The organism is Pseudomonas sp. rhizo25 (assembly GCF_031931935.1).
Classification (GTDB): Bacteria; Pseudomonadota; Gammaproteobacteria; order Pseudomonadales; family Pseudomonadaceae; genus Aquipseudomonas; species Aquipseudomonas synxantha.
In genome coordinates this window covers 172,543-230,213 of record NZ_JAUJXA010000003.1, presented here as the reverse complement: position 1 = coordinate 230,213, position 57,671 = coordinate 172,543, and the positions used below count along the sequence as shown (strand labels likewise).

Sequence of the window (57,671 nt, the reverse complement as noted above, 5' to 3'; positions counted from 1 at the left end):
GTCGCGTTCTACCGCCAACATCAAGGCCAACAGCTGCTGGTGGTGGTGCCGCGCTGGCCTTATCAACTGCTGGAAAACGGCATGTTTCCCCAGGTCAATGCGCCGGTTTGGGGCGACACGCGGGTTAAATTACCGTTCGCCGCCACAACACAAAACTGGAAGGGACTTTTTCAAACACGCGCAGTCACACCCAACAAGGAGCTGTTGATCAGCGCTGCCCTGGGGGATCTCCCGGTCAATGTCTTTATCAATCCTGATAATCAAGAAAGCTGAACATTTTCTGTGAGGAGTTTGTGATGAGTAAAGAAGAGGAACGCATCCGCGAATTGGCGCATCAGATCTGGGAGTCCGAAGGCAAGCCACACGGCGAGGATGCCCGCCACTGGGAGATGGCGCGCAAGCTGGCCGAAGCCGAAGCGCTGACCCCCAGCAAGCCCAAGCCAGCCGCCAAGCCGAAAACCGCGCCCAAGGCCGCCGCCAAGCCTAAGGCGGCGGCACCGGCTGCAGCAAAGCCTGCGGCGAAAAAACCGGCCGCGCCGAAAAAACCCAAACCGCCCGCGCCATGATCCCTTGGGCCTCCGTACTGGAGGCCCGTTTGCGTCCACGTGATTCGCTGAAGCACCGTCAGCACGGTTGCGCTCGGCCCGAAAAAAGACTTTTTGCAGGAGCAACTCAATGAGCAAACCCGATAAAGCTACAGCGACGCAGGAACATGAACCGTCGCGGATTCGTGAAGGTTTGCCCTTCCCCCTCGGTGCTACCTGGGATGGCCTGGGTGTCAACTTCGCACTGTTCTCGGCCAACGCCACCAAAGTCGAGCTGTGCCTGTTCGACGATGCCGGCGAGGTAGAGCTGGAGCGCATCGAACTGCCCGAGTACACCGACGAGATCTTCCACGGCTACCTGCCCGACGCCCATCCCGGGCTGATTTACGGCTACCGCGTGTATGGCGCTTATGACCCGGCCAATGGTCACCGTTTCAACCACAACAAACTGCTGATCGACCCCTACGCCAAACAGTTGGTGGGTGAGCTCAAGTGGTCCGAGGCGTTGTTTGGCTACACCATCGGCCACCCGGACGACGACCTCAGTTTCGATGAACGCGACAGCGCGCCCTTCGTGCCCAAGTGCAAGGTCATCGACCCGGCGCACACCTGGGGCAACGATCAACCGGTCCGGGTACCATGGGACCGTACGATCATCTATGAAACCCACCTGCGCGGCATCAGCATGCGCCACCCTTCGGTGGGCGAGTCGGTGCGCGGCACCTGCGCCGGCCTGATGGAAGACGACGTGCTCAAGCACATCCGCCAGCTGGGTATTTCCTCGGTCGAACTGCTGCCAGTGCACGCCTTCGTCAACGACCAGCATCTGCTGGAAAAAGGCATGACCAACTACTGGGGCTATAACAGCATTGCGTTCTTCGCCCCCGACCCGCGCTACTTGGCCAGCGGCAAGATTGCCGAGTTCAAGGAGATGGTCGCGCACCTGCATGAGCAGAAGCTGGAAGTGATTCTCGACGTGGTCTACAACCACACCGCCGAAGGCAACGAGCGCGGCCCGACCCTGTCCATGCGCGGCATCGACAACGCCTCCTACTACCGGCTGATGCCCGATGACAAGCGCTTCTACATCAATGATTCGGGCACCGGCAACACCCTGGATCTGAGCCACCCCTGTGTGCTGCAAATGGTCACCGACTCGCTGCGCTACTGGGCCACCGAAATGCATGTGGACGGTTTCCGCTTCGACCTGGCAACTATTCTGGGGCGCTACCGCGATGGCTTCGATGAGCGCCACAGTTTCCTCGTCGCTTGCCGCCAGGACCCGATACTGCGCCAGTTGAAACTGATCGCCGAACCCTGGGACTGCGGCCCCGGTGGCTATCAAGTGGGCAACTTCCCGCCAGGCTGGGTGGAATGGAACGACCGCTTCCGCGATACGGTGCGCGCGTTCTGGAAAGGCGACGACGGCCAACTGGCGGATTTCGCCGGGCGCATGACCGCTTCGGGCGAGATGTTCAATCATCGCGGACGCCGGCCCTACAGCTCGGTGAACTTCATCACCGCCCACGACGGTTTCACCTTGCACGACCTGGTCTCGTACAACGACAAGCACAACGAGGCCAACGACGAAAACAACCAGGACGGTAGCAACAACAACCTGTCTTGGAACCACGGCGTCGAAGGCCCCACCGACGATCCGGAAATCAACGAACTGCGCCTGCGCCAGATGCGCAATTTCTTCGCCACCCTGCTACTGGCCCAAGGCACGCCGATGATCGTCGCCGGGGACGAGTTTGCCCGTACCCAGCATGGCAATAACAACGCCTATTGCCAGGACAGTGAGATCGGCTGGGTCAATTGGGACCTGGACGACGACGGCAAGGCCCTGCTCAAGTTCGTCAAGCGCCTGATCAAGCTGCGCCTGGCGTATCCGATCCTGCGCCGTGGGCGCTTCCTGGTCGGCGACTACAACGAAGATATCGGCGTGAAGGACGTCACCTGGTTGGCGCCGGATGGCAACGAGATGACCACCGAGCAATGGGAAGACAGCCAGGGCCGCTGCCTGGGCATGCTGATGGATGGCCGCGCCCAGGAGACCGGGATTCGACGTGCCGGTGCGGACGCGACCTTGCTGCTGGTGGTCAATGCCCATCACGACATGGTCAATTTCCGCCTGCCGCCGGTGCCAGAGGGTGAGTTCTGGACCTGCATGCTCGACACCAACGACCCGGCGGTACGCGGTCAGGAGCGCTTTGATTTCGAGCATGAATACGCGGTAACCGGCCGCTCGCTGCTGTTGTTTGAACTGCAACGCGAAGGCGAGGTGTAAGATGGCGTTGCACGGTTTCCTTCAGGGTTACCGCGGTTATGCGGATACGCAGGCCCTGGGTGACGCACTGAAGGCACTCCAAGAGGAAGGTCTGGATCAACTGCCGCTGCCCGGCAGTGGCCAGACCCTGGCCCGCTTCAGCGGGCTGGCGCAGGTGGCGGGGCATGATTTGCGCTTGTGCAAGTTGTTCGAAGGCCATACCGATGCGTTGGCGATCATTGCCGAACTCGACAGCCCGCTGCCGCCGCTGGGCAGTACATGGGGCATGTGGGCATCTGAGCCGCCGACCGCCAAAGTGCGGGTGCGACACGCTGGCCAGCGGCTCGTGGTAGATGGGCGCAAGGCGTGGTGCTCCGGCGCGGCGGTGGTCAGCCATGGCTTGCTGACCGCCTGGGACGAAGAGGATCGCCAGCAGCTGGTGGCGGTGGCAATGGATCAACCTGGCGTGACGGTCACCGATGAAGGGTGGAGTGCCGTGGGCATGGCGGCCACGGGCAGCGTCGAAGTGCTGTTCCACGAGGCCCGGGGCGTTGCGGTCGGCGGCCCGGGCGATTACCTGTCCCGTCCAGGTTTCTGGCACGGCGGGATCGGCATTGCCGCATGTTGGTACGGCGCCGCGCAGCGCCTGGGTGAAGTGTTGCGCGCCCACTGTGCCCAGCGCCCCGAGCCCCATGCCCTGGCCCATCTCGGCGCCGTCGACAGCGCCCTCAACAGTGCCGCTTGCGTGCTACGCGCCAGCGCCGAGCAGATCGACCGCGAGCCGAGCGCGGATGCCCGGCAACTGGCGCAACAGGCACGGGCCTGTATCGAGGACACCGTCGAACAAGTCATGCATCACGTTGGTCGTGGCGTCGGTGCGGGGCCTTATTGCAAGGACCCGCACTTTGCCCAGTTGATGGCGGACTTGCCGGTGTATGTGCGGCAAAGCCATGCCGAGCGCGACCTTGCCGCCCTGGGCGAACAGGTTGCCGGCGACCCCTTAGGGAGGTGGCAGTTATGAAGCCCAATCCGATTGTCGGTCAGGGTACATCGCTCAATCACTGGCAAACCTCGACGCGGCTGGCCGAGTTGCCGCACATCAGCGTCGCGCAGTTGGTACCCGAGGGGCATCGCGCGGTGATCATCGCCCCGCATCCGGACGATGAAGTGCTCGGCAGTGGTGGCTTGCTGCAAGGTCTTGCGCTGCTGGGCCGGCCCATCCAGTTGATCTCCGTGACCGACGGCAGTGCCAGTCATCCCGGCTCCCGGCGTTGGCCGGTGGAGCGCCTGAGCGTAGTGCGCCCCCAGGAGTCGGCCCAAGCCCTGCATCGCCTCGGCTTGCCGCTGCACAGTTTGAAATGGCTGCGCGCCGGGTTTGCCGACAGCAAAGTGGCCGAGCGCGAAGCCCAGCTCTGCGAGTTTATCCAGCGCCACCTAAAACCCACCGACGTGGTGTTCGCCACCTGGCGCGAAGACGGCCATTGCGACCATGAAGCCGTAGGCCGCGCCAGCGCCAAAGCGGCCCAGGCCGTTGGCGCAACCTTGTATGAACTGCCGGTGTGGACTTGGCACTGGGCCACGGCTGAAGACGACATGGTGCCTTGGCATCGGGCGCGCAAAATCCCGTTGACCATCGAGGCCGTGGCGCGCAAACGCCATGCGATCCACGCCTTCGCCAGCCAGCTGGAAGGCGATCCGCAAATCGGCCTGCCGCCGGTACTGGCGCCCTATGTGGTGGAGCGCTTGCTGCAACCTTTTGAAGTGGTGTTCGTATGAGTGTGGCAACCCCCTACTTCGACCAACTGTTTGCCGGCAACGATGACCCCTGGGCCTTTCGTCAGCGCTGGTACGAACAACGCAAGCGCGCCCTGACACTGGCCGTGCTGACCCGGTCGCATTACGTCTCGATCTTTGAACCTGGCTGTGCCAACGGCGAATTGAGCGCTGAACTGGCGAGTCGTTGCGATCGCCTGGTGTGCTGCGACGCGACCCAGGCGGCGGTGCTGCTGGCACAAACGCGGCTGGCAGATTTCCCCCACGCTCTGGTGGAACAGCGTCGCCTGCCCGGGCAATGGCCCGCCGGCGAGTTTGAGCTGATCGTACTGAGTGAGCTGTGTTATTACCTGGATGCCGATGACTTGCATCGCCTGATCGACTGCGCCCTCGCCGCCTTGACCGCTGACGGTCAGTTGCTGGCCTGTCATTGGCGCCCGCCCATCGAGGGTTGCCCGCAAACCGCCGAACAGGTGCACGCCCTGCTCCAGCAGCGGCTGGGTATGCCGCCCCTGGCGCAGTACCATGACCAGGATTTCCTGCTCGACCTGTGGAGCCGTGAGGGTACCTCGGTCGCACACCACGAGGGTTTGCGATGATCGGTATTCTGATCCCGGTGCATAACGAAGAAGCGCTGCTGGGCGACTGCCTGAGGGCTGCGCAGATCGCTGCCAACCATCCCGGCCTGCTGGGGGAAGCGGTGCAGATCCTGGTGGTACTCGACAGCTGCACCGACGGCAGCGCTGCGATCGCCCAGGCGCATCGGGTGCACAGCCTGCCGGTGCATGCGCGCAATGTGGGGCAAGCCCGAGGCGACGGCGCACGGCATTTATTAAACCTGGGCGCACGCTGGATTTCCTGCACCGACGCCGACAGCCGCGTGGCCCCTGACTGGCTGGTGGCGCAACTGGCCCTGGGCTGCGATGCCGTGTGTGGCACGGTGACGGTGGATGCCTGGAGCGAAGGCTTCGACTCGGCGGCACAGATTCGTTATCACCAGGCTTACCAGGCCCGCGATGGGCATCGGCACATCCATGGCGCCAACCTGGGAGTGAGCGCCAGCGCCTACGTGCAGGCCGGTGGGTTCGAGCCGCTGGCCTGCCATGAAGATGTGCAACTGGTGCGCGAGCTGGAACGTTGCGGCGCCTCGATTGCCTGGAGCCATGCACCTCAAGTGGTGACCAGTGCGCGCCTGGACTGTCGCGCCCAGGGCGGGTTCGGCGACTACTTGAAAAGTCTGATGCAGGTTTCGTAAAAAAACGACACGCCAACGTGTAAAAGCGCCAGATCCTTGTCTATGCTCATAACGCCTTGCACGGCACGCCAGGATTGGCGTGCCGTGCACTCACCCCAGCGGAGCCTGGGGTAAAAACAAGAGCGTCGTCCCGTCAACGGGGTACGACCCAGCATTGACCGACAAGGATATGTCACCCCATGAAGCCTGCCTCCCTAAGCGAAGCCCGTCGCGGCCCCGCGCAAATCTGGAACAGTGCGCCGCAGCTGGCACAGGTTCCCGTCATCGCACTCACCAGCCTGGTGCCGCCCGGCGCACGCGTCGTGGTCATCGCCCCGCACCCGGGCGATGAAGTACTGGCCTGCGGTGGTTTGCTGCAACTGCTCAGTACCCGCGAACACCCCTTGCAATTGATCTCCATCACCGATGGCAGCGCCAGCCACCCCGGCTCCCACGTGTGGCCGGCCAGCCGCTTGAGCGTGGTGCGCCCCCAGGAAAGCGCCGAAGCGTTGCGTCGACTGGGCATGCCGTTGCACAGCCTGAAATGGATCCGCGGCGGGTTTCGCGATGACGCGCTGGCCGCCCACGAACAGGCGATGAGCCAGTTCATCGCGCGCTACCTGCAACCGGGTGACAGGGTATTTACCACGTGGTGCCGCGACGGTAATGACGATCACGATGCCGTCGGCCGCGCCAGCGCCAAGGCCTGCAGCCTGGTGGGGGCCAGGCTGTATGAACTGCCGGTCTGGGCCTGGCACTGGCCGGCACGGGAGGCTTCGATGATCCCCTGGCAGCGCGCACGCAAGGTACGCCTGGATACCTGGAGCGTGGCGCGCAAGCTGCACGCGACCCATGCCTATGCCAGCCAATTGGTCGGCGATCCGCAGATCGGTTTACCGCCCAAGCTTGCCCAAGTGTTGCTCGAGCGTATACGCGAACCCTACGAGATCGTATTTGCCTAGACGTCGGCTCGTCTATACCTGTTATTTCTTACAGTAGCAGCCGATCAAATCTACGGCTAAGGTGCAAAAAGTCCTGCACAGGTTAAGGTGCAGTCGAGAAAGCCATGCCAACCCTTTGCATTGGCCGGTGTTTTCAGATGCAGGTAACCCGTAGTCCCTGATCCGTATCGAGTTCGTCGTTGCCATGGTTTTGAACCGCGCCTGGTATCCCAGGTGCCGGGACATCAATGTGCTCAAGCGAGGGCCGACCATGCGCACACGGATCACTTCTCTGTTGTACTCAGGCATTGCCTCAGCGATTGTACTGGCGGCCTGGCCGCTGGCCTCGTATGGGGCGTGTACCATCAACAACACGGCGGGCAGCGACACCTCCAGCTGCGACAGCGCCACCGCGCCGGGCTTTAGCGATAACGGCGGTGATAACACCCTCGAAATCACCGCAACCGGCAGAGTGAGCGGAAATGTGGTGTACGGAGGCGGCAATGATCTGGTCGATGTGAACGGCCCAAGCGCCGGGATCGATGGCAGCCTCGACCAAGGCGACGGCAACAATATTTTCCGGCTCAACCTGGGCAGTATCACCGGGTCGGTCAGCCAGGGCTCGGGCGCCGATATCGCGCAGATTTCCGGGGGCCAGGCAGGTAAAGTCACCCAGGGGTCAGGCATCGACCATTTTGCCATGAGCGGCGGCACCATCGCCTCGCTGGAACAGGGCGACGGGCTGGACGTGTTCTTCATGAGCGGCGGTACGATCACCGGGGCTTTCGAGGACGGCGACGAGGCGACAATGACCGAAGGCATCATCGGCCGGGTCAACATGAAACTCGATGACAACCGGTTCGATATGTCTGGCGGTACGATCATCGGCAATCTGGTGACTGGCTTCGGCAGGGACACTGTCCTGATCTGGGGTAAGGCGTTGGTCGGCGGCAATATCAGTGTCAGTGGCGGTGACGATCAGATAATCATCTCCGGTGGTACCGTCAACGGGCAGTTGTTACTCAGCTTTGGCAATGATGACTTGGTCTGGTCCGGCGGCAACCTGCATTCCTCAGTGCTGATGGGGGAAGGCGACGATACCGCATTGCTTCAGGGGCTGGTGGCTGCGCAGGTGGCGGCGGCGCAATTATTGGATGGGGGCCTGGGCACCGACACCCTGACCCTGGACAACACCAAGGTCGGTGACCCTGCCCTCTTCACCCAGTGGGAAAGCATCCGCCTGGACAACGGCTCGCAAATGACCCTGGGCGGGGCGTTGAAGCTGGGGGACAGCGAAACCGGTACCGGCACCTTGTCCATAGATGGCAGCAGTGCGCTGCTGGTCGGCACGGGCAGCGTCGACCCGTTCACCGCTGGCCAGCGGGTCAATGTGATCAACAGCGGCACCCTCGACATGACCACCGGCAGCTCCACCGCCAGCGACACCTTGACCATCAACGGCAATTACAACGGCAACGGTGGGCGTCTGGCGTTGCAAACCGTGCTGGGGGCAGACAACTCGGCCAGCGACAAACTGGTGGTCAGCAACGGCACGCTGCAAGGCAACACCCAACTGCTGGTCACCAACCTTGGCGGCGCTGGCGCCGCGACGTTGCAGGACGGCATCCAGGTGGTGCAAGCGCTCAATGGCGCGAGCGGGACAGGTACGGCCTTTACCCTGGGCAATACGGTCACCGCCGGGGCGTTTGACTACTACCTGTTCAAAGGTGGGGTCACCACCGGAACCGAGCAGAATTACTACCTGCGCTCCACAGTTCCGGTCACGCCGCTGCCCGAACCCGGGGAGCCGGTCACGCCCTTGCCGGAACCGGTAGTTGAAACCCCACCACTGCCATCTAACCCCACCGACAAGGAGATCCCGATCTACCGTCCCGAAGTGCCGCTGTACGCTGCGCTGTTTCCCGCCGCCGAGCAAATCGTGCAAGGCATGCTCGGTACTTATCACGAGCGCATGGGCGATCAGAGCCGCCAGCAACATACCGGTATCATGCCGGCGGGTTGGGGCCGGGTCTACGGCAACAGCAGCCGCCAGAGTTACGCCGGTACGGTCAGCCCGACCCTGGACGGTTCGCTGACAGGCTTTCAAGTGGGCACCGATGTGTTCGCCAGCCACCTGGACAACGGCCTGCTGCAGCGCCTCGGGTTCTTCGTCGGTCATAGCCGCCTCAAGGGCAATGTGAAAGGCTTCAACGGCGGCTGGGAGGACAAGGACGCCGGCAAGACCACATTGCGCGGCGATAGCCTGGGGGCCTACTGGACGCTGATCGGCGCCAACCAGGCTTACCTCGACCTGGTGCTGATGGGTACTCGCTTTGATGGCAACACCGAGTCGGACCGTGGCGTGAAGATGAAAACCCGCGGGCATAACGTCACCGCCTCCGCCGAAGTCGGCTGGCCGCTGGCGCTGAGCGCCGACTGGGTCGTGGAGCCCCAGGCGCAGTTGATCGTCGGCAAAACCAAGCTGGATAGCCAGAATGATGGAATTTCAGACGTTTCCTATGACGCCGATACCAACGTCACCACGCGCCTGGGCGTGCGCCTGCGCGGCGATTACAAGGTCAATGGCATGCCGCTGCAGCCCTATGTGAGGGCCAATGTCTGGCACGCCAGCGCCGGGGACAATAGCGTTTTTTTCAACCATGAGACCCGTATCGACACCGAGCAGAAATCCACCACTGTGGATGTCAGCCTTGGGGCTACCCTGGAAGTTGCACAGGGTGTGAGCCTGTATGGTGAGGTCGGCACCGAAAAGAATCTGGACAGCAATATGCTCCGCGGCCGCCAAGGCACGTTCGGTCTGAGAATGGCGTTCTGAGGCGATCTTTGTACCGCAGTGTGTACGAGAGCCACTGCGGTACATAACCCTCACACAACTATTTTTACCAAGTTGGCCCCCTGAACGCATGAAAACTGCAGAACGGTGCCCCGTCGGAGAAGTCCGGCGGGCATCAAATAATGGCTAAACGCCTGCCCGCAACCTATGGAAAATTTCGTTAACTAATTCTTCCCCAAGGCTTTTTCCTACGGATTCAATCTGCCACACTGATGAGAATAATTATCAACAGATTTATTATTCGCCACGGATGGCCTCTGGGGAGCCCTATAACAATGTTTGTGCAACAACGCGGCGGCAACGTTTTTTCACCCAGCTTGATGGCAATTGCTATCTGCCTGGCAACCTCGCACGCGGCCCTGGCCGCCGATGCCGAAGCACCGGCCACCATTGAACTGGGCGCCACCGAGGTCTCCGGCCAACAGCTGGGCCAAACGACCGAGGGCACCGTGTCGTATACCACCGGCTCCATGAGCACCGCGACCAAGCTGCCCCTGACGATGCGTGAAACCCCGCAGGCCGTGACCGTGATCACGCGCCAGCGCATGGATGACCAGGCGATGACCAGCATCAACGATGTGGTCAACGCCACGCCCGGGTTGTTCCTGAACTACTCCAACGGCCCTGGCCGCCAAGCCTTTACCGCCCGCGGTTTCGACATCGACAACCTCATGTATGACGGTATCCCCAGCGGCTATAACGGCGCGTCGGTAGGCGCGCAGCCGAACCTGGCGATGTTCGATCGCGTCGAGGTAGTGCGCGGTGCCACCGGGCTGGTGACCGGCGCGGGCAACCCTTCGGCGGCCATCAACCTGATCCGCAAACGGCCGCTGTATGAGCAGAAACTCACCCTGACCGGCGCCGCCGGCAGCTGGGACGACTACCGCGGCGAGCTGGATGCCTCCAGCCCACTCAACGACAGTGGTACCTGGCGCGGCCGGGTCGTGACCTCCTACCGCGACGCCAACAGCTTCATCGATAACGCCGAGCAGGATCACGGCCTGTTCTATGCGGTGACCGAAGCCGACCTGAGCGAAGACACCAGCCTGACCCTCGGTTTCTCGAACCAGAAGGACAAGACTAACTACTTCTGGGGCTCGTCGATGATCGGCCAGGATGGTCACCACCTGAACCTGTCGCGCTCCTACAACCCGGGCACCGACTGGGAGAACAAAGACCAGGAAATCAACACGGTATTCGCCGAGCTGCGCCAACGCCTGGCCAATGACTGGAACCTGCAGGTCAACGCCAATTATTCCGAACAGGATGCATTGTTTTCCGGCTCTTACCAGTCGCGCTGGACCAACAACACTCTGGCCCGCACGGTGTACCAGGCCACTTATGATGAAAACCAGGCGGGTCTCGACGCCTTTGCCAGCGGCCCGTTCCAGGCATTCGGGCGCACCCACGAACTGGTGGTGGGCGCCAGCAAGCGCATCTACGACATGACCACCCGCAACTACAGCCCGTACGACATGAACTGGCCGCTCAATGCCGGCAAGCCGAATTTCGTCCACACCAACAACGAGCGCGACGTCACCACCCAGGATGGTTTCTACCTGACCACGCGCCTGAGCCTGGCCGACCCGCTCAAGCTGATCCTCGGCGGGCGCCTGGACTGGTACGACTATGACAACCGCGATGGCGACGGCGATTACAAGGTCACTCGCAACCTCACCCGCTACGCCGGTCTGATCTACGAGCTGGACGACCAGCACTCGGTGTATGTCAGCTACAGCGATATCTTCACGCCGCAGAAGGAAAAGAACACCAGCGCGACCCCGCTCAAGCCGATTGTCGGCAAGAACTATGAAGTGGGTATCAAGGGCGAATACCTAGGTGGTGCGCTGAATGCGAGCCTGGCGGTGTTTCGCGTCGACCAGGAAAACCGCGGCGTACAGATCGTTGTGCCGGATTGCCCGCAGGCGTCCTGCTACCAGGCCTCGGGCGAAATCCGCAGCCAGGGCATCGACTTCGAACTGCAAGGCGCCTTGACTGAGAACTGGCAGGTCGGCGGTGGTTATACCTACGCGCGCACCCACACCATCAAGGACGCCGCCAACCCGCAGAAGGTCAACAAGCAGTTCGACACCGACACCCCGGAGCATCTGTTTAAGCTGACCACCCGCTATAACTTCCAGGGCCCGCTGGAAAAACTTCGCGTGGGCGGCAACATTTCCTGGCAGAGCCGCATGTACAACGACATCGCACTGGCAGATGGCAGCCAATACCGGCTCAAGCAAGGCGGCTATGCCGTCACCGACCTGATGGCCGGCTACCGGGTCAACCAGCACCTGGACCTGCAGCTCAACGCCAACAACATCTTCGACCGCAAGTACTACCAGGCCATTGCCAACTCTGCGAGCTATGGCGGTGATTCCTATGGCGCTCCGCGCAACATGATGCTGACCGCCAAGTACAGCTTCTAAAGCGCCCATGCCGCCACGGCTGCCTGTTCGGGCAGCCGTTCTAAAGTCCGCAATAGGCCTGCCGATAAAGCGTTGGCAACCGCAAAAATCCCGAACATCTGCTTCACTCCACAGCGGCAGGCCTTCGTGGCACGCTGCGTGCTTGCTAGACCTCGGCACCCCACCCTCATGGAGTAAGAGTGAATGCCCGTCCGCCCCCGTTTTATTGAGCACTACCGCAAGGCCGACCGCATCATGCTGGCATTGATCTGGCTGATGTCGCTATTCTCCCTGGGCTTGGCGTTCTGGCATGACACCTGGCTACAGGCGCTGATCGTCGGTGGCGGCACCGGCGTGGTGCTGACCGCGCTCTACCGCGTCATCGGCGGCACCCGTGTGATGCGCTGTGCACTGGGCGCCGGCCTGATGGTGATGGCGGCGCTGCACATCAACCAGGCGCATGGGGTGATCGAAGCCCACTTCGGCATCTTCGCATTACTGGCGGTGTTGACCTTCTACCGTGACTGGCTGCCGATCCTGGTGGCGGCGCTGACCATCGCCGCGCATCACCTGGTGTTCCACGCGTTGCAGCATCAGGGTTTTCCGGTGTTTGTGATGGAGCATCACGGCGGCTGGACGATGATCTTCGTTCACGCGTTCTACGTGGTGATGGAAACCGTCGCCCTGCTCTACCTGGCGGTGCATAGCCAGGCTGAGGCGGTCGAGAGCCAGGAAATGCTCGAGAAGATGCTCGCCGTCACCTCGCAGCTCACCGTGGAATCGGCCAAAGGCGAAGGCAAGTTGCGAGTCTCCCTGGCCACGCGTTTCGACCACTTCCTGCAACAGCTCACCCACCTCATCGATGGCGTTGCCCGCGATTCCCACGGCCTTGGGCAACTCGGCCAGGAACTGGCCACCGCCAGCGGCACCCTGGAAAAAGGCGCGCACCATCAACTGGCGCAGATCGGCGAGATGACCGGTTCGATGCAGCGCCTGGAAGCCGCCACCGGTCACATCACGGTGCAGGTCGAACAAGCGGTGGAACACGCAGGCCAGGCCAGCCAGCAAATTATCCGCGGCCAGGAAAGCGTCGGTCGCGCCCAGCATGAAATCAGCCAATTGGCGTCACGCATCAATGACACTGAATCCACCGTGCAATCCCTGGCCGTGCAGGCCGAGCAAATCGGCTCGGTGCTGGAAGTGATCAGCAGCATCGCCAACCAGACCAACCTGTTGGCCCTCAACGCCGCCATCGAAGCCGCCCGCGCCGGCGAGCAGGGCCGGGGTTTTGCCGTAGTGGCCGATGAGGTACGCAGCCTGGCCCAGCGCACTGCCCTGTCCACCCAGGAAATCAAGACCATCATCGAGGGCCTGCAACAGGGCAGCCGCCAGGCCGTCGAAGCCATGCACGCCAGCCGCGAAGGCGTGGAGCGTTGTGTGGAAGACAGCCAGTTGGCGGTGGACATGCTCCACGCCGTGGGCCAGGACATTGCCCACATTGACCAACTCAACGGCCATATCGTCACCACCACCCGCGAGCAGACCTCGGCGAACCTGGAAATTGTCGAGCGTTTGCAGTCTGTGCAAACCATCGCCCAAAGCACCGCTGACGACGTCGAGACCCTCGCCCGCAGCAGCGAACGCCTGCCGCCGATTGCGGTGCGGCTGGATGCGCTGGGGCGCAGGTTTCATCCTTAAGTAGAGCACCAGACACACGTGGGTCAAAATGTGGGAGGGGCTTGAACTGGCCTAATGATCCCGGACACCTCTTAAGGGCGATATGATTCGCCCATTCAGGAGGTTCCATGCAAGAACGAAAAACCTATACCCGCGAGTTCAAGCAACGTGCTGCAAGCATGGTTCTTGATGATAACTGCTCAGTTCCCGACGTCTGTGCATCGATGGAGGTTGGCCCTACGGCTCTGCGCCGTTGGGTTGATCAGGTTCGTAAAGAGCGTCAGAAAGGGCAGCCAGTGGCCGGTACCAAGGCAATCAGCGAAGAACAGCGAGAGCTGCAGCAGCTGCGAGCCAAGGTCAAGCGTCTGGAGACCGAGGCTGAAATCTTAAAAAAGGCTACGGCTCTCTTGATGTCGGATCCCGATCGTTTTTCCTAATCGAGGAGCTGAGGGAGTCGAGTTCATATCCGACCTGCCTGCTTTGCAGTGCGCTGGGCGTTTCCCGTAGCGCGTTTTACGACTGGCTTAAGCGTCGCTCAGCGCCCAATACCAAGCGTGACGCGCTCAGAGCAAAAGTCGTGCAACTGCATGACGAAAGCCGGGGAAGTGCAGGCGCGCGGATGATCTCTCAGCACTTGAAGGCCCAGCAGGTCAAGGTGGGACGGCATTTGGCCGGAAAACTCATGGCGGAGGCAAATCTGGCCAGCAGGCAGCGCCGCCGCCATCAATATCGCTCTAGAGGCGTCGAAGCATTTGTGGCCAAGAACCTGCTTGAGCGTAACTTTGAGCCAACCGCAATCAATCAGGTCTGGTGCGGCGATGTTACTAGCCTGATGGTTGGGAAACGCTGGTATCACTTGGCAGCGGTCATTGATCTGTTCGCCCGCCGAATCATTGGCTGGGCGTTTTCCCTGATCAACGACGCCAACCTGGTTAGCAAGGCGCTAAGAATGGCGGTGGAGGTTCGAGGCAAACATGGGGGCTTGATGTTTCATTCGGATCAAGGCTGCCAATACACCAGTCAGCGCTTTCAGTCCGAGCTGCTGGAACATGGGATAACGCAAAGCATGAGCCGCAGAGGACAGTGCTGGGACAACGCGCCAACAGAGCGTTTCTTCGGGACACTCAAGTCAGAGTGGGTGCCCACCAAGGGTTATACGACAGTTGAAGAAGCCAGGCAGGATATGACCAGCTTCTTCATGCGGTATAACCGAATTAGGCTCCACAGCTACAATAACTACCTGTCTCCAATAGCCATGGAGCAGCAGGCGGCTTGACCACCGTAATCGGTGTCCGGAAAAACTTGACCAGAACAGCTTGCCCCCGATGGCCATAGGTATCTACACAAGATCGGCTGTCAGGCCGCCATCGGAGGCAAGCCTCCTCCCACAGTTGGACCGCGGCTAGAGTGCCCGCCACCGGTCGAGCTATTAAAGCAACCGACAACCTCCTACACTGCCGACATTCATACTTACCTGCGCAGCCTCGCTTTTCTGCCCGCCTCGCCTCCTACCAGGACTCCAGACATGCGCCTGCCCGACTTCATCCTTGAGCACCTCGAGCCGATCCTGCAGGCCTGGGAAGATTTCGCCAGAACCATCAAGACGCCGGGCGGGGACCTCGATAGCGTGGCGCTGCGCGATCATGCCGAGCAGATGTTGCGGGCAATCGTGACCGACTTGCGCACCACGCAGACCAAGCGAGAGCAAACCGCCAAGGCCCAAGGGCTGATTCCGGCCGATGACCAGGAAACCGCCGCTGAAACCCACGCAATGACGCGCCTGATGGCCGGTTTCACGATTGATCAAATGGTCTCGGAATACCGCGCACTCAGAACCAGTGTGGTGAGCCAATGGATGAGAAAGGTCAACGAGGGCACGCCGATCAATGTCGACGACATGACCCGGTTCCACGAGGCCATCGATCAGGCGCTCGCCGAGTCCATCGCCAGCTATTCACGTGCGGTCGAGGCATCACGCAATGTGTTCCTGGGCATACTCGGCCACGACCTGCGCACGCCGTTGGGCGCGATCCTGTTGGGAGCCGACGTGCTCAGGCGTTCAAAGGACATCGGCCCCCGGGACAACAAAATTGCCAACCAGATGTACACCAGCGTGCGCCGAGCGAGCCAGATTGTGGGCGACCTGCTTGACCTGACACGTTGCCAGATGGGTCCGGGCATCCCGGTAAAAACCGCGGCTATCGATCTCGCACCGCTGTGCCAGCGAGTAGTGGAAGAAATCCAGGCGTTTCATCCAGAGGCCAATGTCGTGTTCGAAATGAAGGCTGCGGTTTCAGGAAAATTTGACGGCGCCAGAATGGAGCAAGTCTTCTCGAACATCATCAGCAACGCGGTGGAGCATGGGGACACCACCTTCCCGATCAAGGTCGAGCTAGGCACCGTGGAGGCGTGCGCGGTATTCACCGTGCACAACCGCGGCGAGGCGATACCCGAAGACGTGCTGCCCTTCATATTCAACCCCATGGGCCGTTTCTCCCAGCGCTCGACAATCGATCTAGGCTCCGCAGAAGGATTGGGCCTGGGCCTTTTCATCGCCTCGGAAATCGTCGCATCCCATGCCGGATCCATCGATGTCAGCTCGGATGCAGAACAGGGCACGGTCTTTAGCGTGAGGGTTCCCCTCGACAGTGCCCCCGACATCCTCAACCCACCTTGATAACCACCTTCCCAAACGCGCCCCTGGCCAGATGCTCGTAAGCTTCACGCGCCTGTGCAAACGGATAGACCCGGTCGATAACAGGGCGGATATCGTGTTGGTTGAGGAACTCATTCATCCGGTCGAACGATGAGCGTGGCGCTACGGCAATGCCACGCAGTGTCGTCTGGCGGAAGATCAGCGGCATGAGGTCAAGCGCTACAGTCTGCCCGGTCAAGAAACCGATCTGTGCAATGCGCCCGGATGCCTTGGTGGCCGCGACCGACTGATTGATGCCGTTGCCCCCCGCGACATCGAGCAGCAGATCGACACCCTTACCTGCGGTGAGTTTCAGCACCTCGTCCGCCCAGTCTGGCGTCGTCCGGTAATTGATCCCGGCTACTGCACCCAGGCGCTTGACGGCGTGCAGGTTGTCGTCGCTGCTAGACGTTGCGATCACCTTTGCGCCAAGCGCCGTGGCAATCTGTACCGCGAAGATGGAGACCCCACCCGTGCCCTGGACCAACACGGTTTGCCCCGGTTGGATCTGGCCGAAATCCACCAATGAGTACCAGGCGGTGAGCGCGGCAATGGGCAACGTAGCGGCCTCTTCATCGCTCATATTGGCGGGTGCGGCTACGGCGCTGTCCTGGTGAATGATCATGTACTCGGCCAGGCCGCCCGGCAGCGGCGAACCGAAGCAGTAATCCGGTTCGTGGGGGCCCGGTTCGCCATCCAGCCAACGCGAATACAGGTGAGAGTTAACGCGGTCACCGACCTTGAAGCGCGTCACGCTGTCCCCCACTGCTACCACGGTGCCAGCAGCGTCGCTTACCGGGATCAATGGCTTGGGCACCTTGTGCGGCTCATAGATGCCGTCGACGATGGCCTTGTCGCGAAAGTTCAGGGATACCGCGCCGACCTTGACCAGCAACTCGCCAGCTTGCGGATGTGGGGTGGGCGCCTCGTCCAGTTGCAGGTTATCAAGGCCGAAGTCTTTCAGTAACCACGCTTTCATGATGAATCTCCCAATGCAGGTAATGACCGCAAACCGCAATCGATCTGCCTTGGGTCCATCATTCGCCATCGGCCGCGCGCAATAAATGCGCAAAAAAACACAGGATTGTTCTATCCTGATATAACAATCGCCACCGGAAATCGTCATGGAATTGCTGCAATCAATGCGCCTGTTCGCCCGGCTGGCGGAGCTTGGCAGTTTCACCAAAACTGCTGAATCGCTGGACATTGGCCGCCCGCAGGTCACCCGGTATATCCAGGAGCTGGAAGCATCACTAGGTGTGCGCCTGTTCCAGCGCACCACCCGCAAGGTGGCGCTCACCGCCGAGGGCGAGCGCTTCTATGTTCGGGTGCAGGAAATCCTCGCGGATATCAACGCCGCCACCAGTATGTTCGACCGCACCGGGGCAACCCTGGTTGGCCGTCTGCGCATCGATATCCCGAGCGCTTTCGCACAACTGGAATTCATCAACAGCCTCAAGGGCTTCACCGACAATTTCCCCGGCATCAACCTGGTACTGGGGGTGACTGATCGAACCGTTGATTTGATCGGTGAGGGCATCGACTGTGCGTTACGCATCGGCGACTTGCCTGACTCGAGCCTCATTGCCCGCCCTATCGCGCAAGCAATCATGGTGACCTGCGCGGCCCCAGACTATCTGCACGCACAAGGTCGCCCCGAGTGCCTGGAAGACCTGGCCAGCCATCGAGGGGTCAACTTTCTGTCCGGCCAAAACAACCGGACCTTGCCTTGGCATTTCATGGTCAAGGGCCAGGACCAGACCTTCGTCAGCCACGCGGGCATCACCGTCACCGAATCGAATGCCTATGTGCAATGTGGCGTGTCAGGCTTCGGCATCATCCAGGCGCCCGGGATCACCGTGGCCGAACACCTGCACAGTGGCGCGCTGGTGGAGATCCTGCACGCCTATCGCCCTGCCCCGCGCCCGGTATCGCTGTTGTATCCAAGTCGGACACACCTGGCCCCACAGGTGCAGGTGTTTGTTGAATGGCTACAGGAGCACTTTGTGCAGTTACATGCCCAGTGGCTGGGGCAATGTCGTTGACATGACCTCTCTGATCACTTGGCGAAACCAGATGGAGCGACCATCCATTTGATCCGTGCGCCGATACAGCATAGAGATCGGTTCCAGCGGCAGTTCCATAGGGGCATCAGTCACCTCAAGGCCATACAGTGGCGCGATGCTGTTGTGCAGGTGGCTACGAACTCAAGCTGGTCGGGCCAAGCTAAAGATCAGTGGTCGCAGGCGGTTATTCACGCCATGCGCCAAGTGCAGTCATACGCCAAAGTTAAACGCAATTGAGATCCGCGGCCGCGAGCCTTCAAAGCGTCGTACCGAGTGCATCAGCCAGGAAGGGAACATGACAAAGGTGCCACTGGCCGCCGCGCAGGTGCTACTGAACCCGGCAGTCAGGGCGAACTCAGCGGCAAACCTCACCAACGTCTCGCAGGCCGCGCCGTCCCACTCCGGGAAATCATGGGCGGACTGCCAACCGCCGGTATTGCTGCGCTGCGCCCCCTGGGTGTCGGCGGTCAGGCGCAGGGCAATCAGCGCTTTGAGCTCGCCGTTGAGCCATTGCGCGTCCGGCACCTGGATGCCGGCCAACGGGCTTGGAACAGCCGGCGGATGGTGATGAGCTGCGGATCCAACCGCTGATGACAACGCTGCATTGAGGCACTACCAGATTACGCAAGTGGCTGAAAAACATACCGAAGGAGCGCAGGCAGTGGTGTAAACCTTTGCTAATAACTTGAGGGTTATTGATCGCCGGAGTGCCTCTGCGACGCTTTCTGCAAGCGCTCCAGCACCTCATCACACGCTGCTGCCCACGCTTGCGGCGCACCTTTGTCGCGCAGCACTTCGAGCCCGGCAGCCGTGAAGGTGCCCGGTGTCGCGATGGCATTGCCCAAGGTGTCCATGCGCGCCTGGGGCTGATGACCGGCGCTGGCCAGGCAGTCCTGCATATTGCCCATCACCAATTGCCGGGCATGCTCTGGACTCAGTCCTTTATCGGTAAACCACCGTTGGAGATCATTGAGAAAGAAATAGAACCAACCGTTCATGCAGGCCGCGACGGTGGCCAGTTCGAAGGCGTTTTCCTGATCCAGCACGATCAACGTCCCAAGGGTGCCCAACAACGCCTCAAGGGGCTGCCCCGCTGGCGTAACCACCACGGTCGACTGGTTGATCTGCGCGGCATAGGACAGCATCGCCCGCACCGGCTGCGCCTTTGGGAAGCAAAGCGCCAAGTCATCCAGCTTCATGCCGGCGACCAGGGAAACCAGGGGTTGCCCCGGCTTGAGGCGTACCTCCCGGGAAAGCGCCTCCACCACCTCGGGGCGCACACCCAGGAACAACAAATCCGCCTGATCGACCACATCTTGGTTGTCGGCCATGACCTCGCAAGCCCAGGCCCTGCCCAACTGCTGTGCACGCTCATGGTTGCGTGGCGACAGCAGCACCCGCCCACTGAACCCGCCGCGACGCAGGCCAATCACCACTTTTTCAGTCAATTCGCCGACGCCCAGGATGCCGATGCTCAGCAAGGTGTTTCCTCCGTTTCGAAAGCCCGTGATGGGTGTCGCAGCATCATAGCCAGATTACAAGGCAGCGAGCCAACGCAAGGATTGTCCAACCGCGCCACGTAGCCTTATGCTCATGCCTCTGCCACCTGTCACCTGGAGCCGCCATGGACCTCGCCACCCTCGCCCTCTTTCTCCCCGCCTGCTTCGCCCTGAACATGGCGCCCGGCCCCAATAACCTGCTGTCGGTGAGCAACGCCACTCGCTACGGCTACCGCACCTCCTGCCTGGCCGGTCTCGGCCGCTTGCTGGCCTTCGCCGGCATGATCGCCCTCGCCGCTGCAGGGTTGGCGGTGGTGCTGCAGACGTCGGAATTGTTGTTCTACGCAATCAAGATTCTCGGCGCGGCGTACCTGCTTTACCTGGCCTATCAGCTATGGCGTGCGGACCCACAGGCACAGACGCAAACGGCCACCAGCAAAGTCGGCTTATTGGCCTTGGCGCGAAAGGAGTTCCTGGTGGCGGCGGGCAACCCCAAGGCTATCCTGATCTTCACCGCCTTCCTCCCCCAGTTCGTGGTGCCAGGCCAACCTATCACCACGCAATTCGCCCTGCTGGGCGCGATGTTCCTGGCGCTGGAATGGGTCGCCATCAGCGCCTACGCCTATATGGGCCTGCATATGCGCCGCTGGTTCGCCGAGCCACGTGGCAAGCGCCTCTTCAATCGTTGTTGTGCGGGGTTGTTGTCGGCGGCGGCGACGGTGTTGTTGACTGCGCGCAGGGCTTGAGCGCCAGCATCAATCCACTGCAAACACAGGCGTCGGATAGAAACACAATCGAATTACTCCTTCATCCTGCTGCTACGCCGCAATCAAGCGGCTGGCTGAGGTGCGCAGCAGCAAACGCGATTAGATCGAAACGCAGCGCCCAACCGCCATCAGCCAGGCCCAGGCAAGGTCAGTGCGGGTCTATTCCAGCGCCGGTATGAAGTTGTAGCTCACGATATCGATACCGCAACTCGCCAGGTCGCGCACGCGGCGATGTACCCGTCACGCCGGGTCGCAGCCGCGTTTGAACTTCACTTCCGTGGGGCCTGAATCAAAGAATAGAACATGCGGATATGGAAATAAGGGCCCTACACATCGATAATGCCAATTCGATATCACCTTGCTAACCCAACACGCGAAGACCAAAATGACAGCTGCTATTGAGACCGACCGCTTTAAAGCCAAAACCAAATCAAAAAAAACTTACATCGTCATTGAAAAAACCAAGGAAACTAAAGAGCCAAGAGGCCTTGGCGAACAGACGGTTATCACCTCGCAAAAAACATACTTTTTAGACACGGGAGAAAAGGTCAACAAAGTTAATAGCACAGACTTTCTGATCATCAAAAAAGACCTCTTAATACGCAAGGTAGAGCCATTCTTCAGCAAGCCATTTATCGTTGACATTAAAACTCTTTTTGACGGCCTTAAAAACCTGGCATTATGTCTTGCTATGCTTGTGGCGCTTCCAATAATGCAAGCAATGGCGGCGTTAACCTATGATCACAGATTTTTTGTTGTCGCTTTTACCTGGGCCGCTTTAGTGGTGATTATCGTGCTCGCTGGATACAATTTTATATGGCTCTATAAAACAATGGAGGCAAAACCAAAATCTAAAGTTTTAGATAAAGCTGCTTGGTTTGTGACCTTTTTAATTGTAGCGTTTATTTTCTTTTGTGCGATAGCTATCACGTACCCGAAATTGGTACTCGCAACGTCGGGTTCGAGTTCCGTGATCGACTCCATTAATGCAATACCCAACCAAGTTTCCACCCCTCTTTTGAATAACCTCTGTTCTAAATCCTGAGACATCGCCAAATGACCGCTTTTGGCCGGTTGCTGCGCTCAGTGACTTGCAGCAATCGGACAAGAGCAGCCCGCTGGCCCTGCAAGAGCTGTATTACCGCCGTCTGCGAGGCGTGGCAGTGACCGCGTCGCCAGTTCGGGTGTCCACCACCCAAAGACACCAGCCGGGCTCGCTGCCCTGCGTGAAAATCCAAAGAGCGGCCCACTATCGATAAGTATCCACCTCTTCAGCCGGATAAAACTCGCCCTTCTTCCCCATCTTTTCCAGCCGTTGCCGCGCGATCAACTCCACGCTGGCCACTGCGGCCTGATCGTCAGGGTTGACCAACTGCAAGCACAGGCGTCGCACATTCTGATCGTGGGTGCCCTCGCTGAGCATTTCGTGGGTGAAGACTTGTTCGCCACGCCATAGGCATAGCTGGGTATGCGTGCCGCCGAGCCATATCTCGTTGATGGATCCAAGGTCAGTGGTAGCCAGTTGATCCACGGTGATTGTCTTGTCCATTGCCCTGTACCTTACCCATGAGTAGATACAGGTAGACTTCCAGGCACAGTCGCTCGTTCCAGGCGTGTGCGGTTCAACTGCGTCAATGGACAGTGACGTCGAGGGTTCAAGACTCAGGTGTCCGTAAGCAACATGATATGGGTGGCGTGGGCATCATCTGTTCGCTTGAAACCACAGTGCGTATAAAACGCGTTCCCTTCAGGCGTATCAGTGCAAAGACGCACGATCTGAAACCTGAGAGCGGCACGTGCAACCAGCGCCTTTACTAGCGTCTGCCCCACATGTTGCCCCCTTGACGAAGCTGCGACGTATACCCGTCGCAGTCTAGCCGCATTATTTCCAGCATATGGATCAACTGACAGACCTCCAATGCCTATCAGTTGCTGGTTCAAATAAACCGCCATCAGGCACTCGCCGGGGGCATCAAAGCGGTTTGCTCCAGAGTGCCACTCGGTAACCAGGCGGGTGAGGAACCTGAAACCTTCACCAACGGCCTCTTTTTCCAACGCCAGGATCTGTGGTGGAAGCTGCGCGATCTGTTGAATCTCAAATCGTTTCATAACACCCCTATCCTGGTATGAGCTCGTTTTAATGGGCAGGGTTCCAGCTAGACCGGTTTACACCTCACTCACCTGGACAATCGTCTTGCCAAAGTTACGTCCCTTGAGTTGGTCGATCAAAGCTTGCGGTGCGGTATGCAACCCATGGGTAATCTGTTCGCGATAACTCAATTTTCCATCGGCGATCCACTGGCCCGCCTCCTCGAGAAAATCAGCTAGCTGCTCTTGAGCATATTCCGTCTGGATGAAACCACGCAGGGTCAGGCTCTTGCCCATAATCTGCGCCATCGTATTGGAGAGGCGATCGGTGTTTTCCTGGACACCGGACGGTTTCTCGTATTGAGAAATAACCCCGCACACAGGTACGCGAGCGTAAGTATTCAAGAGCGGCAGCACGGCATCCCAGATTTTTCCGCCGACACTTTCAAAGTAGACGTCAATCCCGTCCGGGCAGGCTTTGGCCAGTTGTTCCGCGAAGTCTGGCGCGTTGTAATCGGCCACTGCATCGAAATGCAGCTCGTCCTTCACGTAAGAGAGCTTCTGCGCCCCGGTAGTGATGCCTACCGCTCGTGCACCACGCAGACGGGCGATTTGTCCGACCATAGAGCCGACCGCGCCGCTGGCAGCCGCAACTACTACGGTTTCGCCCGGCTTGGGCTTGCCAATGTTACGCAAGCCCGCATAGGCCGTGAAACCAGTCATTCCAAGCACGCCCAGTGCGGTGGAAGGCGGCGCCAGGTCTGGATCAAGTCGACGCAGGTCGCTGCCGTCTGAAACAGCAAAGCGTTTCCATCCGGAAAAAGCCAATACCCAAGCACCCACTTGCCAATCGGGGTGATGGGACGCCCTCACACGGGACACCGTAGCACCGACGATGACCTGGTCGATCTCGATAGGATCGTTGTAGGACTTTTCAGCCCTCATCCACCAGCGCATATAAGGGTCAATGGAGAGGTAAATAGTTTCCAGCAGAACTTCACGCTCGCCAGGTATCGGTACTGCTACATCCTCAAGACGTAGGTCGGATGGCTTCAAATCTCCATCTGGACGCGCCGCCAGTACGACCTGCTGATTCGATAGTTTTGTCATGACATTCTCGCGCTTAGGTTGAGCAAATGATGCGGCAGGCAGCTGCTGTCGCACTCGCATACAAAATGTATGCGATTAATGTATTAACATACGTCCTGCATGTCAATGCATTCATGATCTAGTGAGGAGAGCCTGATGGCGCGACAAAAACGTGCAGATATGATTGCGTCAACGCGCAGCAAATTGATCGCGGCAGGCCGTAAAGCCTTTGCAGCGAAGGGCTACGCCGAAACTGCCATGGAGGATCTGACAGCGGATGCCGAACTGACACGCGGCGCGCTCTATCACCACTTCGGTGGCAAGAAAGGCCTGCTGGAAGCCGTGATTGCTCAGATAGACGAAGAATCCTCGGCGCGCCTACGTGCAGTCGTGGAAACAGCAGATACGCCGTGGGAGGGTTTCGTTGAGGAGTGCGTCGAGTGGATCAAGCTGGCGCTTGAACCGGAAATTCAACGTATCGTGCTGCTGGATGGTCCTGCGGTTCTTGGCGACCCGGCGCGGGCCGCCAGCCAAAGCGCGTGCCTGGCCAGCACCATGCACAGCATTCAGGTGTTGATCGATCAGAACGTCATCAAACCCGTGGATGCACAGGCGACTGCCTATCTGGTCAACGGCGCAGCCTTGAATGCGTCTCTGTGGATCGCGAGTGCGGCTGATCCACACCTGGCATCGACGCAAGCAATCGCCAGCTTTCGTATTTTGCTATCGGGGCTGCTGCGATAGGGGAGTAAGCTTGCTCTCCCTGGAGCCTGACAGTCGACCGCTATCTAACTGATGCTCTACGATCCAAATGTGGGGCTTGCCCGCGAAGACGTGAGACCAGCAAACATTGATGTTGGCTGACCCACAGCTATTGGGAGCAAGCCCCCTCCCACATTTGGATCGCGGCGCATTTATTGGATACTGACACCTGTTCGCCTGCAAAAATGGGCCTTGTGAAATGGAAGTCATCTCATGTTCGAACGCAACAAACTGGTGCCGGAGTTAATGGTCACCAACCTGCAGGGCAGCTTGGCTTTTTGGGTTTCTTGCCTGGGGTTCAAAGTAGCTTATCAACGCCCGGAAGATGGGTTTGCATACCTTGATTTGAATGGCGCTCAAGTAATGCTTGAGCAGATTGATCCGCACGCGGGTCAATGGCTGACGGCGCCGTTGACCAGGCCGTTTGGAAGAGGCATGAACCTACAGATTGATGTTGAAGCTGTCGCCCCCATCATCCAAAAACTTGATCAGGCTGGTGTTTCACTCTATCGAGAATGCAAAGACACCTGGTATCGGGCAGAAAATGTAGAAGTAGGCCAGAGAGAATTCATCGTCCAAGATGCCGACGGTTATCTCGTAAGGTTGGTAGAGCGGTTGGGCGAGCGTCCGCTCTCGGTCGAAAATGGTCGTCAGTGAGCGGCAGCTATCGGCCAAAAGCGGACGACCAACTCGGTTCTGGTTTCGCCCAGCTTGCCTCCTCCGCAAGTGCAAGCTGGCTCACTTCTCTGCCTCTTGGATGCGCCTGGTATGTCAAGTCGGCTAAAGGCCACGCCCCCGATGCGCATTGATTCGGCTCACGTTTAGGTTTGAACTATCCGCAATGTCCGGATAGCCACCTATTGCTGGAATTCTGAATACGCTAAGCTAAAAGGCATCCAATGCTCTACACAGCCCTGCCTTCTCAACAGGCTCGTTTTCAGGTTTTCCAGCTGGGTTTAAGCGCTGCAACGCGACCAGGCACTGGCCACCGTCCAGCAGGATCAGTTCGTAATCTTGCCCGGCCTTGGGGGTGAAGTGAAAGCTCTGCCTGCAGCTATAGGAATTGCCGCCAGAAACATAGCCCTCACTCTGGAAGTTCATGGCAAAAGGCTTGTTCGCCGGCACCTTCAGTTCGCTACGCGCCGAGCCTTGCGCCTCCACCCGGCGGTTGCTCTCGGGCATGCCCAGGCTGCGGCCATTATTCTGAGCCGCAAAGCCGGATTCGGACACGGCCATCACCCCGGCGCCAGGCACACGCCAGTCGATGCAGTCACGGCCCGGCACACCGCGCGCCACGCCATTGGTGATCACGCGCAAGCGTGCGGTATCCCCTGCTGTGGGTTCAACATAGGGCGTGTTGTAAGCACGGATATTGGAAATATTGCCGCAGCCACTCACGGCCACGGCCAGGCCGGCTATCAGAAACGCTCTCATGGAAGTCCTTTTTTGAGGCTTAACGGCAGTGATAAGGGCTTTCACTGCTCAGTTCCTCGCCGGTCCGGGCATCGCGAATGATGACCGTCGCCCCCGGCGCATTGAGGCAGAACGCATTGCGTATGGGGTAAATGTTATGGCCCTCGGCGGTGAACGTGCCGAGCTTGGTTAACGGGGCGCCGGAGGCGTCCTGAGCCGTCACGGTGTACTCACCCGACATGGTCAGACAGCCGCTCAGTAACAGCAGCAAGGTGGCGCAGACTGCATATTTCACAGGTGATGTCCCTATCGTGTTGAGTGACGAACCCTCAAAAAGAGGGCGGTTTTTTTGTGGTTTCATTGCGCCGACTCACAGGCCTTCAACGGTTCTTGGGTGCGCAACGCACAGACGTCAAAACCATCACGCCGGGTGTAGCCCGAGCGCTTCATACACACAAAGCGCTGCGCCCGCTCCTGGAAGCTGGCATTGGGATCGATGCCGGAGCCATTCTTCTCACCGCAAGCCAACATGGAGGTCAAGACATCCTTGCTGCTCGCGCCGGGTTTCTCCCATAAGTCCGCATCAGCCGCCGGGGGCTGAAAGGGCTCGCTGAAACAGGCGGTGACGAGGGTAGCAAGCAGCAGCGCCAATGCCATAGGTTTAAGCCACATGATCAATCTCCTTATTTTCTCGGGCTGACAGGCACCAGCACCGGCTTGCCTTGCGGCCAATATCTTGCGCAGGCTTGCGCACCACTGCCATAACAGCTGTGCATGGTCGTATCACCGGTGAAGACATTGCCCAACTCCTTGAGCAAGCTGCTGCCCTCAGGTATTACGCCGCCAGTACCCGGGTTATTGCCCATGAAGAACCACCTGCCCACCGGGTCGTTGTTATGAACTTCGTATTTAAGAACCATCTTCGCCTGTTCGACTGGGTCGGTGACGGCCGAACGGTTTTGCAAAAAGGCCAACTGTTCATCGGCGGTGTAAACATTGAACGCTCCACCGAAGTTATACACCGTAGTCTTGCTGAGTAACCCGGCAGCATCAGGCATGTTGTAAATGGATTGTCGGGAGTTACCACCGGTCATAGTGCCGCGACTGTGTTCAGTCAGGTGCAAGCCAGTGGCGCCATAGTCGAGCTGCAACTGGCGCGAGGCCGCGGTGTAGTTGGTCAAGCCGAAAAAGTCGTTATCCATCGCCTTCTGATACCCGGCAATCAACAGCTCCGACAGGGTATTGTCCGCCTTGGGAAACCACATGAAATACTGTGGCCCGGTCGCGCCAGGGTCGCGATGCTGAGCCGCGTATTTAGCCGCGGCTTTGTCGTCGTTGAAAATGCCATTGAGGGCTACGTTGACTACGTTGTTTTCATCCGCCTGCAGATGTTGCCTTTCTGCATCACCCACTACACGGAACAACGGCTTTTGGTCCGCGCCTTCCTTCACATTGCCCTGTTCATCCAGCTCCAGCGCCAACATCTGTGGCGGCGTTTTGAACATGGTGCGATACGCCTTATCGGTAAACTGCACCCCTTGGCGATAGGCCTCATTCTTGATCGACTGCTCCGCCTCGGCGGTACGCTGCAGTTTGTCCAGGTCCTGACGCTCGGCGCCAACATGGGAGTGGGCGGTGTCACGGTTAAGGCTGGCCACGGTTTGACTGGCATCACGGCCGGTCAATTGCTGCTGGCGATAGGCATCGGTAATGAGGATATTGCCGGCACTCACCGCGCTCAGCGTGTTGCCCTCGGAAGAGTCCGAAGCCTTCCCTGCATCCAGGTAGTTGCTGAACAAGGCCTTGCTGGCGCCGTACATGCCCTGGCCGACAAAGTCGCTGCTGAGGGTGAGCCCACTGCTGTCGGCGCTGGCCTTGGCGCTGTTGTGCAGGTCAGCGGTGGTCAATGAGCCGGTACTCAAGCTGTTCTTGCCATCGGCAATCGCCTTGTCGTTGCTGGCGATCACGCCGCCCACCAAGTGGGTGTTGCCCTTGACCCGGATATCAAAACCACCGTCCCCGGCCCGAATGCCGCTCTGCTCAGTGACACTTTCAAAGTTGGATTTCTGAATGCCTTTGTTCTGACTCAACGTGAAGCTCGATGAGCCGATGCAGAATGGCGGCACGCAAATACTCACGCCCACGCCCAGGCTAGTCTGTTTGGCCTTGTAGGTACTGGTGTCCTGCAGGCTTTCGACACTGAAATCACCGCCCACATCGGCCGTGACTTGCTTGCCACTCACCACTGCGCCCTTGAGTCGGGTATCGCCACCGGAATCGAGCGAGACCTTATTACCGGCGTCCACATGGGTATTGCTCCAGACCACATCATCGCCATCGGCCTTGCCGCGGTTTTGGGACGCCCCTGCGTTAAAACTGATGCCAGTGGTTTGGCCGCCGATGGCAATGCCAATCCCAAGGCTGGCGTTGCTGCCCTTTTCGGTCGTGCGCTGTTGCACCGTGTTTTGCGCGGCCAGCAAGGCAATAGCGCCGTCGGCCTTGAGGTTAACATCATGGCCGGCGGTGATCTGGCTGCCTTGTAAGGTCAGGTTACTGTTCTTGCCGGCGCCGGCCGCGGTAATGTTGACATCACCACCGGCCAACACCGACGAGCTGGCGGTCGAATTGGAGGTCTGCTCGGTTTTACTTTCCTTCTTGCTGGTGCCGGCCGAAATGCTGATATTAATGCCGCCGGCCATGGACCGGTCCTTGTCATACTGGATATAGCCGTTGCCCGCCCCCATCAGGGTGTTGACCAGCGCCAGTGTTTTGAGCCGGCCATCATCGGTGCGGTCGGACGCGGTTTTCATGCGCTGGGCGGTCTGCACGGCTTCGATCACCGGGTTGGTTACGGTAATCGTGAGGCCGCCTTGCTTGAACTTGGTCTCCTGGGTGATGTGTTGCTGGTCACGGGCCTCAAGGATATCGACCAACCGCGCGGCAATGTTCACATCGCCCTTGGGCGCCGTCACTTGGCTGCCGACCTGGCGGTAGGCATTGCCGGCCAGGATACTCACGTTGCCATCGGTGGCGCCGATGGTGCTGGCCGCCGCCGTTTCACTGGCGGTACGGTTTTTGTCGCTGCGCTGCTGGCTGCCGATGGTCACCGCGATGGCGCCACCGCTGAACAGCCCGCTTTGCTTGACCTCCTTGAAGTGCTGTTCGCTGAGCTGGTCGGTGGCGGCCACCACATTCACATCGTGCCCGGCTACCAGGGTGGTGCCACTGGTGGAGACCACGTTACTGCCGCGCACATTCAAGTCATTGTCGGCCTTGACCCACGCGGTCTCGCCACTGAGGGTGGTGGCCTGGGCGCGGGTTTCACTCACGGTGTCGCGGGTTGTAGTGGTCTTGCTGGAGAACAAGCTGTTACTGCCGGTGACCTTATGGGCCTCGTCGACAAAGTTGTAGCTCTGGCTGGTGCTTAAATTGACGTCGCGGCCTGTCGAAACGGTGACCCCGCCCTGCTCGCTGACGACCTTGGCGCCTCGGGCATTGAGGTCATTGTCCGCGATCAGGCGTACCTCGCCCTCACCCTTGATAACACTGCCGACATCGGTGCGGCTCGCGTCCTTGCGCCAGTTGCTGGCGTTCCATTGCACGCTTTGTTCACGGCTCTGGGTCACCGTGCCCAGGTTGATATCGTGGCCAGCAACCACCGTGGTCTTGCCGTCCTTGCCGGAACTGACGATCTGCGCCGCACTCAGGTTGATATCGCGCGCCGCGTTCACCACCAGTTCACCCTTGGCATCGGAGACAAACAACCCGGCAACCCGCGAAATACCCGTGGCGGTGCCCTGGGCACTTTCGGTGTTGCGCGTGGTGGACACCATGTTGATATCGCGACCGGCAACCGTATTCAAGCGCGTGGAGGCATCGATCAACCCGCCGAGGTTGTTCAAGTCGGTGCGGGCTTTTACCTCCACCTCGCCACCGGTCAGGCGCCCGCCCAGGTTCTGCAGGTTGTCGGCGGAAATCGCCAGCACGCTGCGCCCGGCGATCGTGCCGCGGTTAACCAGGTCGCCTTGTAGCTTGAGGTCGACTACGTTGCCCGCCATTAGTGCACCGGAGCCATCCAGGTCGCCGTCGCGCACCCGCACATACACCTGCGGCACCAACGCCTGCGTCACGCTGCCGTCGGCAAGGGTCACGTCCTTCTTCACCAGCCAGACGATGTCGCTGGTCAACTGGGCCATTTGCTCAGGGCTGAGCGCCACACCCGGCACCAGCTTCCACTTGCCGGCGTAGGTCAGCGCACTGTCGAGCAACGCGCGGTACTGGGTCTCATCATTGGCGTAGCCGTCGAGGAAGCGTCTGCCGGTGAGTTGGGCAATCTGTTCGCGGATCAGTTTTTGCTCATAGAAACCATCGCCCAGCCGCGTAAGGGTCAGGCCCGGATCCAGTTGCAGCCGATCCAGCATGTAGTTGGAAGACAGCCAGGAACGATAACTGGTGAAACGCGGGTCGCTCTCCACCAGATAGTTCGGGTTGGCCTGGGGATTGAGGTGGAACAGGCTGTTGTCCGGCACCTGCACATTAAGCCCGCCGGTACGGATTGACTCACCTACGCCTCCCGCCGCCGTCGCTTGCAGCGCCGCCACTTCCAGCACCGGGCCAGGCGCTCGGCCATTGCCCACATTGACCTTGGCCGCACTGGCACCGCCGGCAGCCTGATCGACGCTACTGGTCAGGCGAGTGCCGAGTTGCAGGCCACTGCCGGTATGGGCGGTGTTTTGCAGGTACTGGGTTGGCCGCAGGAAAATATCCGTGACGCTGGCGGCCGGGTTGTAGGCGGCTGTCGAACGGCCCTGACGGTCACGGCCCTTGCGATGGATGCGATACAAATGGCTGAACGTGCCACTGTCCGTCACCGTCTGCTGCCCGGTGACTTCGGTATTGTTGAGCTGTCCGATAGTGCCCACCAACGTGCCGCCGGCGATGATCCGGCTCTTGTCGTTCAACACCGAATTGGCGGTCAGCAGCATTGAGCCGCCGGAAAGGATTTCACCCGGGTCCGAGGTGAGGATCTGGGTCTGGGTAGTGGTACGAGTGTAGTCGTAGCGGTTGTAGTTATCGGCCACGCCCTCGGGGCTGACCAAGTGGCTGACTTCGTCGTTGTAGAGTGAGATCTGATCCGGGCGATAGCGATTGGCAGAGCCGGTGTGCTGGAACTCCTGGACGCCTTCGCGGCTGACCTCAACCACTTGGGTGCTGAAGTGTTCGTTGGTATTGCGCAACTCGGCACTGTTAAGGCTCAGCCCGCCGAGTGCTTCGATACTTGCGCTGGCGTTATGCACCAGCCCGGCCTGGCCGGTGGCCTGCCCCTGGGCATCCAGCGCGCCGCCGATCAACAAGTCACCGGCACTGAAAAGCATGGCGTGCTCACGGTTGACCAGCGTCCCGACGCCAATGTCCAGGCGTTCGCGCGCGGCGATCACGGCCGCTCGGGCATCTTCCACATCATTGGTCAGTTGCCCCGCCGCAATGGATACGTGATCACCATAAATACGGCCGCTGCCAAGGTTGTTGAGCACCTGGGTATTGATTCGGGTGATCTGGGCATCGATCAAGCCACGGTTATTCAGGGTATCCCCCACATCAAGGTTCAATTGCGCGGCACTGATCTCACCGTTGGCGCGGTTTTCAACCCCACCGCTCAATACCCGCAATTGCTTGCCGGCCTGAACCCCACCCTGGTTGTCGAGCGTGCCTTGCAGGGTCACCTCTAGATTACCGTTGGCTTGCAGTTTGCCGGTATTGACCAACCCCGAAGCCAGGTTGAGGCTGATGTCGCCCAGGCTAAACACGCGGCCATCGCCACTGAGGCTGGCGCTGGTCAGGCCGAGCCGTTCTCCGGCGATCAATGTACCGGCACTGTTGAGCAGCGCTTGGTCTGCGTTGATCGACACTTGCTTGCTCGACGAGATCAGGCCCGCACTGTTGTCCAACTGCCCGGTACTGTTGACGCTCAGCAACTGGTCGGCACGAATGGCACCCGAGCGGTTAAGCAACTGCGCCAGGTTCAGGGCTAACGACTGCCCCTCTACGCCCTGGTTGCTCCCCTGGGTCTGCTGGTTATCCAACTGTCCTGCATCGACCGTCAAGGTGCCCCCGGCACGCAGCAGGCCGCCGACGTTATCGAGGTGACCGCTGCCGATGTCCAGCCGCGCGTTCCCCAGACTCTGCAGCTGGCCGCCGCGATTGCTCAGGCCGCCAGCGGTTAGCAGCAGGCTCTTTTCACTGCTGAGTACACCGGCGTCGAGGTTATCGACCTGCGCGGCATGGATCGCCACGTCGCCTTTACTGCCGATAAAGCCGGCGTTGTTGTTCAGGTTGCCGGAGCGCAGCGTGATACCGGCCTGCCCGAGGATGCCATTGGCGCTGCCCGAGTCAGTATTGGTCAACGTTTGCCCATGGGTGTCGAGTGTGATCGCACCGCTACCCTGGATAAGCCCGGCCTGGTTCTTGAGCTCACCACTGCGCAGGTCCACGGTGCCGCTGCCGATAATGGCGCCGCGCTGGTTTGACAGGCCTTGCCCGGCACTGTCGAGCAACAAGGCCGCGCCACTGATCAACCCATCGTCGTTATTCAGGCCCAGGCTGGTAATTGTCACGCCTTGCCGGGCCTGCACCACACCGCCGATGTTATCGAACGCGCCCTGGCTCACCGTCAGCACCAGCGGCCCGCCGACCGAACCCACGGTGCCCTGCCGGTTACGCAATGCGTCGGCGCTGACACTGAGTGCGCCGATGGCCGCCAGCGTGCCGTGGTCATTGTTCACCTGCCCGCCGGACAGCGTGAGGCTGTCGCCCGCAGTGATCTTGCCTTGCGCGTTGAGCAACTGCCCGGTACTCAACTGTGCGCCCTTGGCTGCGGCCAGCGTGCCTGCAATGTTGTCCAACAGCGTATGCGCGGTGATCTTGAGGTTGCCGGCCACCGCCGCCTGAACCGCGCCGCCTTGATTGAGCAAGCGATCAGCCGTCAGGCTGATATCACTGTCACTGGCCACTGTGGCGCCCGTGTTGTCCAGCAGGCCCGTGGTGTTGATGCGCAACGTGCCCGCGCCGGTCTGCAGGATGTTCCCCTGCCGATTGGACAGTTGGTTGGCGTCGATTTGAATCTGCCGGGCTACGGTGGTGGCGCCGTCCAGTACCGCGTCGGCAACGGTGACTTGCAGTAGACCATTGCTCTGCAGGCTGCCTTGGGCACCTGTCAGCGCCTGGCCCTGAAGGGTCAGGCTGCCCGTGCCGGCGTGCTCGATCCTGCCCTTGGCATTGGACAGGCGCGCCGCCGAAAGGCGTACGTCGGTCGCATTGCTCGCGATGCGTCCTTCGGTGTTATCCAGGCTGTCGGACACAGCAATCACCGTGGCGCCCTTGCCGACCTGGACGATTTCACCTTGGCGGTTGGACAGGCTGCCGGCGGCCAATTGCACACCTTCGGTGTTGATTTTGGCACTGTCGGTGGTCAGGGTTTGTCGCACCGCTGTGCTCAACGTCCCTGTCGCGTCCAACGCTGCACCGCTTAAGTCAGCGCCGCCCGTGCGGGCAGTGAGCATGACATTGTGCGCAGCGATCTTACTCGCATTGAGGTCAAGGTTCTCGGCGCTCAACTGCAGATCCCCGGCAGCAATCGCCGAGCCTTGGTGCTTGAGCGTCTGGCTGGCGCTGACGCGTAGTGCACCATTGCCACTGACCGCGCCGTCAGCTGCCACACCTGCGCCCAATATCGACTTGCTGGCGTTGTCGATGGTTTGGGCGGTCAGGGTCAAGTCCTGCTGCGCAGCCACCACCCCTTGGTTGTTGATATCGCCACGACTGGACAGCGTCGCGGCGCCCTTGCTGTACAGCGAACCGCTGTTATCGATGCCCAGCTGGCTGTCCACCTGCAGGTTCTGACTGCTGCTGATTTGCCCGCTGTTGCCCAGGCGCCCGTCGGCGCTGATGACCACATCGCCGGCACTCGAACCTATTTGCCCGGCATTGCGCACGCCCAGGCCGGCTTCGGTACCCACCAACTTGATTTTGCCGGCATACATGCCACCCAGCTGCGCCACGTCAATGGCGACCTGGGGCTTATCGCCGGAACCGTTGATGACCGTCGCCTGGGTATTGTCGGCATTGACCTGGTTGGCGCCACTGGTCACCCGCAGGTCCTTGGCCCAAATACCGGCATTGACCTCGACCGAGCGTGCGATGACATCGGTAAAGTCGGTCTGCGATGCGTCCAGGCCCTTGCCGGAGATAACCACCTTGCCGCTTTCAACGCGGTAGCCTTGCAATTGGCCGTCCTGCATCTGCGCACTGCCGCTGGTCAAGGTGGCACGGTTAGCGTTGATAAAACCACAGCCGTCACAGGCGATGCCCGACGGGTTGGCGATCACCACCTGGGCTCGGTCACCGGCGACTTCGATGTAACCACGCAATTGGCTGGGGTTGCTGCTGTTGACCTCATTAAGGATCACTCGCGCCGTACCGCCGGCCAAATGCGCATTGCCCTCAATCCAGCCACCCAGCTGAGTTTGGGTATTGGTGCGCGCATTGTTAAGGATCGCGCCTTGGGCATTAACGTCGAACTGGCTGTAGGTGTTACGTGACACCCCTGCCGCACTCGGGGCCTGAATGTTGACTTGGGGCACACCGTTTGCGGCGTTGATAATCACCGGTTGCTGGCCGGGCGCAGCGCCACGGTCAGCCACAATATCGCCCCAGGCCAGCGGCGAGGCCAATGTGATCAAGCCCAACGCCGCCATCAATGAGAACCGCAGGGGACGCAGTGTCAGCACAGTATTCAAGACGACAGGGGCGACACCGATCCCGGTGCCTGAGGCTTTTTTGCTGCCCAGCACGTTTTCGGCCACTACCATCAGCAGGCCACGGGCTTTGTTAAAAACGATCCTGTAGAGGTGTTTGTTCATGACGATCCCTGTGTCTTGAAAGCTCTAAAATGCCGCAAGTACTACGATTGGCGGGCAACGGCCGCGATCGGCCACTTCAAGCGCGCCAGAGCAGCACCTTGAAACCGCTTGATCCGTAACCCGCGCTCGTTGCCCCGGTGATACAGAGCGCTGAACCGGCTGTCGGCAAACAAATGGCGCTGCACTAAGCGTGCAAGGCGGGCGCTGTGACCAAAAGGCGCCACCCAGTCCAGGAACCACAGTCGCTCGCCGCTGTTCCAGTCGTGCGCAGGCAGGCTGATGGCAGGATTTTGCACATAGCGCTGCTCGGCCTCGACGCTGAACCAACACCAGGCGGCGTAAAACACCGGGCGCCCCGATTCGTAGCCGATGATGAACTGGCGGTTGGCAATAGCTGGCAACAGCAGCGCGTTCAGGGTGTGCAGCGGCACATCGCGATGGCTCGCCGAGTGCATCCACAGCCATACGGCGGCACCCAGCGCCTGGGCCTCGTTCCATGGCTTTTCGCTGAACGCCGGCGCGATCAGCTCAAGGTTATCGAGTTGCATGGCAAACCCTCACATCGACCACGTCAGGCTGAAACCTGCCGTGGTACTGGCAGTCTCGAAGCCCTTGGGTTTGCTGATCGGTTGACCGACAAACACGTCGTAAGACACTTGCCGGTAGCCACCGCGCAATCCCACCACGTACCCAGCCAGATGATCACCAATGAGGTATTGGCTTGAAGGCCCGCCCACCTTGCCGTAGTCAACACCCAGGTAGGTTTCCTGCCCGGAGTCGCCCAGCGCCAGGCCGAGGTCGTTACGCACCAGCCAACCACGGTCGGCCGACAAAATGTTTTCACCGTCAAACCCGCGCACGCTGTAGCGCCCGCCGATCGAGAAACGATCCTGCGGCACCAACGCCGTGCGGTTCCACTGCGCACGCCAGGCCGCGGTGTAACGCAAGCGCTGCGTGGCAAGGCCAAACGGTACGGAAAATTGCGCGTCGGCGTTGATGATCTGCGAACGCGAGGTCCCTTCGTCAAACGCCTCCTCAGGCGCAGCGATTGCGTTGCGCGCACCTGTGCCCCGGCGATAGCTGGTGCCCAGATCGAGCGTGGCGGTACCGATGAACTCCCGATGACTCAGCCCCAGCGCCCAGCCTGCCATGCGTCGGCGCTGAATTTCGATCTCGGTATCGTCGATATAGTTTTGCGAAGTGCGCGTCCAGCCACTGAGCTTGAGCGTGGTTTTGCGCACGGCATCGCGATACAGCAAGCGAGACGCGCTGATCTCATTGTTTTTGCTTTCTCCGGTGTACTTGTAAGTCTGGTTGGCCCCAGCGACCGTCTGGTGATAGTCATACTCGCTGGACGTGACGCCAAACAGCCAATAACCGTAGGGGACAGAGTAGTGCAAGGTATGGCCCTTGGAACCACGATTACCCGCGTCCCCCCCGCCCAAGTCGTGGTTGAAGCTGGCGTAGAACAAATCGTTCAGGCTCAGCAGGTTGTCCAACGACACCGAAGCCGAACCCAGGTATTTACCTGTGGCGTCGGTTCCCGAATCATCTACCGACACGCTCAAACGCACGGGAAGTGCCTGTTTCCACGCGATAACCAAGTCACTGTCGCCCGGCTTTGCGTCCATTCCCTGGGCCGCGGCGATTTGGATATCCGCCTCAGCCGTGGGCACGCGTTTGAAGTTTTCCAACGCTTGCTCAAGATCACGCAGGTTCAGCAGGTCACCTGTTTTGGCAGGCACCGCGTTCCAGGCATTGGCTCGGGTAGAGGTGCCTTCGGCGAAGCGGATGGAATGAATGCGCCCCGGAATCAGGGTCAGTTGCAGCACACCGCTGTTTAAATCCTGAGGCGGTGCAAGCACGCGTGTCGTGACAAACCCGCGCTCGATGATTGCATTCTGGATTCGCTTCATCGTCAGGTTGATGCCTTGGGCACCCAGACATTGACCGGTGGCCGGGTCATTTTTGGGATCGGCGCTGCGCAGTGCCCATTGAAAATCTTCAGCCAACTCGCCGTTCAAGACGACCTGACGAATCAGGAAACAGGGGGATTCACGCTTCTCGAGCAAAACCCCGGCGGAGGATGAGGGCGGCGCCTCAAGGCGCACATCCGGCGACGGCTCAAGTTGCTCGCGCAACGCTCGCTCGCGGTCCTGCTGCAATAGCAACTGTTGGGCAGGTGCGGGAGGGTCAGCGGCCTGCACGCCGAAACTGCTGATCAAACCGAACAACAATACGGCCACCGAATGAAGGGACGGTGGCAGTTTTCTAACAGGCAAGTACAACGTACCGAAACGGGCCAGGTACTCCTTAGGCCGGAAACATACTTTCATTTCGCATCCCTGTGAAATCTTCCTGCGGGTGCAGCATGCACCAGAACGGCACGTGATCTGCGAGAATTGCCTCTGACAGGCAACTCCCCTATGAACAACTGTTGCTCATTAAAGTTCAAGGACGCGTGAGAAATTTCCTACACTTAATTTCCCCCCGGCTTCTTAGACCCCTCTAAGAGAGTACTCTTGGCCGGTGAGCGACCGTCGCTCTGATTAGCCATCCTTGTCTTTCCACACGTGGAGGACTTGTTATGAACATCATCGCTACCTGCGGCCGTCAGCCCTGGAACAAAGGAAAACTAGTAGGGCAGAAAGCCCCACTCCGACTGAGAGATATCTGGGCCATCCGAGTAAGGCTTCAAATTGCGGAAAGAAGCCGGGATCTGGCTCTCTTCGATCTGGCCATCGACAGTAAGCTTCGAGCCTGCGACTTAACCAAGCTCCGCGTGCGCGATGTCGCCCATGGCGAACACGTATCATCACGAGCCATGGTGATGCAGCAGAAAACGCAGCGACCAGTGCAGTTTGAGATCACTGAGCAAACACGGTCAGCTCTCGTGGCATGGATACATCAGGCACAACTACGCAGCGAGGACTGCCTTTTTCCTAGTCGGCTACATACCTCAGACCATCTATCCACTCGTCAATACGCTCGTATTGTCAAAGGCTGGGTGAAAGCCGTAGGCCTTGATCCAGCCATGTATGGCACTCACACAATGAGACGTACGAAGGCATCACTAATCTATCGCAGAACGAAGAACCTACGGGCGGTTCAGTTGCTGCTCGGCCATACGAAGCTGGAGAGCACTGTTCGATATCTGGGGATTGAGGTCGATGGCGCCCTGGAGATGGCGGAACAGACTGAGGTTTGATCATGCATAGCGACGGTCGGAGTCAGACCGTCGCTAACCGGCCAGAAGCGGACATCCCAGTCCACATACCGCCAGCGTCACACTTCATGCATTGGAGAGTCACCACTGACTGGGTGAAACCTTCTCCCACTGCCAAAAAGCACGGCAATAAGAGCTTACGCTTACTTATAAACTCATTGAGGCTTAGTAATGTCGACCAACCTACCCGACTTCACCACACGTTTGCTGATCGACGCAGGAATCGCAAAAGGGATGCGAATTCTGGACGTTGGCTGCGGCTCGGGGGATGTTTCATTTCTGTTGTGTGATTTGGTAGAGAATGACGCAGAGATCATCGGAATCGATCGTGACGCCGCAGCCATCGCCAGTGCACGCCAGCGCAATGCATCACGAAACCACCCTTCACTGAAATTTCTGCAGTGTGATGTTTCAGAACTGCAGGACTCTCTCGGCACTTTTGACGCAATCGTTGGGCGGCGTGTCCTGATGTATCAGAAGGATGCGGTGGCAACGATTCGTGCGCTGTCGAAGTACTTGCGCCCCACTGGCATCGTGGTCTTTCAAGAGCACGATACGACCATGGTACCCACAAGCCTGGATCCCTTCCCTTTGCATAAAAGGGCGCAATCCTGGATACAAGAAATGATTGCTCGCGAAGGCGCCGATCTACACATCGGTTTTAATCTGCACAGCATTTTTACACAGGCAGGCTTGACTGTTGAAAGCGTGCGGGCTGAATGCCTGATACAAACACCTGATACACCCTACAGCCTTGGCGCCATCGTTCGAGCGTGCTTACCGCGAATCACTGCATTAGGAGTGGCCAGTGTAGAAGACGTCGATATTGAAACGCTGCAAGAGCGCTTGGACCAGGAGCGTTCAGCCTCTTCAGGCATCTACATCGGCGATGTGATGTTCGGGAGTTGGGCACGCAAAGTTTGACACCCAATACATTACCATCGGCTCGTTACTCGGCAGTCCCACGGCCCTAAATGGTCAGCCCCCCCCGAGCAACGACACCGATGATCGTCCCGGCATCACCCCTTGGTCAGATCAACCAACGGCGCCTGCCGCACCTCAGTCTTCCGCCCGGCCTGAATCTCGCTCACCTGCTTCAAGGCCTTATCTACCGCCGCCTTATCCGCCAACAAGCTATAGCTGATGCGGAACTGCTTGTGTTCCTTCGGCCCAATAGTCGGTACCAGGTTCAGTGGCCGCTGATACCGGCGGTTATAGGAAAAGCTCGTGCCCGGTTCCAGCCCTGTGACATAGCCCTGGCCTTGGGTATCCGTGTTTTTCCACAAGGAAAACACCGGCAGTGTCTGTGTATTGAAGCCCACCGAAACGCCCAGGCTGCCGGCCTTGTTATGCAACACGGTCAACGTATCGCCCTTGGCGTCGGCATACGGCACCACGTTGTAAACCGTTTCATCGTAGTCCTTGGTGGGTGCGCGGTACGTTTGCCAGTCGGCCAGTTCGCCCTTGGCCTTGTCGTTGAACGGCGACACCTGTTTCACCGGCGCGGCGAAACGAGCGCCCTGCTCCAGGAACGGCGTGCTGAAGTTACTGTGATACAGCGCCTGGTATTCCTTCGGATAGTCGCCGTTGTTGGTCAGGGTGTCGTTGAGGGCGAACACCACGCTGCCAGCCTCGGTGACCAGTTCGGTCGCGACGGAGAAGTCGACCTTCTTGAACGCCTGCTCTTTCAGCTCGCCACGCAGGGTGATGGCGTACGGTGGTTTTTCATCGATGTGCAGGGTGACTTTGTTCGCCGGAATGTTGGCGGCCCGACCGTGCAGGGTCAGCAGTTCGCCGTTGTCGATGCCGGGGTGGCCGACCCATTCGTATCCGCAGCGGGTCACCAACTCATTGAAACCTTCCAACCAGCCCAGGCCACCACGGCCATTGAGTTCGATGAAAGACGGATTGACCACCTCCTTGACCGGCGAATCCCAACCCATGCGCACATCGCCGACCGAAGCCTGCAAGACGTTCATCCCGCGAGTCGGCACCACCGATAGTTTCATCGTGCCGTTATCGATATCGACGATGCTGACGCCCTCCTGCCGACCGCCGTGCAAGGTGCGCAGGGTGACGCTGAAGGGTTTGTCGGCTTGTATGCCGAGCTGCTGGCTGGTGACCTGCCAGTTCTGGGCGGCTTTGTCGGTGTCGAGCAGGACGTAATCCCAGGCCATGGCGTGGGAGGCGGCGGAAAGTGTGCTGAGGGCGATGAAGAGTTTGATTGGGGTCATGGCGGTAGCCTTTCTTGGAGTTGTAGTCGTTTTATAAACTCGATGAAACGTTTCAGCAAGCTTAAAAAGCTACACAATGCAGGTAACCACCAGCATAGAGCGGGGAGAGATTGAAGATTGAGTCGGTGCCATCGCGAGTAGATTGGACCGAAAAACGGGTTGAGCGGCATGGGCTTCAACATATTCGGCCGGAGTGGTTTGAACCATTTGCTAGCTAGAGGTAATCGCAAATAGTTTTTTGCACAAATAGGCATCCTCCCTTGGAATGAAATCTTCAGGTTTTTCATTGCAGGAAAACGCTTCGAAAAGGTGGTTGATAATTTTCTTCGCCTGGTCCGCAGAAAGGATACGTGTGTCTATCAGGTCAAGAAGAGCCTCGGCTATCTCGTTTAAACTAATGCAGTATTCTTCAGCAGCAATCCTAAGCACTGCTCGCACTTCCCTATATTTATCATCTGAATTTACGTTGCTTATCAGAAAGTTAAGTGGCTCTTCCAGAATTTCAAAAGGATAAATCTTTTGATACCTGTCGCAGTACTCTATAAGGGCCCGCTTAACTTTCACGCCATCAAATTCTTGAGAGCCAACCTCTAACAGAGCATTAATCTTCGTATTAGATATCCAGTTTTTCATCGCGGAGTCCATCTTAGTTAACGCTTATTCACGGGAGTGCCCGCCCACCTTGTGGCTGAAATCCACCCGGTAAAATACCCATCGTCTAAAAGATCCACAATCACACCTCATCAACCCCCATGCCGCTCCACCAAAAAATCCACAAACGCCCTCACCCGCGCCGGCATCGCCCCTCCCCCCACAAACACCGCATGAATCGGCTCCACATCCCCCGGGTTAAACTCCTCAAGCAATACCACCAACTCCCCCCGCCTCACCTCCTCCACCACACTAAACGCCCCAATCCGCGCAATCCCCGCCCCCAGCTTTGCCAACTGCGCCAACGCCTCCCCACTATTGCCCTCAATCGTCCCCGTCACTTTCAACGAAAACTCCCGCCCCTCCACCCGAAACGGCCAATCCGGCGCCGCCCGGCGGAAGTTGAAGCGCAGGCAGTTGTGGTTGAGTAAATCCTGCGGCACAACCGGGGTGCCGTGGCGCGCCAGGTAGTCAGGTGAGGCGACGATAACCTGGCCGGTGGAGCCGATGTGGCGGGCGGTCAGGGGGCTGTCGACGAGTGGGCCGAAGCGGATGGCGACGTCGGCCTGGCCGCCGAGGATGTCCACGACTTCATCGCCGAGCATCAGGTCGACGACGATGGCGGAATAGCGGGCGCTGAACGCGGCGATCAACGGCACGATGGTCATACGGCCATGGGCCAGGGCGGCGCTGACTCGCAGGCGGCCGCGGGGGGCGCCTTGGTCGGTGATGGCGTCTTCGACTTCGGCCATGTCCGCAAGGATGCGCCGGGCGCCGCGCAGGTAGGCTTCGCCTTCGGCGGTGAAGGTGATGGCGCGGGTGGTGCGCAGCAGCAGTCGGGTGCCGATGCGCCGTTCGGTGCGGGTGATGATGCGGCTGATGGACGATGGCGTCAGCCCCAGGGCTCGCGCCGCGCCGGACAGGCTGCCGTGCTCGGCGACCATGGCGAACACTTCCATCTCTCCCGAACGTCCACCAATGTCCATTTGTGCCTCCTGCGCAAAGCTGTAGTTCCGAACCAAGGGCTACTGCTGCAAAAGGCTGGATTGTAGCATTTGACACACAGATGAGGAGTCAACCATGCGTATCAATCCACCCCTTGTAGCCTTGTCCATCGGTGCCTTTGGCATCGGGGTCACGGAGTTTGCACCCATGGGCATGTTGCCCGGTATTGCCGCCGATCTTGGCGTATCCATTCCCGCCGCGGGGCTGTTGGTGAGCGCCTATGCCATGGGCGTGCTGATCGGCGCGCCGATCATGACCCTCGCCACGGCCAGGGTGCCACGCCGTTACCTGTTGATCGGGCTGATGGCGATTTTCACCCTGGGTAATCTGCTCTCGGCGTTGGCCACCAACTACCAGACCTTGATGATTGCCAGGCTGGTGACATCGCTGAACCACGGGGCGTTCTTCGGCATTGGTTCGATTGTGGCGGCGAGTGTGGTAGCACCAGAGAAACGTGCGGGAGCGGTCGCGGCGATGTTCCTGGGGCTGACCTTGGCGACCATTGGCGGTGTGCCCCTGGCCACTTGGTTTGGCGAGAATTTTGGTTGGCGCACGGCGTTCTGGGGCATCAGTGGGTTAGGCGCAGTGGTGATGGCGGCGCTGTGGTGGGCCTTGCCCAATGCTCCCGCGCCGAAAGGCGGAAGCCTGATGGCGGAAATTCGCGTACTAGGCCGCGGGCCGGTGCTGGCTGCGTTGGCGCTGACCGTGGTGGGTTCCAGTGCAATGTTTACGGTGTTCACCTATATCGCACCGATTCTGCGTGACGTCACCCACGCCTCGACCAACTTCGTCACCGGCATGCTCGTGCTGTTCGGTGTCGGCCTGACCCTGGGCAACGTGTGGGGTGGCAAGTCTGCGGACCGTTCGGTGGACCGTACCTTGATCACCTCCCTGGTGGTGTTGATCGCCGTGCTGCTAGCCTTCTCGGTGCTGATGCAATGGCCGCTGCCTGCTGCCGTGTCGATCCTGCTGTGGGGCGCCGCGAGTTTTGCCTTGGTGCCGCCGTTGCAGATGCGTGTGATGGAAGCCGCCAAGGATGCGCCTAACCTGGCTTCCGCGATGAACATCGGTGCGTTTAATTTCGGTAATGCGATTGGCGCGGCGTTGGGTGGCGCGGTGATCAACGCCGGGCTGGGCTACCCGGCCATTTCCCTGGCAGGCGCGCTGATGGCCGGCCTGGGTTTGCTGATGGTGCTGGGTTTGAGCTGGCGTTCGCGGCATACCCGGTCACGCACTTGCGGGGACATCTGCTTGCCGGCGATAGTGGACGAGCGCGCTTAAACCAGGAGAACGGCCCATGACCCGCGACCAACTCGCCAGCTTCTACCAAGGCTATATCGATTGTCTGAACCGTCAGGATTGGCAGCACCTGGGCGATTTTGTCCACCCTGATGTGACGTACAACGGGAGCCCGGTTGGCCTGGAGGGCTACCGGGCGATGCTGGAGCGCGACTTCCGGGAAATCCCCGACCTGGTGTTCCGCGTTCAGCTGCTGGTTGCCGACCCGCCGACGGTCGCCAGTCGGCTGAACTTTAGGGTCAGTCCCAGGGGCGAGTTTTTCGGGCTGCCGATCAACGGCAGGACGGTCGTATTCGACGAGAACGTTTTTTACGAATGCGTCGACGGTAAATTCGCCCGCGTCTGGTCGGTGATCGATAAGGCAGCGGTCGCCCATCAGCTGAAAGGGAACGCCGGCTGACAGGGCGGCACCCTCGTCTAGACTTCATACTCCTATTAACCCGAGGAGTTTGCGATGAACAACAAAAATACCGTCTGCCTCTGGTACAACGGCGACGCTGTGGAGGCTGCCACTTTTTACGCCGAAACCTTCCCCGACAGCAAAGTGAACGCGGTGCACTACGCCCCTGGCGATTACCCCTCCGGTAAACAGGGCGATGCATTGACGGTGGAATTCACCGTCATGGGCATCCCGTGCATCGGCCTGAACGGCGGTTCGGCGTTCAAGCACAGCGAGGCGTTTTCCTTTCAGGTGTCCACGGACGACCAGGAGGAAACCGACAGGTTGTGGAATGCCATCGTTGGCAATGGCGGAAAGGAAAGTGCCTGCGGCTGGTGCAAGGACAAATGGGGTTTGTCATGGCAGATCTCGCCACGGGTGTTGGTCGATGCGGTGACCAGCAAGGATTCCGCCGTCGCCAAGCGTGCGTTTGAGGCGATGATGAAGATGACCAAAATCGACATAGCGACTATCGAAGCTGCCATTGCCGGTGACTGATGTGGGAGCGGCCTCGCTAAAGCTCGAGCGCTCCTACATTTGATCTGCGTCGGCACGCCAATTTGAGTCCCCACGCGCATCGCCCATGCGCCAAAAAAAGTCATGCATCGGACCGCCAGGTTGCGACCTGGGCGATACCGGCCTATGTTCGAAGTCATGCATTTTGCTGTCCCCCTACCCTACGCCCATCCCGTAACCAGGTGACGACATGCCCACCCTATCCCGCCCTGCCGTACTTGAGCTGATCGGTAACACACCGCTGGTCAAGGTCAGCCGCTTCGACACTGGCCCTTGCACACTGTTTCTCAAGCTTGAATCACAAAACCCCGGCGGTTCCATCAAGGACCGCATCGGCCTGGCGATGATCGACGCCGCCGAACGTGACGGCCGCTTGCGCCCTGGTGGCACCATCATCGAAGCCACCGCCGGCAACACCGGCCTGGGCCTGGCGCTGGTGGGCCGAGCCAAGGGCTACCGGGTGGTGCTGGTGGTGCCCGACAAGATGTCCACGGAAAAAGTCCTGCACCTCAAGGCCATGGGCGCCGAGGTGCACATCACCCGTTCCGATGTGGGCAAGGGCCACCCCGAGTATTACCAGGATGTGGCTGCACGCCTGGCCAAGGATATTCCCGACTCGTTCTTTGCCGACCAGTTCAACAACCCGGCCAACCCGTTGGCTCACGAGACCAGCACCGCGCCGGAGATCTGGGCGCAGACCCAGCATGATGTGGATGCGATTGTGGTGGGCGTCGGCTCGGCCGGCACCCTCACCGGGCTGACCCGTTTCTTCAAACGCGTACAGCCAGACCTGGCCATGGTACTGGCCGACCCGGTGGGTTCGGTAATGGCCGAATACAGCCGCAGCGGCCAGCTGGAAACGCCCGGCTCCTGGGCCGTGGAAGGCATCGGCGAGGATTTCATCCCCTCGATTGCCGACCTCTCCAGCGTGCGCCACGCCTACTCCATCAGCGATGAAGAAAGCTTCGACCACGCCCGCCAGTTGCTCAAGGCCGAAGGCATTCTCGGGGGCTCATCCACCGGCACCCTGCTAGCCGCCGCCCTGCGTTACTGCCGTGAGCAAACCACGCCCAAGCGTGTGGTGACCTTCGTCTGCGACACCGGCACGCGGTACTTGTCGAAGGTCTACAACGATCAATGGATGAACGACGCCGGCCTGTTGCAGTACAAGCATTACGGCGACCTGCGCGACCTGATCGCCCGCCGCTTCGAAGACGGCCGCGTGATTAGCGTCAGCCCCGACGACACCCTGCTCACCGCCTTCCAGCGCATGCGCCTGGCGGATGTGTCGCAACTGCCGGTGCTGGTAGACGGCCAACAGCTGGTGGGCGTCATCGATGAGTCCGATATCCTGCTGGGCTTGCACCACGACGCCGCGGATTTTTCCATGACCGTCGCCAGCGCCATGACCGACACCTTGCACACCCTGGCCCCCAGCGCCAGCCTGGCCGAACTGCAGGCAGAACTGGATCGCGGCCTGGTCGCCATCATTGCTGACGCCTCAGGCTTCCATGGTCTGATTACCCGCGTCGACCTGCTTAACCACCTACGGAGATCCCTTGCATGAGTCAGCCCGATAAAAGCGCGTTTGCCACCCGTGTGATCCATGCCGGGCAGTCACCCGACCCGACCACGGGCGCGCTGATGCCGCCAATCTACGCCAACTCCACTTACCTGCAAGACAGCCCCGGTGTGCACAAGGGCTTCGACTACGGGCGCTCCCACAACCCCACGCGTTTTGCCCTGGAGCGCTGCGTGGCCGACCTTGAAGGCGGCAGCCAGGCGTTTGCGTTTGCCTCGGGGCTGGCGGCGATTTCCACGGTGCTGGAGCTGCTGGATGCCGGCGCACATATTGTCTCGGGCAATGACTTGTATGGCGGCACGTTCCGGCTGTTCGACAAGGTACGCCAGCGCAGTGCCGGGCACCGTTTCAGCTATGTCGACCTGAGCGACTTGTCGGCCTTTGAAGCGTCGTTGCAGGACGACACGCGCATGGTCTGGGTCGAGACCCCGAGCAATCCGCTGCTGAGCCTCACCGACCTGCGCGCCGTCGCACGTATCTGCCGTGCCCGCGGGATTGTCTGCGTGGCCGACAACACCTTCGCCAGCCCGTGGATCCAGCGGCCGCTGGAACTGGGTTTCGATATTGTGGTGCACTCCACTACCAAGTACCTCAATGGGCATTCCGATGTGATCGGTGGTATCGCCGTTGTGGGCGACAACCCTGAGCTGGCAGAACGCTTGGGCTTTCTGCAGAACTCAGTGGGCGCTATTGCCGGGCCGTTCGACGCGTTCCTGACCTTGCGCGGGGTAAAGACCCTGGCGCTGCGCATGGAGCGCCATTGCAGCAATGCCCTGGACCTGGCCACCTGGCTGGAACAACAGCCACAGGTATCGCGTGTTCACTACCCAGGCTTGAAATCCCACCCACAGCATGAGTTGGCAAAACAGCAGATGCGCGGGTTTGGCGGGATGATTTCAGTGGATTTGAACAGCGACCTGGCCGGTGCAACGCGCTTCCTGGAAAACGTCAAGATCTTCGCCCTGGCCGAGAGCCTGGGGGGCGTGGAAAGCCTGATCGAACACCCGGCGATCATGACCCATGCGAGCATCCCGGCGGCGACGCGGGCGCAGTTGGGAATCGGCGATGGGCTGGTACGGTTGTCGGTGGGGGTTGAGGATGTAGAGGATCTGCGCAAGGATCTGGCCCAAGCCCTGGCGCACATCTAACGCCAAACATCGATCAAAATGTGGGAGGGGGCTTGCCCCCGATGGCGGTGCATCAGTCAGCTTATTTGCAACTGACCCACCGCTATCGGGAGCAAGCCCCCTCCCACATTGAACGCAGAATCAGTTCGAAATCATGTTGGTGCGGGTTGAGGATCTGCGCAAGGATCTGGCCCAAGCCTTGGCGCACATCTAACGCCAAACATCGATCAAAAATGTGGGAGGGGGCTTGCTCCCGATGGCGGTGCATCAGTCAGCTTATTTGTAACTGACCCACCGCTATCGGGAGCAAGCCCCCTCCCACATTGACAGTGTAAATCAGCCAAGGCTTACGTTGGCCCGCGCCGCATGCAGCTTCTTGTAGCTGTCGATCAGGCGCAAATGCCGATCCAGCCCTCCCAGCTTCATGCTGGTCGGCGTCAACCCATAGAACCGCACGCTGCCGTCCACCGAGCCGATCACCGCATCCATGCGTTCGTTGCCAAACATGCGCCGGAAGTTGGCTTCGTAGTCGGCCAGCTCCAGGTCGTCATCCAGTTCCATCTCCAGTACCGCGTTCATCGCCTGGTAAAACAGGCCACGCTCGGCGGTGTTGTCGTTGTACTGCAGGAACATCTCCACGCATTCCTTGGCCTCTTCATACTGCTTCAAGGCCAGGAAGATCAGCAGTTTCAGCTCCAGAATGGTCAGTTGGCCCCAGGCCGTGTTGTCATCGAACTCGATGCCGATCAGAGTGGTGATATCGGTGTAGTCGTCCAGCTCGCTTTCGATCAGGCGCTCGACCAGTGCCTGCAACTCGTCCTCGTCGAGGCGGTGCAGGTTGAGGATGTCTTCGCGGAAAAACAGCGCCTTGTTGGTGTTGTCCCAGATCAGGTCGTCCACCGGGTAGATCTCCGAGTAGTCCGGCACCAGGATGCGGCAGGCGGTGGCACCCAGGTGCTCGTACACCGCCATGTACGACTCTTTGCCCATGCCTTCAAGGATGCCGAACAGCGTCGCGGCCTCCTGGGCGTTGGAGTCTTCGCCGTGGCCGGAGAAGTCCCACTCGACGAATTCATAATCGGACTGGGCACTGAAAAAGCGCCACGACACCACGCCGCTGGAGTCGATAAAGTGCTCGACGAAGTTGTTCGGCTCGGTGACCGCCTGGCCTTCGAAGGTCGGCTGCGGCAGGTCGTTCAAGCCTTCGAAGCTGCGGCCCTGCAGCAGCTCGGTGAGGCTGCGCTCCAGCGCCACTTCCAGGCTTGGGTGCGCGCCGAACGAGGCGAACACGCCACCGGTGCGTGGGTTCATCAAGGTCACGCACATCACCGGGAACTCCCCGCCCAGGGACGCATCCTTGACCAGCACCGGGAAGCCCTGGGCCTCCAGGCCCTGAATGCCCGCCAGAATGCCCGGGTACTTGGCCAACACTTCGGCCGGTACGTCCGGCAGCGCGAATTCGCCCTCGATGATTTCGCGCTTCACCGCCCGCTCGAAAATCTCCGACAGGCACTGCACCTGGGCTTCGGCCAAGGTGTTGCCGGCGCTCATGCCGTTGCTCAGGTAGAGGTTTTCGATCAGGTTGGAAGGGAAATACACCACTTCACCGTCGGACTGGCGCACAAACGGCAACGAGACAATGCCGCGGGCTTCGTTACCGGAATTGGTGTCGAACAGGTGCGAGCCGCGCAGCTCGCCATCGCGGTTGTAGATCTTCAGGCAGTAGGCATCGAGGATTTCACTCGGCAGCTCGTCATTTTTGCCCGGCTGGAACCAGCGCTCATCCGGGTAATGCACGAACGGCGCATTGGCCAGCTCCTCGCCCCAGAACTGGTCGTTGTAGAAGAAGTTGCAGTTGAGCCGTTCGATGAACTCACCCAGCGCCGACGCCAGGGCGCCCTCCTTCGTTGCGCCCTTGCCGTTGGTAAAGCACATCGGCGAATGGGCATCGCGGATATGCAGCGACCAGACGTTGGGCACGATATTGCGCCACGAAGCGATCTCGATCTTCATGCCCAGGCCGGCGAGGATCGCGGACATGTTGGCGATGGTCTGCTCCAGCGGCAGGTCCTTGCCGGCGATGTAGGTGCCGACCTCAGACGTCGAGTTGGGCATCAGCAATGCCTGGGCGTCGGCGTCGAGATTCTCTACCTCTTCAATCACAAACTCCGGCCCGGCCTGCACGACTTTCTTCACGGTGCACCGGTCGATGGAACGCAGGATGCCCTGGCGATCCTTGTCGGAGATATCCGTAGGCAGCTCGACCTGGATCTTGAAGATCTGGTTGTAGCGGTTTTCCGGGTCGACAATGTTGTTCTGCGACAGGCGAATATTCTCCGTGGGAATATTGCGCGTTTGGCAGTACAACTTCACAAAGTACGCCGCACACAACGCCGACGAAGCCAGGAAGTAATCGAATGGCCCCGGTGCCGAACCATCGCCCTTGTAGCGGATGGGCTGGTCGGCAATGACCGTGAAGTCATCGAACTTGGCTTCAAGCCGAAGGTTGTCGAGAAAGTTGACCTTAATTTCCATGCGGGCACACCAGAATAACGAGCTAAACAAATTGGCCGCCATTATGAAGATTTTCGCCGGGAAGTCTCAGGGTTTTGCGTGTGGGCTGCCGATCGGTGTCGCTATGCCAGCAGCCTTTAGGCCCCTGGCATAGCATTGCGCCAGGCTAAGGTTGGCTTGAGCTCAGGCGTCGCGCCAGGCTCGTGCGGTTGATAGTCAGCTCACTGCTGACGTCCGGCCCGTGATAGACCATGGACGTTTCGTGGTGCACGTAATCGCCCGAACGTGCGGCGCTCAACCAATTGAACGAGCCGACGCAGAGTAACTCCTCATCGGCCATCACCAGCTTGCTGTGCACCTTGTTGACCACGCGCACCTGCACGGCATGCTGTTTGAGCGCCGCAATCGCCTCCTTGAATTCAGCGATTTTGCCCGGGTTGCCTTCGGACCGGCCGGGGTTGATGTCGGTATTGAAGCGCAAGTCGGTGTAGACCGTCACCTGCACGCCCCGCTGCACCGTGCCGACCATTGCATCCAAGGCGCCGCTTTCGCGCATGCCGCGCAACTTGACCCAGGGCGTCACAATCTGCACTTGCTGGCGTGCCGTTTCCAGGGTGCGTAACAGGAACCGGTCATGCTCGGCAAATTCATGCAGGTGACTCAAGCCAGTGCGCGCGGTAAGCAAATCCACCCGAGGTTGGAAGTCGAACGCCAGTGCGTTCTCCGGGCTGTGCAACAGGTACTGGGCCAGGCGCCCACGAGGCTTACTGGCGGGTATCTGGCTGAACAGGTCCATGTCGCCGAACACCAGGAAACTGTCTTTGGCGCGAGACACGGCCACGTTCAACATGCTGTCCCGACGGTCGATGAACGCGCCGTCGGCGTGCTTGGAGTACACCGCCGAGAAAATCACCACGGGCCGCTCGGCGCCCTGGAAAGAGTGCACCGTGCCGACGGTCATTTCACCGTCAAGTTTGCCAGTGCGAATGCCCAATGCGCTGCAGGCCTCGATGATCGCCCGGGTCTGGGCGCCAAAGGGGGTTATCACCCCAAGAATCTCCCAGAGCTCTTTGTCGTAGCGTTCAACGAGCTGCTGTTCGTTGGCCTTGATCCAGGCCGCAATGGTCTGTGCCTCAAGCAGGTTATGACGGCTGCCACCCTGTTTCTGCTGGCACATCCCGTCGATGTGCAGGTAGCCCAGCCCCGGCAAGCCACCTTGCGGCTTGGCGCCCCGGCGCGGTTGCAGCTTGCCCTTGTAGCAGAGGGCGTTGCAGTAATCGATGATCGAGTCATAGCAACGGCGGTGTTCGTAGAGGTAAAGGCCGCGCGCCAGTTCAGGGTCGTAGTGATAGCGGCTGGTCGACTGCGCAATCGCCATGACACTGCCATTGGCGGCGCTGCGCCCGCTGTCACAGAACGCCTCGTAATCGTCGTCCACGCTGCTGCGTGACAACAGGCCGGCGCTGAGCAAATTGCCGATATCCACGGCCGCCGGTATCGACCAGATGGGTTCAATCTGCTGAGTGTCGCCGATCACCAGAGCTTGCCTGGCCAGGGCGAAAGACGGCGCCGCCACCTCAGGAAGCACTTGGCCTGCTTCGTCGACGATCAGCAGGTCGATGAAGTTCAGCGCATAGTCTTTGACATAACCATCGCCATCACGACGGCTGCACGACAGCTCGCCCGGTAATCGGTGAAACGTCGCGACCACACAAGGCGTGAGTTTCATCCAGCGCCGCCAGTTTTTTTCCAGGGTCTTGCGGCCATTTTTTTTACGGCTTTTGAGGATCAGCGGCAACTCCTCGGCGACTTCCATCAACCAACGCCCCTCCCAATAATGGGTGGTCAGCAGGAAGGTCTCGAAGCGCAACGAAGTGTCCGCCCAGGCATCACAGTCCTCCAGCGTCACCTGTGCGGCAGGCTTGCCGGTCGCGCGGGGTAATACGCCAATCACCGCCTGCCAGTTCAACAGCTCGCGCTGCTCGCCGCGCAGCAACTCGTCCACCCGCTCCCGCTGAGCTTGGAGTGTTCTCAGGCTTTGCGCGGCGTGGCTCACGGCGGCGGTCAGGCGGCGCTCCATGTCATGCACATCGACGGCGCTTTGCAGCTCAGTGTCTGCCTCATCGACGTGAAGCTTGGCCAGGCGCAGGCGCTTGGCGGCAATCGGGCCGAACCAGCCAAACAGCGTGTAGATCAACGATTCATGGGCCAGGTAGTGCTTGAAGTCTTTCAAGCGTGCCTGGGTGCTCGCCAGCTGTTCAGTCTGCAGCCGCAGCTGGGTTTCAAGGCGACTGATGGCCGCCCGTGGGTCATCGCCGAGCAGATCCTGGATAGCTTTGCGGGCAGCCACCAGCCGTGGCCAAGTTTGCTCGATCGCGGCGAGTTGCTGCTGGCGCAGGCGAATTTCGGCCTGGAGCTTGTCCACGGTATTTTTCAGCGTGGGTTGCGGGTCGCCAGCAAAGGCCATCGCCGCGCGGCCCAGGTAAGCCTGCTGGGCCCTGTCGAGATAGGCCTGCGACTCAAGCTCAAGGAAAAAGCTCTTGGTCTGGTAAGTGCGCGCCATCTCCGCTTCGGCCGAGGCCTTGGGAAAGTAAGCGCCGAAGCTATTGATGTCGGGCAACCAGCGCCCGGCGAAGGGCCCGGTGCCCGCGGCGAAGTCTTTACCGAACGCCTTGATGATATTGGTGACCGCTTGATTGTTCGTCGAGCTGGCGACAATCACCGGCGGTTCGCCGCCTTCTGCCGCAGCCTTGGCCCAGAGCGAGGCCACCACAGAGAGGACCAAGGTGGTTTTCCCGGTGCCCGGGGGCCCGTTGACCGCCAGGATATCCCCGGTATTCCCGGCCAACAGGTGCGCCAGGCTATCGCGCTGGGCAGGCGCCAGCGCGTATTCGTCACCGGCATGCCCGCGTCGGCTGGCGAACAGACTGTTGGCCGCAAGGCACGGCTCATCGGCGGTGGGGCCACGCTGTGCAAATCGCTCGAACAATGGCACATCGGGTTTGCTGGCACGCAGGTGATCGTAGAGCGCAACGATGTTGATGCTGAAACCGTCAGCCTTCTGCTCCTTGAACAGGTAACAGTAGTTGACCGGGTCAAAGCCGTCTTCCACGCCGTCCCAAGCGTTGCACACCGCGTGGAACATGTTCTTGCAGTAGCGCAGGTAGCTGATCCACTTTTCGCGATACTGCTCCGGGTCCACGTCGGTACCGGAGGGCGGCGGTTCGAACCGGGGCGCCTCTTGGGCGGCCAGAAAACGGTCCAGGTCGTACTGTGCACCGAGGGTGAAATTGTCATAATCCAACGGCTCGAGGATGTCACGGGGCACCAACGCCGGCCCGGTCGCGTAGATGCGCCCGTCGCGGGTGACCGACACACGGCAAAGAATCGGTGTGATGAACGCCGGCAACCCATTGCGCGCCTTGCGGTGTTCCGGGCGCGAGGCATAGACAAACGGTCGCAAGGTCACGTCGACGTGCAGTAACTGCGCAGGTTCGCCGGCAAATAGCAGCTCCACCTGCTCAGCCGGCAAACAGCCCGCGGCCAAGGCGGCCATGGGCAAGACCGTATAGGTTTTGACATGGCTGTTGAATAAAGCGCCATTGCCGTTTTCGGCATCGGCCAGGGAGTTTCGCCAGTAGTTCGCGAGCTTCAGAGAGTAATCGTTCATCGTCCTGATTCATGTAGACCGTGACTCACTGTCACAGCCGGTGGTTGGGGAATTGAGAACGAGGGTAGCGTTTCAGCAGCCAGAAGGCCAATCCAGAGCCGTTCGCTGATTGCCTGGCGCTCAGCAAGCGCCGAGGGTCAGGGCGATCTTCTGTGGGAGGGGGCTTGCTCCCGATAGCGGTCGATCAGTGACAAATAAGCTCACTGACACACCGCTATCGGGAGCAAGCCCCCTCCCACATTTAGATTGCGCCAGGCCAGTTGAATAACGGTCAAGCGTCAAACTGCCATTGGCCCATCATATTTTCGAACAGGCCACTGTATAAGCCCCGCATCGGCTGATATGTTTCGCGCCTCACCCGCAAAAGGACAGGCCATGGAACCGTTAGCGACGAACGCTGCACTGGTGATCGTCGGGGTCATCACCAACAACTCCGTGGAGGCCACTGTGCGCTCAGGCGGCAACCTGGGGTTTGATGTGATCGTGGCGGCGGATGCCTGTTTTACCTTCGATCAAGCCGACCTGTCGGGACGCCTGTGGCCGGCTGAAGATGTGCATGCGTTGTCGCTCAGTAACCTGGCGATGGACTATGCCAGGGTATTCCAGACCAGCGAGATCCTGGCGAGTCATTAACAAGGAAGCGGATATGCATCGAGGCATGCGCATTGTAGTGATTGGCGCCGGTATCGTGGGGGCTTCACTGGCCTATCACCTGGCCGGCAAGGGCGCGAATGTGACGGTGGTCGAGGCCGGCGAAGTCGCGTCCGGGGTCACGGCCACCTCATTTGCCTGGCTCAACACGACCCACGACGCACCCGACCCCATTGCCACTTTGCGCAGTGCAGCGATTGACGCGTATCACCGCCTGGAGCATGAGCTGCCCGCCGTGAAGATACGCTGGACGGGCGCCCTGTGTTACGGCGCAGACATTCAGCCTGGGGCGGATTCACGGATCACTCGCCAGCGTATCCAGGCACTTGAGCCGCGTTTGAGAAACCCGCCTGAGCAGGCCCAATTCAAAGCCGAAGAAGGCGCACTCGACGCGGTACACACCACCCATGCCTTAATGGAAGGCGCCCAGGCCCACGGTGCCACGCTGCTGACCCACACCCAGGTGTTGGGTTTCAGGATGCAGGGCTCACAGGTCACCGGCGTTGAAACCAGCCTGGGCGTCATCGATGCCGACGTGGTGGTGCTCGCAGCCGGCACCGAAATCCCCGCGCTGACGAAGCTGTTGGGTGTGCCCTTGCCGATTGATGCCTCCCCCGCGATCTTTATCCGCTACAACGCCTCACCCGGCATCGTGCGCACGCTTATTTCCAACCCTGCAATGGAGGTGCGCGAAAGTGCTGAGGGGACCTGGCTGGCAGCCGAAGACTATCTGGACGACGCCCCGGAAAACCAGGCGGCCGCCATCGCCCGGCGCACCGCCCAGGCTATTGCGGATGAACTCGAAGGGGTCACGTTCATCGAACCACAATTGGCCTGCGTCGGGCTGCGGCCCATCCCGGCCGATGGCATTCCGATCATTGGCCAATTGCCAGGCATAAGCGGTGTGTACGTCTGCGCGATGCATCCTGGCGTGACGCTGGCAGCCATCGTGGGGAGTCTTGCCAGCGAAGAGATCATGGAGGATAGGGTCTGCCCTGCCCTGGCGCCTTGCCGGCCCGAGCGGTTCTTCCAACCTGAAAACGGTTAGAAGGCGCCGACGTCCTCGAGCATTTCCAGCAGCCCCTGCGGCCACACCGTGTCCGTCGTAGTGCGCAGCTCCTCTGCCGACCACCAACGATGATCCGCCATCACCTGGGTCTCCTCAGCCGTCCACTCGGCCCTGGACAGCGCCTCGCTGGGCGCCTGCACCACGAAATAGCGCTCGATCGCCAACACGGTTTCGCCGCTGGGCAGCATCAATGGGAAACTGCGTTCTGCCACTGATTCGCCAACGCTGCTGACAGTGATGCCAGTCTCTTCGCGCAGTTCACGGATTGCGGCGCTGTGATAGGTTTCCCCGGCTTCAACACCACCGCCCGGCGTAGCCCAGTAATTCCTGCCAGCCAATGCGCCGTCTTTATGCACGAAGCGGAACAGCAGCACCTGCTTTGCAGGGCTTATCACCATTAGTCGTGCGGCTTTGCGTTCACGCATTTGATTGATTCCTTTCCCTGAGCGCCGAAACCATCCAACTCAAAAACGCCCGTAGCCGCGTGGAAAACACCTCGCACTCAGCGCTGGGGTTACGCGCTTCAAACAGGAAGTACGCGATTTGCACGCGCATCGAGGGGTACTGTTGAACAAACAGCGCGACGTACTCTTCCAGGGTATGCGGCCACATGTGCGCATCGTCTGCGCGCAAGGTGTGAGTGGCCCGGATCAAGGCTCGCGATGCTTCACGCTGCAGGCGATGACGTGCGTGTTCAGTACCGGCCTGTTCGATACGCACGAGATACGCCGTGAGCACTTGCTCGAAGTCACCATTGACCGCCATGGCGATGGCGCGGGACGGGCGAAACGGGTCGAAGTGCCGTGCAAGGTCTTCGCCCCATACACAGCGGCAATGATGCTTGAGCCAGAAGCCCCAACTGTTGCGGTTTTCCGGCGCCAACACTTGAGCGTGATGACCGATATCGAAGTCGATCTTGGTCACTTGCGGATGCCGTTGTTCCAAGGCAATTCGGGTCGTTTCAATTTGCTCGAGCACCGCAGCATCCGGGGGATCGTTGAGTATCAACGAGAGGTCGAGATCAGCAACCCCGACCTCGGCCTGGCCTCGTGCGACGCTGCCATACAGATAAATCCCATGCAGCCCGAACGCCGCCTGGGACAGGGTTGCGCAGACATCCGCCAGCACGGGCTGGAACTCGATTTGTACGGGAACATCGGCGACGGTGAGGATAAACCCGTCGGCATCGACGCCCGTGGTTTGCTGGAGGGTCACGGGTGATGCACCTCAATCACCAGGCCTTCCTCTTCACTCGGCACACTAAAGTGGCGAGTGATGAGGTCAAATTCGGCGTCAGTCGCAGCAAAGTCATGCTCGCCCTGGGCGTTGCGCGCATGCAGGCGGGCACGGCAGGTCGCATCGTCCAGTTCCAGATAATGCAGGCGGTGGGGCACCTTGGCCGCCTGGGCCAGGCCGAGCAACCACTCACGGTTGGCCAGGGTGTTGGCCGGGAAATCCAGGACCACATTCACGCCGGATTCCAACAGATTGACCACCAGCGGCCCGAGTACACCGCGCACCCGCTGGGCACAGCGCAGGTAGTCGGCGATGGCCTGGATCTCACCGGGGTAAAGACTGGCCAGCCAGTGGTCTTCGCTGAGCACAATGGCTCGGTGCTCGGCGGCCAGGGTCTTGGCGAGCGTGGACTTGCCGGAGGCGATCTTGCCGCACAGCAGATGCAGGGTTGGCATAAGGCGTTTCCTCTTTTCGGCCCGGCAGGATGAATCATGCAGTCGCGGCCGTAAACACATCCAGTTGAATCCTGGTTTGCAAGCGAGGTCACCTATAAAGAGACGACAACGCAACGGGAGACCTTTATGAACCTTGCAATGACACTCTTCAGCCTGTTTGCCGGTTGGATGGCAATTGTAATGTCGATGCTGTGGGGCGTGCTGCGGGTGCTGCATCGGCACCATGCTTAGCACACCGGACGGCCGCTATTTTGTGGTCAAGGGGCAACTGTGGCGCTGCACCAATCCGGCCTTGGATGAGGCGATCCGGCAACATTGGGTCAATGCACTGATGGATGCGCGCCGTGCGGTCAAGGCGGCCAAGGGCGCCGCTGACGCCCAGGCATTGAAAGCCGCCCGGCAGCAGGTGCAGCATGCCAAGGTCGCATTGGGCGAGCGTGGGCCGGCGTGGTGGCACGATGGCGCTCCGGATTACAACCGCTGCAAAGTCAGCAATACCCCCTACGCGGCATGGTTCGAAAAACATCTCGACACGACCTCCCAGTGAACTTTCTTATAAATGCCATGCTCCTTTCCTATGCGAAGTCAGCGCGCCCTGAGCCCAGGGTGCAGAACGATAAGGAGCCGCCCCCCCCATGACCACCCTCCCCACTTACCCCGTCGTCAGACCTGGCCCATTGCATGGGACCTTGCTGGCAGGCACCGTGCCGCTGTTTCTCGGGGCCCTGCTCAGTGATATCGCCTACGGCCAGACCTACCAGATCCAATGGGCCAACTTCGCCTCATGGCTGATCGCCGGGGCGCTGGTGTTCTGCGGTTTTGCCCTGCTGTTTGCGCTGGTCAACCTGGTGCGCGCCGAACATAAGGGCGGGCGACCTATGGCTTATTTCCTGCTGTTGCTGGGAACCTGGGTGCTTGGGTTGGTCAACGCCTTCCAGCATGCCAAGGACGCGTACGCCATGATGCCTACAGGCTTGGTGCTATCGGCAATTGTCACCG

49 protein-coding genes and 1 pseudogene (2 of these 50 only partly in view) are annotated in these 57,671 nt (G+C 60.0%); 30 read left to right on the top strand and 20 right to left on the bottom strand.

The genetic code is table 11. The annotated features are described in order from the left end of the window. From QZR30_RS08065 to QZR30_RS08000, 14 genes are all read left to right on the top strand, one after another. Positions 1-273: the end of a malto-oligosyltrehalose synthase gene (locus QZR30_RS08065; protein ID WP_311903156.1), read on the top strand. Its footprint begins 2,478 nt before the window's first position; only the last 273 of its 2,751 coding nucleotides appear in the window; its start codon lies beyond the left edge, outside the window; its stop codon occupies positions 271-273. A gap of 23 nt (positions 274-296) precedes the next feature. After that, complete coding sequence (locus QZR30_RS08060) at positions 297-566, top strand: DUF2934 domain-containing protein (RefSeq protein ID WP_046068301.1); 270 nt, start codon at positions 297-299, stop codon at positions 564-566. Between the two features lie 109 nt (positions 567-675). Beyond that, on the top strand, positions 676-2,835 hold the full coding sequence (gene glgX / locus QZR30_RS08055; protein ID WP_046068302.1) for a glycogen debranching protein GlgX: 2,160 nt from the start codon (positions 676-678) through the stop codon (positions 2,833-2,835). A gap of 1 nt (position 2,836) precedes the next feature. Further along, entirely contained in the window at positions 2,837-3,835 is a 999-nt protein-coding gene (locus QZR30_RS08050) for an acyl-CoA dehydrogenase family protein (RefSeq protein ID WP_311903155.1), read from the top strand. Next, entirely contained in the window at positions 3,832-4,590 is a 759-nt protein-coding gene (locus QZR30_RS08045) for a PIG-L deacetylase family protein (RefSeq protein ID WP_046068304.1), read from the top strand. The genes QZR30_RS08050 and QZR30_RS08045 overlap by 4 nt, the downstream gene beginning before the upstream one ends. Then, positions 4,587-5,186 (top strand): SAM-dependent methyltransferase, encoded by a 600-nt coding sequence (locus QZR30_RS08040; RefSeq protein WP_046068305.1) that lies wholly within the window; start codon positions 4,587-4,589, stop codon positions 5,184-5,186. Before QZR30_RS08045 ends, QZR30_RS08040 begins: the two co-directional genes overlap by 4 nt. Continuing rightward, positions 5,183-5,842 (top strand): glycosyltransferase, encoded by a 660-nt coding sequence (locus QZR30_RS08035; protein ID WP_311903154.1) that lies wholly within the window; start codon positions 5,183-5,185, stop codon positions 5,840-5,842. Before QZR30_RS08040 ends, QZR30_RS08035 begins: the two co-directional genes overlap by 4 nt. Positions 5,843-6,021: 179 nt before the next feature. Beyond that, positions 6,022-6,783, top strand: coding sequence for a PIG-L deacetylase family protein (locus tag QZR30_RS08030; protein WP_046068307.1), 762 nt, complete (start codon positions 6,022-6,024; stop codon positions 6,781-6,783). Positions 6,784-7,033: 250 nt separating this feature from the next. Continuing rightward, positions 7,034-9,598, top strand: a complete 2,565-nt coding sequence (locus QZR30_RS08025; protein ID WP_046068308.1) for an autotransporter family protein — start codon at positions 7,034-7,036, stop codon at positions 9,596-9,598. 293 nt (positions 9,599-9,891) lie between these two features. Continuing rightward, positions 9,892-12,045, top strand: a complete 2,154-nt coding sequence (locus tag QZR30_RS08020; protein ID WP_311903153.1) for a TonB-dependent siderophore receptor — start codon at positions 9,892-9,894, stop codon at positions 12,043-12,045. A gap of 183 nt (positions 12,046-12,228) precedes the next feature. Then, positions 12,229-13,722, top strand: a complete 1,494-nt coding sequence (locus QZR30_RS08015) for a methyl-accepting chemotaxis protein (protein WP_056847691.1) — start codon at positions 12,229-12,231, stop codon at positions 13,720-13,722. A 107-nt stretch (positions 13,723-13,829) separates the two neighbouring features. Next, entirely contained in the window at positions 13,830-14,138 is a 309-nt protein-coding gene (locus QZR30_RS08010) for a transposase (RefSeq protein ID WP_068965743.1), read from the top strand. Next, positions 14,138-14,977, top strand: a complete 840-nt coding sequence (locus QZR30_RS08005; RefSeq protein ID WP_311903258.1) for an IS3 family transposase — start codon at positions 14,138-14,140, stop codon at positions 14,975-14,977. Before QZR30_RS08010 ends, QZR30_RS08005 begins: the two co-directional genes overlap by 1 nt. A 249-nt stretch (positions 14,978-15,226) precedes the next feature. Further along, positions 15,227-16,378: a sensor histidine kinase gene (locus QZR30_RS08000; RefSeq protein WP_046068311.1), complete on the top strand. Its 1,152-nt coding sequence runs from the start codon at positions 15,227-15,229 to the stop codon at positions 16,376-16,378. Here QZR30_RS08000 and QZR30_RS07995 read toward each other — a convergent pair. Beyond that, entirely contained in the window at positions 16,365-17,375 is a 1,011-nt protein-coding gene (locus QZR30_RS07995) for a zinc-dependent alcohol dehydrogenase family protein (protein ID WP_056847690.1), read from the bottom strand. The genes QZR30_RS08000 and QZR30_RS07995 overlap by 14 nt on opposite strands. Positions 17,376-17,520: 145 nt before the next feature. Between QZR30_RS07995 and QZR30_RS07990 the strand changes: the two genes are divergently transcribed. After that, the gene (locus tag QZR30_RS07990; RefSeq protein ID WP_311903152.1) at positions 17,521-18,441 is read left to right on the top strand and encodes a LysR family transcriptional regulator; all 921 of its coding nucleotides are present in this window, start codon (positions 17,521-17,523) and stop codon (positions 18,439-18,441) included. A gap of 231 nt (positions 18,442-18,672) precedes the next feature. On the opposite strand, the gene QZR30_RS07985 is transcribed toward QZR30_RS07990, so the two are convergent. Further along, positions 18,673-19,002 (bottom strand): putative 2OG-Fe(II) oxygenase, encoded by a 330-nt coding sequence (locus tag QZR30_RS07985; RefSeq protein WP_052721933.1) that lies wholly within the window; start codon positions 19,000-19,002, stop codon positions 18,673-18,675. Between the two features lie 152 nt (positions 19,003-19,154). Next, a complete protein-coding gene (locus tag QZR30_RS07980; RefSeq protein ID WP_056847689.1) occupies positions 19,155-19,943 on the bottom strand; it encodes an NAD(P)-binding domain-containing protein in 789 nt (262 codons plus the stop codon). Between the two features lie 143 nt (positions 19,944-20,086). Between QZR30_RS07980 and QZR30_RS07975 the strand changes: the two genes are divergently transcribed. Next, on the top strand, positions 20,087-20,707 hold the full coding sequence (locus QZR30_RS07975; RefSeq protein ID WP_311903151.1) for a LysE family translocator: 621 nt from the start codon (positions 20,087-20,089) through the stop codon (positions 20,705-20,707). Between the two features lie 406 nt (positions 20,708-21,113). Continuing rightward, the gene (locus QZR30_RS07970; RefSeq protein ID WP_056847687.1) at positions 21,114-21,773 is read left to right on the top strand and encodes a hypothetical protein; all 660 of its coding nucleotides are present in this window, start codon (positions 21,114-21,116) and stop codon (positions 21,771-21,773) included. Between the two features lie 204 nt (positions 21,774-21,977). Here the strand turns inward: QZR30_RS07970 and QZR30_RS07965 are convergent, their stop codons facing one another. From QZR30_RS07965 to QZR30_RS07955, 3 genes are all read right to left on the bottom strand, one after another. Further along, positions 21,978-22,277, bottom strand: a complete 300-nt coding sequence (locus QZR30_RS07965; protein WP_059398200.1) for a hypothetical protein — start codon at positions 22,275-22,277, stop codon at positions 21,978-21,980. A gap of 113 nt (positions 22,278-22,390) precedes the next feature. After that, a complete protein-coding gene (locus QZR30_RS07960; protein WP_046068318.1) occupies positions 22,391-22,837 on the bottom strand; it encodes a GNAT family N-acetyltransferase in 447 nt (148 codons plus the stop codon). A 57-nt stretch (positions 22,838-22,894) separates the two neighbouring features. Continuing rightward, positions 22,895-23,926 (bottom strand): NADP-dependent oxidoreductase, encoded by a 1,032-nt coding sequence (locus QZR30_RS07955; protein WP_056847887.1) that lies wholly within the window; start codon positions 23,924-23,926, stop codon positions 22,895-22,897. A gap of 135 nt (positions 23,927-24,061) precedes the next feature. Between QZR30_RS07955 and QZR30_RS07950 the strand changes: the two genes are divergently transcribed. Together QZR30_RS07950 and QZR30_RS07945 are read left to right on the top strand one after the other, a co-directional pair. After that, entirely contained in the window at positions 24,062-24,649 is a 588-nt protein-coding gene (locus QZR30_RS07950) for a TetR/AcrR family transcriptional regulator (RefSeq protein ID WP_056847686.1), read from the top strand. Positions 24,650-24,880: 231 nt separating this feature from the next. Further along, positions 24,881-25,324: a bleomycin resistance protein gene (locus QZR30_RS07945; RefSeq protein ID WP_046068321.1), complete on the top strand. Its 444-nt coding sequence runs from the start codon at positions 24,881-24,883 to the stop codon at positions 25,322-25,324. A 228-nt stretch (positions 25,325-25,552) separates the two neighbouring features. Here QZR30_RS07945 and QZR30_RS07940 read toward each other — a convergent pair whose 3' ends face one another. The 6 genes from QZR30_RS07940 to QZR30_RS07915 form a co-directional block, all read right to left on the bottom strand. Further along, positions 25,553-26,101 carry a hypothetical protein gene (locus tag QZR30_RS07940; protein ID WP_046068322.1) on the bottom strand — a complete coding sequence of 183 codons (549 nt, stop codon included), beginning with the start codon at positions 26,099-26,101 and terminating at the stop codon, positions 25,553-25,555. 19 nt (positions 26,102-26,120) lie between these two features. Then, positions 26,121-26,375: a hypothetical protein gene (locus QZR30_RS07935; protein WP_046068323.1), complete on the bottom strand. Its 255-nt coding sequence runs from the start codon at positions 26,373-26,375 to the stop codon at positions 26,121-26,123. A 62-nt stretch (positions 26,376-26,437) separates the two neighbouring features. Continuing rightward, positions 26,438-26,752 (bottom strand): hypothetical protein, encoded by a 315-nt coding sequence (locus QZR30_RS07930; RefSeq protein ID WP_046068324.1) that lies wholly within the window; start codon positions 26,750-26,752, stop codon positions 26,438-26,440. 11 nt (positions 26,753-26,763) lie between these two features. Continuing rightward, complete coding sequence (locus tag QZR30_RS07925) at positions 26,764-34,998, bottom strand: two-partner secretion domain-containing protein (RefSeq protein ID WP_311903150.1); 8,235 nt, start codon at positions 34,996-34,998, stop codon at positions 26,764-26,766. Between the two features lie 41 nt (positions 34,999-35,039). Then, entirely contained in the window at positions 35,040-35,546 is a 507-nt protein-coding gene (locus QZR30_RS07920; RefSeq protein WP_046068326.1) for a toxin-activating lysine-acyltransferase, read from the bottom strand. Between the two features lie 9 nt (positions 35,547-35,555). Continuing rightward, entirely contained in the window at positions 35,556-37,334 is a 1,779-nt protein-coding gene (locus QZR30_RS07915; RefSeq protein WP_233518705.1) for a ShlB/FhaC/HecB family hemolysin secretion/activation protein, read from the bottom strand. Positions 37,335-37,585: 251 nt separating this feature from the next. Here QZR30_RS07915 and QZR30_RS07910 point away from each other — a divergent pair, with 251 nt between their 5' ends. Together QZR30_RS07910 and QZR30_RS07905 are read left to right on the top strand one after the other, a co-directional pair. Next, on the top strand, positions 37,586-38,206 hold the full coding sequence (locus QZR30_RS07910; RefSeq protein WP_056847683.1) for a tyrosine-type recombinase/integrase: 621 nt from the start codon (positions 37,586-37,588) through the stop codon (positions 38,204-38,206). Positions 38,207-38,395: 189 nt separating this feature from the next. Further along, positions 38,396-39,148 carry a class I SAM-dependent methyltransferase gene (locus QZR30_RS07905; RefSeq protein ID WP_059398198.1) on the top strand — a complete coding sequence of 251 codons (753 nt, stop codon included), beginning with the start codon at positions 38,396-38,398 and terminating at the stop codon, positions 39,146-39,148. A gap of 95 nt (positions 39,149-39,243) precedes the next feature. On the opposite strand, the gene QZR30_RS07900 is transcribed toward QZR30_RS07905, so the two are convergent. The 3 genes from QZR30_RS07900 to QZR30_RS07890 all read right to left on the bottom strand — a co-directional run bounded on the left by QZR30_RS07900 (position 39,244) and on the right by QZR30_RS07890 (position 42,095). Next, positions 39,244-40,458 (bottom strand): aldose 1-epimerase family protein, encoded by a 1,215-nt coding sequence (locus QZR30_RS07900; protein ID WP_056847681.1) that lies wholly within the window; start codon positions 40,456-40,458, stop codon positions 39,244-39,246. A 210-nt stretch (positions 40,459-40,668) separates the two neighbouring features. Beyond that, complete coding sequence (locus QZR30_RS07895; RefSeq protein ID WP_046068330.1) at positions 40,669-41,091, bottom strand: hypothetical protein; 423 nt, start codon at positions 41,089-41,091, stop codon at positions 40,669-40,671. A 110-nt stretch (positions 41,092-41,201) separates the two neighbouring features. Then, positions 41,202-42,095, bottom strand: coding sequence for a LysR family transcriptional regulator (locus tag QZR30_RS07890; RefSeq protein WP_068967297.1), 894 nt, complete (start codon positions 42,093-42,095; stop codon positions 41,202-41,204). 94 nt (positions 42,096-42,189) lie between these two features. On the opposite strand from QZR30_RS07890, the gene QZR30_RS07885 reads away from it, so the two are divergent. The 5 genes from QZR30_RS07885 (at position 42,190) to QZR30_RS07865 (ending at position 47,098) form a co-directional block, all read left to right on the top strand. After that, complete coding sequence (locus QZR30_RS07885; RefSeq protein ID WP_046068332.1) at positions 42,190-43,395, top strand: MFS transporter; 1,206 nt, start codon at positions 42,190-42,192, stop codon at positions 43,393-43,395. 16 nt (positions 43,396-43,411) lie between these two features. Beyond that, positions 43,412-43,813, top strand: a complete 402-nt coding sequence (locus QZR30_RS07880; protein WP_046068333.1) for an ester cyclase — start codon at positions 43,412-43,414, stop codon at positions 43,811-43,813. Positions 43,814-43,867: 54 nt separating this feature from the next. Beyond that, positions 43,868-44,350, top strand: a complete 483-nt coding sequence (locus QZR30_RS07875; RefSeq protein WP_311903149.1) for a VOC family protein — start codon at positions 43,868-43,870, stop codon at positions 44,348-44,350. A gap of 208 nt (positions 44,351-44,558) precedes the next feature. Beyond that, positions 44,559-45,935 carry a cystathionine beta-synthase gene (locus QZR30_RS07870; protein WP_311903148.1) on the top strand — a complete coding sequence of 459 codons (1,377 nt, stop codon included), beginning with the start codon at positions 44,559-44,561 and terminating at the stop codon, positions 45,933-45,935. Next, positions 45,932-47,098, top strand: a complete 1,167-nt coding sequence (locus QZR30_RS07865; protein WP_046068336.1) for a cystathionine gamma-synthase — start codon at positions 45,932-45,934, stop codon at positions 47,096-47,098. Before QZR30_RS07870 ends, QZR30_RS07865 begins: the two co-directional genes overlap by 4 nt. 315 nt (positions 47,099-47,413) lie before the next feature. Here QZR30_RS07865 and QZR30_RS07860 read toward each other — a convergent pair whose 3' ends face one another. Both QZR30_RS07860 and QZR30_RS07855 read right to left on the bottom strand, forming a co-directional pair. Beyond that, positions 47,414-49,612 carry an OsmC domain/YcaO domain-containing protein gene (locus QZR30_RS07860; RefSeq protein ID WP_311903147.1) on the bottom strand — a complete coding sequence of 733 codons (2,199 nt, stop codon included), beginning with the start codon at positions 49,610-49,612 and terminating at the stop codon, positions 47,414-47,416. A gap of 145 nt (positions 49,613-49,757) precedes the next feature. Beyond that, complete coding sequence (locus QZR30_RS07855) at positions 49,758-53,261, bottom strand: AAA domain-containing protein (protein WP_311903146.1); 3,504 nt, start codon at positions 53,259-53,261, stop codon at positions 49,758-49,760. A 402-nt stretch (positions 53,262-53,663) separates the two neighbouring features. Between QZR30_RS07855 and QZR30_RS07850 the strand changes: the two are divergent. Together QZR30_RS07850 and QZR30_RS07845 are read left to right on the top strand one after the other, a co-directional pair. Further along, positions 53,664-53,894, top strand: a pseudogene (locus tag QZR30_RS07850) (isochorismatase family protein); the annotation flags it as partial. A gap of 13 nt (positions 53,895-53,907) precedes the next feature. Further along, positions 53,908-54,960 carry an NAD(P)/FAD-dependent oxidoreductase gene (locus QZR30_RS07845; protein WP_311903145.1) on the top strand — a complete coding sequence of 351 codons (1,053 nt, stop codon included), beginning with the start codon at positions 53,908-53,910 and terminating at the stop codon, positions 54,958-54,960. Here the strand turns inward: QZR30_RS07845 and QZR30_RS07840 are convergent. The 3 genes from QZR30_RS07840 to QZR30_RS07830 are packed head-to-tail and all read right to left on the bottom strand — an operon-like array spanning position 54,957 to position 56,672. Beyond that, the gene (locus tag QZR30_RS07840; RefSeq protein WP_046068339.1) at positions 54,957-55,406 is read right to left on the bottom strand and encodes an NUDIX hydrolase; all 450 of its coding nucleotides are present in this window, start codon (positions 55,404-55,406) and stop codon (positions 54,957-54,959) included. The two genes, QZR30_RS07845 and QZR30_RS07840, sit on opposite strands and share 4 nt — an antisense overlap. Continuing rightward, positions 55,399-56,196 carry a nucleotidyltransferase domain-containing protein gene (locus QZR30_RS07835; RefSeq protein ID WP_068967303.1) on the bottom strand — a complete coding sequence of 266 codons (798 nt, stop codon included), beginning with the start codon at positions 56,194-56,196 and terminating at the stop codon, positions 55,399-55,401. The genes QZR30_RS07840 and QZR30_RS07835 overlap by 8 nt, the downstream gene beginning before the upstream one ends. After that, positions 56,193-56,672, bottom strand: a complete 480-nt coding sequence (locus tag QZR30_RS07830; protein WP_046068341.1) for an AAA family ATPase — start codon at positions 56,670-56,672, stop codon at positions 56,193-56,195. The genes QZR30_RS07835 and QZR30_RS07830 overlap by 4 nt, the downstream gene beginning before the upstream one ends. Before the next feature lie 223 nt (positions 56,673-56,895). Between QZR30_RS07830 and QZR30_RS07825 the strand changes: the two genes are divergently transcribed. Together QZR30_RS07825 and QZR30_RS07820 are read left to right on the top strand one after the other, a co-directional pair. Next, positions 56,896-57,219, top strand: a complete 324-nt coding sequence (locus QZR30_RS07825) for a hypothetical protein (protein ID WP_274354798.1) — start codon at positions 56,896-56,898, stop codon at positions 57,217-57,219. An 88-nt stretch (positions 57,220-57,307) separates the two neighbouring features. Then, a protein-coding gene (locus QZR30_RS07820; protein WP_046068343.1) for a DUF2231 domain-containing protein crosses the window boundary here: on the top strand, positions 57,308-57,671 show its 5' portion. Its footprint extends 62 nt past the window's final position; only the first 364 of its 426 coding nucleotides appear in the window; it begins with the start codon at positions 57,308-57,310; the stop codon falls past the right edge of the window.

Excerpts from the sequence above, each read along its gene's own strand:
- QZR30_RS07885 (WP_046068332.1), top strand. The coding sequence starts at position 42,190 with ATGCGTATCAATCCACCCCTTGTAGCCTTGTCCATCGGTGCCTTTGGC.
- QZR30_RS08060 (WP_046068301.1), top strand. The coding sequence starts at position 297 with ATGAGTAAAGAAGAGGAACGCATCCGCGAATTGGCGCATCAGATCTGG.
- QZR30_RS07950 (WP_056847686.1), top strand. The coding sequence starts at position 24,062 with ATGGCGCGACAAAAACGTGCAGATATGATTGCGTCAACGCGCAGCAAA.
- QZR30_RS08045 (WP_046068304.1), top strand. The coding sequence starts at position 3,832 with ATGAAGCCCAATCCGATTGTCGGTCAGGGTACATCGCTCAATCACTGG.
- QZR30_RS08010 (WP_068965743.1), top strand. The coding sequence starts at position 13,830 with ATGCAAGAACGAAAAACCTATACCCGCGAGTTCAAGCAACGTGCTGCA.
- QZR30_RS07920 (WP_046068326.1), bottom strand. The coding sequence starts at position 35,546 with ATGCAACTCGATAACCTTGAGCTGATCGCGCCGGCGTTCAGCGAAAAG.
- QZR30_RS07930 (WP_046068324.1), bottom strand. The coding sequence starts at position 26,752 with ATGTGGCTTAAACCTATGGCATTGGCGCTGCTGCTTGCTACCCTCGTC.
- QZR30_RS07870 (WP_311903148.1), top strand. The coding sequence starts at position 44,559 with ATGCCCACCCTATCCCGCCCTGCCGTACTTGAGCTGATCGGTAACACA.
- QZR30_RS07915 (WP_233518705.1), bottom strand. The coding sequence starts at position 37,334 with ATGAAAGTATGTTTCCGGCCTAAGGAGTACCTGGCCCGTTTCGGTACG.
- QZR30_RS07865 (WP_046068336.1), top strand. The coding sequence starts at position 45,932 with ATGAGTCAGCCCGATAAAAGCGCGTTTGCCACCCGTGTGATCCATGCC.
- QZR30_RS07970 (WP_056847687.1), top strand. The coding sequence starts at position 21,114 with ATGACAGCTGCTATTGAGACCGACCGCTTTAAAGCCAAAACCAAATCA.
- QZR30_RS07960 (WP_046068318.1), bottom strand. The coding sequence starts at position 22,837 with ATGAAACGATTTGAGATTCAACAGATCGCGCAGCTTCCACCACAGATC.
- QZR30_RS07900 (WP_056847681.1), bottom strand. The coding sequence starts at position 40,458 with ATGACCCCAATCAAACTCTTCATCGCCCTCAGCACACTTTCCGCCGCC.
- QZR30_RS07845 (WP_311903145.1), top strand. The coding sequence starts at position 53,908 with ATGCATCGAGGCATGCGCATTGTAGTGATTGGCGCCGGTATCGTGGGG.
- QZR30_RS08015 (WP_056847691.1), top strand. The coding sequence starts at position 12,229 with ATGCCCGTCCGCCCCCGTTTTATTGAGCACTACCGCAAGGCCGACCGC.
- QZR30_RS07925 (WP_311903150.1), bottom strand. The coding sequence starts at position 34,998 with ATGAACAAACACCTCTACAGGATCGTTTTTAACAAAGCCCGTGGCCTG.
- QZR30_RS07880 (WP_046068333.1), top strand. The coding sequence starts at position 43,412 with ATGACCCGCGACCAACTCGCCAGCTTCTACCAAGGCTATATCGATTGT.
- glgX (WP_046068302.1), top strand. The coding sequence starts at position 676 with ATGAGCAAACCCGATAAAGCTACAGCGACGCAGGAACATGAACCGTCG.
- QZR30_RS08040 (WP_046068305.1), top strand. The coding sequence starts at position 4,587 with ATGAGTGTGGCAACCCCCTACTTCGACCAACTGTTTGCCGGCAACGAT.
- QZR30_RS08020 (WP_311903153.1), top strand. The coding sequence starts at position 9,892 with ATGTTTGTGCAACAACGCGGCGGCAACGTTTTTTCACCCAGCTTGATG.
- QZR30_RS08035 (WP_311903154.1), top strand. The coding sequence starts at position 5,183 with ATGATCGGTATTCTGATCCCGGTGCATAACGAAGAAGCGCTGCTGGGC.
- QZR30_RS07910 (WP_056847683.1), top strand. The coding sequence starts at position 37,586 with ATGAACATCATCGCTACCTGCGGCCGTCAGCCCTGGAACAAAGGAAAA.
- QZR30_RS07860 (WP_311903147.1), bottom strand. The coding sequence starts at position 49,612 with ATGGAAATTAAGGTCAACTTTCTCGACAACCTTCGGCTTGAAGCCAAG.
- QZR30_RS07975 (WP_311903151.1), top strand. The coding sequence starts at position 20,087 with ATGGACCTCGCCACCCTCGCCCTCTTTCTCCCCGCCTGCTTCGCCCTG.
- QZR30_RS08050 (WP_311903155.1), top strand. The coding sequence starts at position 2,837 with ATGGCGTTGCACGGTTTCCTTCAGGGTTACCGCGGTTATGCGGATACG.
- QZR30_RS07940 (WP_046068322.1), bottom strand. The coding sequence starts at position 26,101 with ATGAGAGCGTTTCTGATAGCCGGCCTGGCCGTGGCCGTGAGTGGCTGC.
- QZR30_RS07995 (WP_056847690.1), bottom strand. The coding sequence starts at position 17,375 with ATGAAAGCGTGGTTACTGAAAGACTTCGGCCTTGATAACCTGCAACTG.
- QZR30_RS07990 (WP_311903152.1), top strand. The coding sequence starts at position 17,521 with ATGGAATTGCTGCAATCAATGCGCCTGTTCGCCCGGCTGGCGGAGCTT.
- QZR30_RS08030 (WP_046068307.1), top strand. The coding sequence starts at position 6,022 with ATGAAGCCTGCCTCCCTAAGCGAAGCCCGTCGCGGCCCCGCGCAAATC.
- QZR30_RS07855 (WP_311903146.1), bottom strand. The coding sequence starts at position 53,261 with ATGAACGATTACTCTCTGAAGCTCGCGAACTACTGGCGAAACTCCCTG.
- QZR30_RS08025 (WP_046068308.1), top strand. The coding sequence starts at position 7,034 with ATGCGCACACGGATCACTTCTCTGTTGTACTCAGGCATTGCCTCAGCG.
- QZR30_RS07825 (WP_274354798.1), top strand. The coding sequence starts at position 56,896 with ATGCTTAGCACACCGGACGGCCGCTATTTTGTGGTCAAGGGGCAACTG.
- QZR30_RS07965 (WP_059398200.1), bottom strand. The coding sequence starts at position 22,277 with ATGGACAAGACAATCACCGTGGATCAACTGGCTACCACTGACCTTGGA.
- QZR30_RS08000 (WP_046068311.1), top strand. The coding sequence starts at position 15,227 with ATGCGCCTGCCCGACTTCATCCTTGAGCACCTCGAGCCGATCCTGCAG.
- QZR30_RS07890 (WP_068967297.1), bottom strand. The coding sequence starts at position 42,095 with ATGGACATTGGTGGACGTTCGGGAGAGATGGAAGTGTTCGCCATGGTC.
- QZR30_RS07875 (WP_311903149.1), top strand. The coding sequence starts at position 43,868 with ATGAACAACAAAAATACCGTCTGCCTCTGGTACAACGGCGACGCTGTG.
- QZR30_RS07905 (WP_059398198.1), top strand. The coding sequence starts at position 38,396 with ATGTCGACCAACCTACCCGACTTCACCACACGTTTGCTGATCGACGCA.
- QZR30_RS07840 (WP_046068339.1), bottom strand. The coding sequence starts at position 55,406 with ATGCGTGAACGCAAAGCCGCACGACTAATGGTGATAAGCCCTGCAAAG.
- QZR30_RS07945 (WP_046068321.1), top strand. The coding sequence starts at position 24,881 with ATGTTCGAACGCAACAAACTGGTGCCGGAGTTAATGGTCACCAACCTG.
- QZR30_RS07895 (WP_046068330.1), bottom strand. The coding sequence starts at position 41,091 with ATGAAAAACTGGATATCTAATACGAAGATTAATGCTCTGTTAGAGGTT.
- QZR30_RS07830 (WP_046068341.1), bottom strand. The coding sequence starts at position 56,672 with ATGCCAACCCTGCATCTGCTGTGCGGCAAGATCGCCTCCGGCAAGTCC.
- QZR30_RS07955 (WP_056847887.1), bottom strand. The coding sequence starts at position 23,926 with ATGACAAAACTATCGAATCAGCAGGTCGTACTGGCGGCGCGTCCAGAT.